This is a genomic window from Microbispora sp. CA-102843 (assembly GCF_050936215.1).
Classification (GTDB): Bacteria; Actinomycetota; Actinomycetes; order Streptosporangiales; family Streptosporangiaceae; genus Microbispora.
In genome coordinates, this window is the sequence record NZ_JBNJNF010000001.1 from 1,612,785 (window position 1) to 1,666,286 (window position 53,502).

The 53,502-nt window shown below is 71.1% G+C and carries 58 protein-coding genes and 2 tRNA genes (1 of these 60 cut by a window edge); 35 read left to right on the forward strand and 25 right to left on the reverse strand.

From position 1 onward, the window contains the following. The 3 genes from ACQEVJ_RS07485 to nhaA form a co-directional block, all read left to right on the forward strand. Positions 1–447, forward strand: the 3' portion of a protein-coding gene (locus tag ACQEVJ_RS07485; protein WP_433098516.1) for a hypothetical protein. It extends 153 nt beyond the left edge of the window; only the last 447 of its 600 coding nucleotides appear in the window; its start codon lies beyond the left edge, outside the window; it ends in the stop codon at positions 445–447. Between the two features lie 70 nt (positions 448–517). Next, positions 518–594, forward strand: a tRNA-Lys gene (locus ACQEVJ_RS07490). A 252-nt stretch (positions 595–846) separates the two neighbouring features. Beyond that, a complete protein-coding gene (gene nhaA, locus ACQEVJ_RS07495; protein WP_433098518.1) occupies positions 847–2,106 on the forward strand; it encodes a Na+/H+ antiporter NhaA in 1,260 nt (419 codons plus the stop codon). 3 nt (positions 2,107–2,109) lie between these two features. On the opposite strand, the gene ACQEVJ_RS07500 is transcribed toward nhaA, so the two are convergent. Further along, positions 2,110–3,285, reverse strand: coding sequence for a cytochrome P450 (locus tag ACQEVJ_RS07500; RefSeq protein ID WP_433098520.1), 1,176 nt, complete (start codon positions 3,283–3,285; stop codon positions 2,110–2,112). Between the two features lie 358 nt (positions 3,286–3,643). Here ACQEVJ_RS07500 and ACQEVJ_RS07505 point away from each other — a divergent pair, with 358 nt between their 5' ends. From ACQEVJ_RS07505 to ACQEVJ_RS07515, 3 genes are all read left to right on the forward strand, one after another. Further along, positions 3,644–3,871, forward strand: a complete 228-nt coding sequence (locus ACQEVJ_RS07505; protein WP_433098522.1) for a hypothetical protein — start codon at positions 3,644–3,646, stop codon at positions 3,869–3,871. Between the two features lie 209 nt (positions 3,872–4,080). Continuing rightward, a complete protein-coding gene (locus tag ACQEVJ_RS07510; protein WP_433098524.1) occupies positions 4,081–5,019 on the forward strand; it encodes an aldose 1-epimerase family protein in 939 nt (312 codons plus the stop codon). Between the two features lie 349 nt (positions 5,020–5,368). Then, complete coding sequence (locus ACQEVJ_RS07515) at positions 5,369–5,836, forward strand: ATP-binding protein (protein ID WP_433098526.1); 468 nt, start codon at positions 5,369–5,371, stop codon at positions 5,834–5,836. A gap of 57 nt (positions 5,837–5,893) precedes the next feature. Here the strand turns inward: ACQEVJ_RS07515 and ACQEVJ_RS07520 are convergent, their stop codons facing one another. After that, a complete protein-coding gene (locus ACQEVJ_RS07520; protein WP_433098528.1) occupies positions 5,894–6,415 on the reverse strand; it encodes a shikimate kinase in 522 nt (173 codons plus the stop codon). Positions 6,416–6,501: 86 nt separating this feature from the next. Here ACQEVJ_RS07520 and ACQEVJ_RS07525 point away from each other — a divergent pair, with 86 nt between their 5' ends. Beyond that, positions 6,502–6,762: a DUF6458 family protein gene (locus ACQEVJ_RS07525; protein WP_030505976.1), complete on the forward strand. Its 261-nt coding sequence runs from the start codon at positions 6,502–6,504 to the stop codon at positions 6,760–6,762. 44 nt (positions 6,763–6,806) lie between these two features. Next, complete coding sequence (locus ACQEVJ_RS07530; protein WP_433098530.1) at positions 6,807–7,199, forward strand: ChaB family protein; 393 nt, start codon at positions 6,807–6,809, stop codon at positions 7,197–7,199. A gap of 50 nt (positions 7,200–7,249) precedes the next feature. Here ACQEVJ_RS07530 and ACQEVJ_RS07535 read toward each other — a convergent pair whose 3' ends face one another. Then, positions 7,250–8,221 carry a helix-turn-helix transcriptional regulator gene (locus ACQEVJ_RS07535; protein ID WP_433098534.1) on the reverse strand — a complete coding sequence of 324 codons (972 nt, stop codon included), beginning with the start codon at positions 8,219–8,221 and terminating at the stop codon, positions 7,250–7,252. Positions 8,222–8,292: 71 nt separating this feature from the next. On the opposite strand from ACQEVJ_RS07535, the gene ACQEVJ_RS07540 reads away from it, so the two are divergent. Beyond that, positions 8,293–10,536 (forward strand): ATP-binding cassette domain-containing protein, encoded by a 2,244-nt coding sequence (locus ACQEVJ_RS07540; RefSeq protein ID WP_433098536.1) that lies wholly within the window; start codon positions 8,293–8,295, stop codon positions 10,534–10,536. Positions 10,537–10,554: 18 nt separating this feature from the next. On the opposite strand, the gene ACQEVJ_RS07545 is transcribed toward ACQEVJ_RS07540, so the two are convergent. The 4 genes from ACQEVJ_RS07545 to rfaE2 form a co-directional block, all read right to left on the reverse strand. Next, positions 10,555–12,381 (reverse strand): transketolase, encoded by a 1,827-nt coding sequence (locus ACQEVJ_RS07545; protein WP_433098538.1) that lies wholly within the window; start codon positions 12,379–12,381, stop codon positions 10,555–10,557. A 78-nt stretch (positions 12,382–12,459) separates the two neighbouring features. After that, positions 12,460–13,467 carry an SDR family oxidoreductase gene (locus ACQEVJ_RS07550; RefSeq protein WP_433098540.1) on the reverse strand — a complete coding sequence of 336 codons (1,008 nt, stop codon included), beginning with the start codon at positions 13,465–13,467 and terminating at the stop codon, positions 12,460–12,462. Beyond that, positions 13,464–13,712, reverse strand: a complete 249-nt coding sequence (locus ACQEVJ_RS07555) for a hypothetical protein (protein WP_433098542.1) — start codon at positions 13,710–13,712, stop codon at positions 13,464–13,466. The genes ACQEVJ_RS07550 and ACQEVJ_RS07555 overlap by 4 nt, the downstream gene beginning before the upstream one ends. Before the next feature lie 10 nt (positions 13,713–13,722). Next, positions 13,723–15,168 carry a D-glycero-beta-D-manno-heptose 1-phosphate adenylyltransferase gene (gene rfaE2, locus ACQEVJ_RS07560; RefSeq protein ID WP_433098544.1) on the reverse strand — a complete coding sequence of 482 codons (1,446 nt, stop codon included), beginning with the start codon at positions 15,166–15,168 and terminating at the stop codon, positions 13,723–13,725. A gap of 313 nt (positions 15,169–15,481) precedes the next feature. Here rfaE2 and ACQEVJ_RS07565 point away from each other — a divergent pair, with 313 nt between their 5' ends. Both ACQEVJ_RS07565 and ACQEVJ_RS07570 read left to right on the forward strand, forming a co-directional pair. Then, a complete protein-coding gene (locus tag ACQEVJ_RS07565; protein WP_433098546.1) occupies positions 15,482–16,531 on the forward strand; it encodes a glycosyltransferase family 9 protein in 1,050 nt (349 codons plus the stop codon). Further along, entirely contained in the window at positions 16,528–17,610 is a 1,083-nt protein-coding gene (locus ACQEVJ_RS07570; RefSeq protein ID WP_433098548.1) for a DNA topoisomerase IB, read from the forward strand. The genes ACQEVJ_RS07565 and ACQEVJ_RS07570 overlap by 4 nt, the downstream gene beginning before the upstream one ends. Here ACQEVJ_RS07570 and ACQEVJ_RS07575 read toward each other — a convergent pair. Both ACQEVJ_RS07575 and ACQEVJ_RS07580 read right to left on the reverse strand, forming a co-directional pair. Continuing rightward, positions 17,570–18,493, reverse strand: a complete 924-nt coding sequence (locus ACQEVJ_RS07575) for a glycosyltransferase family 9 protein (protein ID WP_433098550.1) — start codon at positions 18,491–18,493, stop codon at positions 17,570–17,572. The two genes, ACQEVJ_RS07570 and ACQEVJ_RS07575, sit on opposite strands and share 41 nt — an antisense overlap. Positions 18,494–18,518: 25 nt before the next feature. Beyond that, the gene (locus tag ACQEVJ_RS07580; protein ID WP_433098552.1) at positions 18,519–19,727 is read right to left on the reverse strand and encodes a glycosyltransferase; all 1,209 of its coding nucleotides are present in this window, start codon (positions 19,725–19,727) and stop codon (positions 18,519–18,521) included. A 505-nt stretch (positions 19,728–20,232) separates the two neighbouring features. On the opposite strand from ACQEVJ_RS07580, the gene ACQEVJ_RS07585 reads away from it, so the two are divergent. Both ACQEVJ_RS07585 and ACQEVJ_RS07590 read left to right on the forward strand, forming a co-directional pair. Then, positions 20,233–20,478: a BON domain-containing protein gene (locus ACQEVJ_RS07585; protein ID WP_357217769.1), complete on the forward strand. Its 246-nt coding sequence runs from the start codon at positions 20,233–20,235 to the stop codon at positions 20,476–20,478. Further along, positions 20,475–21,203 carry a metallophosphoesterase family protein gene (locus ACQEVJ_RS07590; RefSeq protein ID WP_433098554.1) on the forward strand — a complete coding sequence of 243 codons (729 nt, stop codon included), beginning with the start codon at positions 20,475–20,477 and terminating at the stop codon, positions 21,201–21,203. Before ACQEVJ_RS07585 ends, ACQEVJ_RS07590 begins: the two co-directional genes overlap by 4 nt. A gap of 88 nt (positions 21,204–21,291) precedes the next feature. Here the strand turns inward: ACQEVJ_RS07590 and ACQEVJ_RS07595 are convergent, their stop codons facing one another. Continuing rightward, positions 21,292–21,441: a GPGG-motif small membrane protein gene (locus tag ACQEVJ_RS07595; RefSeq protein WP_162842196.1), complete on the reverse strand. Its 150-nt coding sequence runs from the start codon at positions 21,439–21,441 to the stop codon at positions 21,292–21,294. Between the two features lie 120 nt (positions 21,442–21,561). On the opposite strand from ACQEVJ_RS07595, the gene ACQEVJ_RS07600 reads away from it, so the two are divergent. Further along, on the forward strand, positions 21,562–22,524 hold the full coding sequence (locus tag ACQEVJ_RS07600) for a TIGR03557 family F420-dependent LLM class oxidoreductase (RefSeq protein ID WP_433098556.1): 963 nt from the start codon (positions 21,562–21,564) through the stop codon (positions 22,522–22,524). 49 nt (positions 22,525–22,573) lie between these two features. Here ACQEVJ_RS07600 and ACQEVJ_RS07605 read toward each other — a convergent pair whose 3' ends face one another. Together ACQEVJ_RS07605 and ACQEVJ_RS07610 are read right to left on the reverse strand one after the other, a co-directional pair. Next, a complete protein-coding gene (locus tag ACQEVJ_RS07605; RefSeq protein ID WP_433098558.1) occupies positions 22,574–23,065 on the reverse strand; it encodes a DUF6328 family protein in 492 nt (163 codons plus the stop codon). Between the two features lie 174 nt (positions 23,066–23,239). Then, positions 23,240–23,743, reverse strand: coding sequence for a DUF1360 domain-containing protein (locus ACQEVJ_RS07610; protein ID WP_433098560.1), 504 nt, complete (start codon positions 23,741–23,743; stop codon positions 23,240–23,242). A 55-nt stretch (positions 23,744–23,798) separates the two neighbouring features. Here ACQEVJ_RS07610 and ACQEVJ_RS07615 point away from each other — a divergent pair, with 55 nt between their 5' ends. After that, positions 23,799–24,395 (forward strand): hypothetical protein, encoded by a 597-nt coding sequence (locus ACQEVJ_RS07615; protein ID WP_433098562.1) that lies wholly within the window; start codon positions 23,799–23,801, stop codon positions 24,393–24,395. A gap of 113 nt (positions 24,396–24,508) precedes the next feature. Here ACQEVJ_RS07615 and ACQEVJ_RS07620 read toward each other — a convergent pair whose 3' ends face one another. Beyond that, positions 24,509–24,871: a PRC-barrel domain containing protein gene (locus tag ACQEVJ_RS07620; RefSeq protein ID WP_433098564.1), complete on the reverse strand. Its 363-nt coding sequence runs from the start codon at positions 24,869–24,871 to the stop codon at positions 24,509–24,511. Positions 24,872–25,030: 159 nt separating this feature from the next. On the opposite strand from ACQEVJ_RS07620, the gene ACQEVJ_RS07625 reads away from it, so the two are divergent. Beyond that, positions 25,031–25,104 (forward strand) — tRNA-Lys (locus ACQEVJ_RS07625). A gap of 45 nt (positions 25,105–25,149) precedes the next feature. On the opposite strand, the gene ACQEVJ_RS07630 is transcribed toward ACQEVJ_RS07625, so the two are convergent. Together ACQEVJ_RS07630 and ACQEVJ_RS07635 are read right to left on the reverse strand one after the other, a co-directional pair. Further along, on the reverse strand, positions 25,150–26,301 hold the full coding sequence (locus ACQEVJ_RS07630; protein ID WP_433098566.1) for an HNH endonuclease: 1,152 nt from the start codon (positions 26,299–26,301) through the stop codon (positions 25,150–25,152). 131 nt (positions 26,302–26,432) lie between these two features. After that, on the reverse strand, positions 26,433–26,633 hold the full coding sequence (locus ACQEVJ_RS07635) for a hypothetical protein (protein WP_433098568.1): 201 nt from the start codon (positions 26,631–26,633) through the stop codon (positions 26,433–26,435). A gap of 175 nt (positions 26,634–26,808) precedes the next feature. Here ACQEVJ_RS07635 and ACQEVJ_RS07640 point away from each other — a divergent pair, with 175 nt between their 5' ends. The 4 genes from ACQEVJ_RS07640 (at position 26,809) to ACQEVJ_RS07655 (ending at position 30,262) form a co-directional block, all read left to right on the forward strand. Continuing rightward, positions 26,809–27,732 carry a 2'-5' RNA ligase family protein gene (locus ACQEVJ_RS07640; RefSeq protein ID WP_433098570.1) on the forward strand — a complete coding sequence of 308 codons (924 nt, stop codon included), beginning with the start codon at positions 26,809–26,811 and terminating at the stop codon, positions 27,730–27,732. Positions 27,733–27,918: 186 nt separating this feature from the next. Then, positions 27,919–28,116, forward strand: a complete 198-nt coding sequence (locus ACQEVJ_RS07645) for a hypothetical protein (protein WP_433098572.1) — start codon at positions 27,919–27,921, stop codon at positions 28,114–28,116. Further along, positions 28,113–29,342 (forward strand): DUF2786 domain-containing protein, encoded by a 1,230-nt coding sequence (locus tag ACQEVJ_RS07650; RefSeq protein ID WP_433098574.1) that lies wholly within the window; start codon positions 28,113–28,115, stop codon positions 29,340–29,342. Before ACQEVJ_RS07645 ends, ACQEVJ_RS07650 begins: the two co-directional genes overlap by 4 nt. Before the next feature lie 134 nt (positions 29,343–29,476). After that, complete coding sequence (locus tag ACQEVJ_RS07655; protein ID WP_139577124.1) at positions 29,477–30,262, forward strand: DeoR/GlpR family DNA-binding transcription regulator; 786 nt, start codon at positions 29,477–29,479, stop codon at positions 30,260–30,262. A gap of 45 nt (positions 30,263–30,307) precedes the next feature. Here the strand turns inward: ACQEVJ_RS07655 and ACQEVJ_RS07660 are convergent, their stop codons facing one another. Genes ACQEVJ_RS07660 through ACQEVJ_RS07670 form a run of 3 tightly spaced genes read right to left on the reverse strand, consistent with a single transcriptional unit; the run spans position 30,308 to position 32,981 of the window. Further along, entirely contained in the window at positions 30,308–31,132 is an 825-nt protein-coding gene (locus ACQEVJ_RS07660; RefSeq protein ID WP_433098576.1) for a class II fructose-bisphosphate aldolase, read from the reverse strand. Positions 31,133–31,152: 20 nt separating this feature from the next. Continuing rightward, the gene (locus tag ACQEVJ_RS07665) at positions 31,153–32,091 is read right to left on the reverse strand and encodes a 1-phosphofructokinase family hexose kinase (protein WP_433098578.1); all 939 of its coding nucleotides are present in this window, start codon (positions 32,089–32,091) and stop codon (positions 31,153–31,155) included. Continuing rightward, positions 32,088–32,981 (reverse strand): SIS domain-containing protein, encoded by an 894-nt coding sequence (locus ACQEVJ_RS07670; RefSeq protein WP_433098580.1) that lies wholly within the window; start codon positions 32,979–32,981, stop codon positions 32,088–32,090. Before ACQEVJ_RS07670 ends, ACQEVJ_RS07665 begins: the two co-directional genes overlap by 4 nt. A 226-nt stretch (positions 32,982–33,207) precedes the next feature. On the opposite strand from ACQEVJ_RS07670, the gene ACQEVJ_RS07675 reads away from it, so the two are divergent. Together ACQEVJ_RS07675 and ACQEVJ_RS07680 are read left to right on the forward strand one after the other, a co-directional pair. After that, positions 33,208–34,521, forward strand: a complete 1,314-nt coding sequence (locus ACQEVJ_RS07675; RefSeq protein ID WP_433098582.1) for a hypothetical protein — start codon at positions 33,208–33,210, stop codon at positions 34,519–34,521. After that, positions 34,518–35,309, forward strand: coding sequence for a DeoR/GlpR family DNA-binding transcription regulator (locus ACQEVJ_RS07680; protein ID WP_139577120.1), 792 nt, complete (start codon positions 34,518–34,520; stop codon positions 35,307–35,309). The genes ACQEVJ_RS07675 and ACQEVJ_RS07680 overlap by 4 nt, the downstream gene beginning before the upstream one ends. 11 nt (positions 35,310–35,320) lie before the next feature. Here ACQEVJ_RS07680 and ACQEVJ_RS07685 read toward each other — a convergent pair whose 3' ends face one another. Beyond that, a complete protein-coding gene (locus ACQEVJ_RS07685) occupies positions 35,321–36,625 on the reverse strand; it encodes an alpha-glucosidase/alpha-galactosidase (RefSeq protein ID WP_433098584.1) in 1,305 nt (434 codons plus the stop codon). Then, positions 36,622–37,545, reverse strand: coding sequence for a carbohydrate kinase family protein (locus tag ACQEVJ_RS07690; protein WP_433098586.1), 924 nt, complete (start codon positions 37,543–37,545; stop codon positions 36,622–36,624). Before ACQEVJ_RS07690 ends, ACQEVJ_RS07685 begins: the two co-directional genes overlap by 4 nt. Before the next feature lie 194 nt (positions 37,546–37,739). Here ACQEVJ_RS07690 and ACQEVJ_RS07695 point away from each other — a divergent pair, with 194 nt between their 5' ends. From ACQEVJ_RS07695 to ACQEVJ_RS07710, 4 genes are all read left to right on the forward strand, one after another. Further along, a complete protein-coding gene (locus ACQEVJ_RS07695) occupies positions 37,740–38,663 on the forward strand; it encodes a carbohydrate ABC transporter permease (RefSeq protein WP_433098588.1) in 924 nt (307 codons plus the stop codon). 62 nt (positions 38,664–38,725) lie between these two features. Then, positions 38,726–39,625 (forward strand): carbohydrate ABC transporter permease, encoded by a 900-nt coding sequence (locus tag ACQEVJ_RS07700; RefSeq protein WP_433098590.1) that lies wholly within the window; start codon positions 38,726–38,728, stop codon positions 39,623–39,625. Positions 39,626–39,627: 2 nt separating this feature from the next. Continuing rightward, positions 39,628–40,953, forward strand: a complete 1,326-nt coding sequence (locus tag ACQEVJ_RS07705; RefSeq protein ID WP_433098592.1) for an ABC transporter substrate-binding protein — start codon at positions 39,628–39,630, stop codon at positions 40,951–40,953. Between the two features lie 180 nt (positions 40,954–41,133). Next, positions 41,134–41,994 (forward strand): endo alpha-1,4 polygalactosaminidase, encoded by an 861-nt coding sequence (locus tag ACQEVJ_RS07710; RefSeq protein WP_433098594.1) that lies wholly within the window; start codon positions 41,134–41,136, stop codon positions 41,992–41,994. A 76-nt stretch (positions 41,995–42,070) separates the two neighbouring features. Here the strand turns inward: ACQEVJ_RS07710 and ACQEVJ_RS07715 are convergent, their stop codons facing one another. Next, positions 42,071–42,595: a DinB family protein gene (locus tag ACQEVJ_RS07715; protein WP_433098596.1), complete on the reverse strand. Its 525-nt coding sequence runs from the start codon at positions 42,593–42,595 to the stop codon at positions 42,071–42,073. 97 nt (positions 42,596–42,692) lie between these two features. Beyond that, positions 42,693–43,421 (reverse strand): GntR family transcriptional regulator, encoded by a 729-nt coding sequence (locus tag ACQEVJ_RS07720; protein WP_433098598.1) that lies wholly within the window; start codon positions 43,419–43,421, stop codon positions 42,693–42,695. Between the two features lie 140 nt (positions 43,422–43,561). Here ACQEVJ_RS07720 and ACQEVJ_RS07725 point away from each other — a divergent pair, with 140 nt between their 5' ends. From ACQEVJ_RS07725 to ACQEVJ_RS07745, 5 genes are read left to right on the forward strand one after another with little or no spacing between them, the layout of a single operon-like run. Beyond that, positions 43,562–44,821 carry an extracellular solute-binding protein gene (locus tag ACQEVJ_RS07725; RefSeq protein WP_433098600.1) on the forward strand — a complete coding sequence of 420 codons (1,260 nt, stop codon included), beginning with the start codon at positions 43,562–43,564 and terminating at the stop codon, positions 44,819–44,821. A 1-nt stretch (position 44,822) separates the two neighbouring features. After that, positions 44,823–45,767: a carbohydrate ABC transporter permease gene (locus ACQEVJ_RS07730; RefSeq protein ID WP_433098602.1), complete on the forward strand. Its 945-nt coding sequence runs from the start codon at positions 44,823–44,825 to the stop codon at positions 45,765–45,767. Next, positions 45,764–46,582: a carbohydrate ABC transporter permease gene (locus ACQEVJ_RS07735; RefSeq protein ID WP_433098604.1), complete on the forward strand. Its 819-nt coding sequence runs from the start codon at positions 45,764–45,766 to the stop codon at positions 46,580–46,582. The genes ACQEVJ_RS07730 and ACQEVJ_RS07735 overlap by 4 nt, the downstream gene beginning before the upstream one ends. Positions 46,583–46,587: 5 nt before the next feature. Continuing rightward, a complete protein-coding gene (locus tag ACQEVJ_RS07740) occupies positions 46,588–47,859 on the forward strand; it encodes a beta-N-acetylhexosaminidase (protein ID WP_433098607.1) in 1,272 nt (423 codons plus the stop codon). A 35-nt stretch (positions 47,860–47,894) separates the two neighbouring features. Next, complete coding sequence (locus tag ACQEVJ_RS07745; protein WP_433098609.1) at positions 47,895–49,304, forward strand: cellulose binding domain-containing protein; 1,410 nt, start codon at positions 47,895–47,897, stop codon at positions 49,302–49,304. A 46-nt stretch (positions 49,305–49,350) separates the two neighbouring features. On the opposite strand, the gene ACQEVJ_RS07750 is transcribed toward ACQEVJ_RS07745, so the two are convergent. Continuing rightward, positions 49,351–50,142 carry a class II aldolase/adducin family protein gene (locus ACQEVJ_RS07750; RefSeq protein WP_433098611.1) on the reverse strand — a complete coding sequence of 264 codons (792 nt, stop codon included), beginning with the start codon at positions 50,140–50,142 and terminating at the stop codon, positions 49,351–49,353. 177 nt (positions 50,143–50,319) lie between these two features. Between ACQEVJ_RS07750 and ACQEVJ_RS07755 the strand changes: the two genes are divergently transcribed. Further along, positions 50,320–50,973 carry an HAD family hydrolase gene (locus ACQEVJ_RS07755; RefSeq protein ID WP_433098613.1) on the forward strand — a complete coding sequence of 218 codons (654 nt, stop codon included), beginning with the start codon at positions 50,320–50,322 and terminating at the stop codon, positions 50,971–50,973. A gap of 31 nt (positions 50,974–51,004) precedes the next feature. Further along, on the forward strand, positions 51,005–51,283 hold the full coding sequence (locus ACQEVJ_RS07760; protein WP_433098615.1) for a hypothetical protein: 279 nt from the start codon (positions 51,005–51,007) through the stop codon (positions 51,281–51,283). On the opposite strand, the gene ACQEVJ_RS07765 is transcribed toward ACQEVJ_RS07760, so the two are convergent. Further along, on the reverse strand, positions 51,273–52,613 hold the full coding sequence (locus ACQEVJ_RS07765) for a helix-turn-helix domain-containing protein (protein ID WP_433098617.1): 1,341 nt from the start codon (positions 52,611–52,613) through the stop codon (positions 51,273–51,275). The two genes, ACQEVJ_RS07760 and ACQEVJ_RS07765, sit on opposite strands and share 11 nt — an antisense overlap. A gap of 167 nt (positions 52,614–52,780) precedes the next feature. Between ACQEVJ_RS07765 and ACQEVJ_RS07770 the strand changes: the two genes are divergently transcribed. Continuing rightward, the gene (locus ACQEVJ_RS07770; RefSeq protein ID WP_433098619.1) at positions 52,781–53,008 is read left to right on the forward strand and encodes a hypothetical protein; all 228 of its coding nucleotides are present in this window, start codon (positions 52,781–52,783) and stop codon (positions 53,006–53,008) included. An 18-nt stretch (positions 53,009–53,026) separates the two neighbouring features. On the opposite strand, the gene ACQEVJ_RS07775 is transcribed toward ACQEVJ_RS07770, so the two are convergent. Then, positions 53,027–53,230 (reverse strand): hypothetical protein, encoded by a 204-nt coding sequence (locus ACQEVJ_RS07775; protein ID WP_433098621.1) that lies wholly within the window; start codon positions 53,228–53,230, stop codon positions 53,027–53,029. Positions 53,231–53,318: 88 nt separating this feature from the next. Here ACQEVJ_RS07775 and ACQEVJ_RS07780 point away from each other — a divergent pair, with 88 nt between their 5' ends. Then, positions 53,319–53,495 (forward strand): hypothetical protein, encoded by a 177-nt coding sequence (locus tag ACQEVJ_RS07780; RefSeq protein ID WP_433098623.1) that lies wholly within the window; start codon positions 53,319–53,321, stop codon positions 53,493–53,495. The last annotated feature ends 7 nt before the right edge of the window (positions 53,496–53,502 follow it).

Below are 53,502 nucleotides of genomic sequence, written 5' to 3' on the forward strand. Positions count from 1 at the left end.
CCGGCGCGCGAGCCCTCCCTCGCCATCCCGGCGCACGAGCAGGTTCTGCTCCAGGGCAGCACCACCGGCTCGTACTTCTGGGACGACGCCTCGGGCCGCCAGGGCGACACGGGCCTTCCGGCCATCGGCAAGCCCATGCAGAAGGGGCTGTTCGCCAGCCCGAGCTGGCCGCTCGGCACCGAGGGCTACATCTTCTACAAGGGTAAGAAGGCCAAGTTCTTCATCGGTGACCGCGGCCCGGGCGTCCCGTCGGACAGCGGCGTCATGCTGGACATCGACGGCCAGACCTTCGCCGAGCTCACCGGCACCACCTGGAACGAGAACACGCTGACCGTCAGCGGGGACCAAGGCCACATCCCGATCCAGTACGTCGTCACCAAGTGGGGCGACGGGCCGGGCCAGCGCGGCGAGCCGCTGCCCTTCTCCAGCGGCGCCTGGCGGAGCTGAGCCACGCGATTCCGATCACCGAGCGATGTGCGCGACCTTCGCGGGACTGCTAAGGTTACGGACATCGCGGGCGCCGCTAGCTCAGTTGGTTAGAGCAGCTGACTCTTAATCAGCGGGTCCGGGGTTCGAGTCCCTGGCGGCGCACCAGAGGAAAGCCCAGGTCGGCATATCCGACCTGGGCTTTCTCTATGAGCTCGTCGCATCCGCGGCCCACCCTGCCCCGCCCCCCGGCTCACGGGTGCCGTCCGGTTCCCGGCGCCCGGCCTTTCGCCGGCGTGGGCGCCTCGGCCTGAAACAACCACCTGGTTGGTTGGATTTGGGTATGGCCGCTAAGATGTCAGCGGGGTGCCGGGAAGTCTGGTCGGCGGTCGTCGAACCGAGCCCGGAAACGGAGCGCCCATGGCCTCTCCCCGCCGACTGTCCCTCCTCGGTCCCGGTTCCCGGGCCGAGACCCGCCGCATCACCGACATCCTGCGCAAGGAGACCATTGGCGGCGCGCTGCTGCTGATCGCCGCCGTCGCCGCCCTCGTGTGGGCCAACTCGCCCTGGTCGGGGACGTACGACACGCTGCGGTCGGCCACGGTCGGACCGGCCGGGTGGCACCTGGACCTCAGCCTCGCCAAGTGGGCCTCGGACGGGCTGCTTGCGATCTTCTTCTTCGTCGCGGGTCTGGAACTCAAGCGCGAGTTCGTGGCGGGGGACCTGCGCGACCGCAGGCGGGCCGCGGTGCCGGTGATGGCGGCGATCGGCGGCGTGATCGTGCCCGCACTGCTGTATCTGCTGGTCAATCTGGGCGAAGACGGCGCGGCGCGGGGCTGGGCCGTGCCGACCGCCACCGATATCGCGTTCGCGCTTGCGGTGCTCGCGGTCGCGGGCAGGCACCTGCCCTCGGCGCTGCGCACGTTCCTGCTCACCCTGGCCGTCGTGGACGACCTGCTGGCCATCGTGATCATCGCGGTGTTCTACACGTCGCACCTGTCGGTGCTGCCGCTGCTGGCGGCGCTGGTGCCGCTCGGCGTCTTCACCGTGCTGGTGCAGCGGCGGGTGCGCTCGTGGTGGCTGCTGCTCCCGCTGGCCGGCGTGACCTGGGGGCTCGTGCACGCCTCGGGTGTGCACGCCACGGTGGCCGGGGTGCTGCTCGGCTTCGCCGTACCCGTCCTGCGCAGTGAGAAGGCGGGCGGCCCGGAGGCGGGGCCGGGGCTCGCCGAGCACTTCGAGCACCGGTTCCGGCCCGTCTCGGCCGGGGTGGCGGTGCCGGTGTTCGCGTTCCTGTCCGCGGGTGTGCCGCTCGGCGGGCTGAGCGGTGTGACGAACCTGCTCGCCGACCCGGTGTCGCTGGGCGTCGTCGTCGGGCTCGTCGTGGGCAAGCCGTTGGGGATCATGGCGGCCACCTGGCTGACCGCCCGCTTCACCCGCGCCGACATCGACGAGGGGCTGGCGTGGGTGGACGTCGGCGGCCTGGCGATCCTGTCCGGCATCGGGTTCACGGTGTCCCTGCTCGTCGGCGAGCTGGCGTTCGGCCTGGGGACGGTGCGCGACGGCCAGGTGAAGATGGCAGTCCTGACCGGCTCGCTGGTCGCGGCGCTGCTGGCGACTGTGGTGCTGCGGCTGCGCGACCGCGTGCACCGGCGGCTCGCCGACGGCGGAACCACCTCCTGACGCTCACCACATGACGGGCAGCGCCGGGAACCCTCCGGCCAGCCTGTCGGTGTGCGCCTTCAGCTCCTCGTACGGCACCGCGAGCGCCAGTGTGGGGAAGCGCGTGAAGAGGGAGCCGAAGACCGCGCGCAGTTCGACCCGCGCCAGGGACGCCCCGAGACAGTGGTGCGGCCCGTGGCCGAACCCGACGTGGGGGTGGGGATCGCGCCGCCGGATGTCGAACCTGTCGGCGTCGGGGTAGACGCGGTCGTCCCTGTTGGCCGCCGGGGTGGACAGCATGACCAGCTCGCCCGCCCGGATCAGCACCCCGGCGACCTCGACGTCCTCGTGCGCGTAGCGCACCAGCCCGTGCTCGCTCGGCGAGGCGACCCGCATGATCTCCTCGACCGCGCCGTCCACGAGGGAGGGGTCGTTCAGCAGCGCGTCACGCTGGGCGGGGTTGCGCAGGAACAGCAGCACGCCGTAGTCGATCTGGTTGACCGTGGTCTCGTGGCCGGCGAACAGCAGGCCGCCCGCGATCCTGGCGACGTCGTCCTCCGGCAGCGAGGCGTCCGCCAGGTCGGAGTAGACGTCCTCGCCCGGGTCGTCCCGCTTCGCCTTCACGATCTCGTAGGTGTACGTGTTCATCTCCAGCTGGGCGGCGGCGGACCTCTCGGGACGGGTGAGGTCGGTCATCGCCTCGGCCATGGCCCGGAACCTGTCCCTGTCCTCGTACGGCACGCCGAGCAGCTCGCAGATCACCTGGATCGGCAGCGGGAGCGACAGGCCGGCGTGCAGGTCCGCGGGCGGGCCCTGCTCGGCGAGCCCGTCGAGCAGGGTCCCGACCAGCGACCCGATCCGGTCCGACAGGCTCCGCATGCGCCGGGCCGAGAACGCGGGGGCGAGCAGGCGCCGCATCTCCTTGTGGACGGACCGCTCCGTGGCGTACTCGCCGGTCGGGCCGCCGAGCAGGGCGTTGTTCGACAGGCGGGCCGCGGTCTCGGGGGCGGGGTGGGAGCGGCCGAACCTGTCGTCGGCGAACACCTGCCGTATCTCCTCGTAGCCCGTGACCAGCCACGCCTCGTCGCCCATCGCGGTCGTGACCCTGGTGATCGGCGCCCTGGCCCGCAGTCGGCCGAAGCCGGGGGATATCCCCAGGACGTCCGGCCGGTCGAACGGCAGCTGTGGGAGTCCGGGCATGGGTGACCTTCCCTTCGCTCGATGTCGGCCCTTTTGAATCTCTCCCCTGACTTTCTGTCCGGCAAGGTAGTAAAACCATGTCCGGCGTGATCGGAGACGGGACGTTTGCCTCAGGGTGCCGCCTCGCGCCCCGCCCCGCCTTCCCCCCGAACACCAGCATCGTTCCGCGGCGCGGCATGACACGGGTGGTACGGGAGGAACGGGGATCAAGTCGTGGTGAAGTCACCGCAACCGGCGGGAGATCTTCATCGGGGCGGGGTGGCGGCGCCGCCGGACGGGGGAGACCGCTTCTCACTACCAATCGTGTCCGGATGAGCACATCGTTGTCTCCCGGCACAGAGCCTGGAGGTGGTGACGAGTGCGGTTCTCAGCCGAGGACGCTGCCTGGAGACAACTGAGCAGCGAGTACGCCGGTCGCTGGTCGGTCTGGAGGAGCGACGCCGGCCGCTGGTACGCGACCCGGCTGACCAGGTCGCTGTCCCGGATCGAGATGGACCGGGGCCTGATCATGACCGCATGCGGCGAGAGTGCGGAGGAACTGCGCGCGCTGCTCACCGCGCAGGAGGGCCTGACGCTCTCCTCGTGACGCCCAGGACGTGGGCCCGGCCCGCCGGGCTCACGGCCGGAGAGCCCGCCGGAGCTCACGCCCGAGAGTTCGCCGGGGCACAGTACGGAGAGCCCGCTGGGGCTCACGCCCGAGGAGCCCGGCGCGAACCCCGCCGTCCGGACGCCGCCCTGAGGCGTCCTCGCAGGGCCCCCTGCGAGTGTCATGGGACGGATGGGAAAATCCCTCTCATGACAGAACCAGCGGTTCGCGAACCCGTTCCCCCGACCGGCACGCAGCACACGATCGCCGCGCACGGATACGCGGCGACCGTCACCGAGGTGGGCGGGGGTCTGCGCGACCTGACGTACCGCGAACGGCCGCTGGTCATGTCGTACCCCGCGGACGCGCAGCCGGTGGGCGGCGCCGGGCAGTTGCTGCTGCCCTGGCCGAACCGGGTGCGCGACGGCAGATACGACTTCGACGGCGAGACCAGGCAGCTCGCGATCACCGAGCCCAGGACCGGCAACGCCGCGCACGGCTTCGCCCGCCTGATGCCCTGGACGGTCCTGGACCGGGACGACGCCTCGATCCGGCTCGGGCTGCGGCTGTTCCCCCAGCTCGGCTATCCCCACGTGCTCGACCTGACGGCGTCGTACGCCCTGGGGGAGGCAGGCCTCGAAGTCGAGGTGTCGGCCGTGAACGTGGGGGACGGCGTCGCGCCGTACGGCATGGGCGCGCACCCCTACCTCACCCTCGGCGAAGAAACGGTGGACGATGCCGTGCTGGAGGTGCCCGCGGCCGAGTGGACCCCGGTGGACGAGCAGAAGATCCCGGTCGGCCGCCGCCCGGTCGAGGGCACGGAGTACGACTTCCGCGAGGGACGCCGCATCGGCGGCACGGTGCTCGACACCCCCTACGCGGCGCTGCGGCGGGACGGCGACGGGCTGGTGCGGGCCCGGCTCCGGACGGCCGACGGCTCCCGGGGGGTCGAGTTGTGGGCCGCGCCCGGGGTCGAATGGCTCCAGGTCTTCACCGGGGACACGCTCGCCGAGCCGTATCGGCGGGCCGGAGTGGCGGTCGAGCCGATGAGCTGCCCGCCGAACGCCTTCGCGACCGGCGAGTGCCTGGTGCGCCTGGCCCCGGGGGAGCGGGTCGCCCACCGCTGGGGGATCACCGCGCTCGGGTGAAGGGCATGCCGGACGAAAGGGCCTTTATGCGTCACCGTGGATATGCGGCACGATTCCGGTCTGCGCACATCGGCAGGCCGGGATGGGCTTATTTCAGTTATTTTCACGGCGACGCCGGCCGCGCGGACGCGTCCCGAGGTCGTGGGGCCGGGGCCGGGAGCGCCGGACGCGGCCCCGCTGACGTGCGCACTCGCGGCGTGGCACGGAAGACGGCCGGCGTTTTCTCCTCCGCGCCTATCACGGATCGTGCATTGACCGGGAACAATCTTGTTTCTTTGAATTCACATGACTGCGCTGCGTGCCGTATCTTGAGCCGTGGGAGCGCTCCCATGAGCCTAAGGAGGCGCGCGTGACTCTCCCCTTCGGTACGGTGCCGGTCGACCCGGCCCCCGTCTGGACCGCGGAATGCCTCCTGCCCGCCATCGGCGCGAGTGTCGCGGAGGCGCGCGCCCTCGTACGCCGCGAGCTCGGCCGGTGGGGCCTGGACGAGCTCGTCGACGACTGCTCCCTCATCGTGAGCGAACTCGCCTCCAACGTCGTACGGCACGGCGGCAACGTCTTCACTCTCCGGCTCGGCAGCAACGGCACCTGGGTGTACGGCGAGGTCTTCGACCAGGGCGAGGGCGTGCCGCACCAGCGCGATGCGGACCTCGACTCCATCGGCGGCCGTGGCCTGCTCATCGTGGACGAACTCGCCGACGACTGGGGAGTGGCGAGTGCCGGCAGAGGCGGCAAGACCGTCTGGTTCCTCGCCGGGACGGGCAGCCCTTCGCCGCTGCCCGTCGTCCCGCACCAGATGCGCATCGCCGTCGGCTGACCACGGCCCGGGTGACCCGCCCGGGGCCGGGCGGGCCCGTCGTCCGTCCAGGGTGTTTCAGCGGGTCTTCGCACCGTCGAGGTGGGCGAGCACGGTGGCCGCGATCTCCTCGGGTTTGTTCGTGGAGGGGTCCACGGTCAGGTCCGCCACCTCGCGGAAGCCCGGCAGCCGCAGGTCGCGCTGCTCGGTCAGCATGCGCACCAGGTCGGGCTTGAAGTGGGGGCGATGGGGGCTCGACTTCATCCGCTCGGCCAGCACCTCGGGCGGGCCGTCGAGGAAGACCACGAAGGCGGGGGCCAGCGCGCGGCGCGTCTCGGGGTCCTCGACCGTGCTGGCGGCGGCCGCGATGACCGGGGCGGGACGGGCCGCCAGCGCATCCCGCAGCACCAGCGCCTCGCGGGCGTGCAACTCGTCCGCGCCCAGACCGGCGGCCATCGCGGCGGCGGTCGTGCCGTACCTGGCCTCCAGATCGGCGTCGCTGTCGCGCATGGGACGGCCGAGCGTGTCGGCGAGCAGCCGGGCGACGGTGCTCTTCCCCGCGCCCATGAGTCCCATCACCACAATGGGGGTATCGGTCATGATTCGCATGTTGCCCTAGATGGGCAATCGCATGCGACGTTTGGAATCCGTGGAGGGGATAGAGCAGAAGGCGAAGGAGGAAAGCCATGACCATCGCCGGAAGCATCATCCTCATCATGCTGGGGGCCATCCTCACCTGGGCGGTCGACTTCACCATCGCGGGCCTCGACATCCAGGTGATCGGGGTGATCCTCATGGTGGGCGGTCTGGCCGGGCTGCTCTTCGGCATCTGGCGCCTGACGACGGTCCGCCGCAGGACCACCGTCACCGCCGCCGCCCCCGTGGACGCCACCGCCACCCGCCGCCACGTGTACGAGGAGCGGCGCTACGACGACCCCACCATCTGACCCCCTCCAACGGACTTCCGACGGTCTGAAGGGAGGCATGGACAATGCCAGGACGTAAGGAACTGCCCTCGACCCTGGAGCGCTCGCCCAAGGAGGCCCAGGAGACGTGGATCAAGGCGCACGACTCCGCCGTCGAGACGTACGGCGAGGGCCAGCGCGCCCACCGTACGGCGTTCGCCGCGCTCAAGCACTCCTATGAGAAGGTGGGCGACCACTGGGAGAAGAAGGAGGGGCGCGGACCCTCGGACGAGCAGGCGAAGAAGGGCACGCCGAAGCCGGGCGAGACGGCCGAGGGCGTCGACGCGAACGCCTCCAAGCAGCACCTCTACGACGTGGCCGGCCGCCTCGGCATCCCGGGCCGATCGAAGATGACCAAGGACGAGCTCGTGGACGCCATCAAGAAGGCGAACCGCAAGGCGACCGCCAAGGCTCGCTGACCTCTTCCGTACGCCGCCGGCCGCCCTCACGAGAGCGGCCGGCGGCGCTTTCACACGGACGGCGGCTCCACGGGGCCGGAGGCGGCGAGGAGACGGCGGGCGAAGGCGGCATAGGCGTCGCGGAAGTCCGCGGGCTCGATGACGGAGAAGTCGGCGCCGAGGTGGGCGAGGCCGAGGACGAGCCATTCCCAGGAGTCGAGCCAGACGGTGACGTGGGTCTCCCGCTCGCCGGGCCCGTGGTGTATCTCGGCGTCCTGGAACTTCAACGCGTCGGCGACATGGTCGGGCCGCGCCCGCACGACGAGCCGTACGCGCCGGCGGTCCACGTTGAGGCCCTGACGGAGATACGAGAGGGCCGCGTCGGCCGGCAGGGCGCGGGGAGCGTGGCGGACGCCGGTGCGCACGAGGTCGCGGACGCGGTCGAGGCGGAACACCCGCCAGTCGTCCCTGTCCAGGTCCCAGCCCAGCAGATACCAGCGCAGAAGCAGATGGATCTGACGGTGCGGCTCCACCCGCCGGCGGCTCTCCTCGCCGTGCCTGTCGCTGTAATCGAACCTCACGACCTCGCGGTCGTTGATCGCCTCGGCCAGACCGGCCAGAAGCGCCGCGCTCACGGCGGGCGCGAGTTGCCGGCCGGTCTCCAGGCTGGCCCGCAACGCGGCCACGCGCGGACGCAGCCGCGCGGGCAGGAACTGGTCGAGCTTGCCGTACGCCCGGGTGGCCGCGTCGTCGAGAGCCCCGTCCTCGCCGGATCCGGAGGAGGCGAGAGTGGCGAGACCGAGCAACGCGGCGATCGCCTCGTCGTCGTCCAGGACGAGCGGTGGCAGCGTCCGGCCCGCCACGAGCCGGTAGTAGCCGCCGGGTCCCGGTTGCGTCTCGACGGGATAGCCGTACTCCCTGAGCCGGTCCACATCGCGGCGTACGGTGCGGGGGCTGACGTCCAGGCGCGTGGCGAGTTCGTCCCCGCTGAACGGCCGTCCCGTCTGGAGGATCGACAGCAGAGCCAGCATGCGTCGGGTCACGTCGGCCACCCGTCCATCATGCCCGCAATCACGGTCAGGTTCCGGCCACAATTGCTCGTACGGTCACGAGTATGGCTTCACCGCATATCTCCATCAGGGGCGCCCGCACGAACAACCTCCGCGGCGTGGACGTGGACATCCCGCGCGACCGCCTCGTGGTCTTCGCCGGCGTCTCGGGGTCGGGCAAGTCGTCGCTGGTCTTCGACACGATCGCCGCGGAGGCCGGCTACCAGCTGAACGAGACCTTCCCTCCGTTCGCGAGGAACCGGCTGCCGAAGTGGACACGTCCCGACGTGGAGCACATCGACGGGCTCTCGCCGGTGGTGGTGATCGACCAGCGGCGCCTCGGCGGCAACGCCCGCTCCACGGTCGGCACGATCACCGACACCTGGACCTACCTGCGGCTGCTGTTCTCCCGTCTCGGCGAGCCGCATGTGGGCGAGTCGAACCACTTCTCGTTCAACGATCCGGCCGGGATGTGTCCCACGTGCTCGGGGCTCGGCGACGTCGTCGTCACGGCCGTGGACCGCATCCTCGACCTCGACAGGTCGCTGCGGCAGGGGGCGATCCGGCTTCCGGGGTTCGGAGACGGGAACTACTGGTACTCCCAGTACGCCGACATCGGCGTGTTCGACCCGGACACGCCGCTGCGGGACTGGAGCCGGGACCAGCGCGACGCTCTGCTCCACGGCGGTGAGGCGGCCGCACGGCTGGGACGCCGGCTGCCGAAGGACTACGAGGGAGTCGTCGAGCGGTTCGAGCGGATCTACCTGCACGCCTCCGGGGACATGTCCGAGCGCAAGCAGGAGACGATCCGCCGGTTCACCCGATCGCAGGTCTGCCCCGACTGCGGGGGAGACCGGTTGAACGAGGCGTCCCGCACGGCCACCGTCCTCGGGCGCACCATCGGGGAGCTGTCCCGGCTGGAGGTCACCGAGCTCGCCGGGCTCGTCCGCGGCATCGACGCACGGGATGTCGCTCCCGTCGTCGCCGCGCTGACCGCCAGGCTCGACGCCATGGACGCCATCGGCCTGGGGTATCTCGGCCTGGCACGCGCGACGACGACGCTGTCGGGTGGCGAGTCCCAGCGCATCAAGATCGTGAAGCATCTCGGGTCGAGCCTGACCGAGATGCTCTACGTGTTCGACGAGCCCACGACCGGGCTCCACCCCACGGACGTCGAGTCCATGACGGGACTGCTGGAGCGGCTGCGCGACAGGGGCAACACCGTCCTCGTCGTCGAGCACGACCCCGCCGTCATGGCCGTCGCCGACCAGATCGTCGAGATCGGCCCCGGCGCCGGCGCCGACGGAGGCCGGCTCGTCTTCCAGGGCGCGTTCCCCGAGCTCCGGCGGGCCGCCACCCCCACGGGACGCGCGCTCTCCCGGCCCTCGCCGCTCAAGACGGCCCCGCGTACGGCCAAGGCGGCGATCACCGTCGCCGAGGCGACGCGCAACAACCTGCGGCGCGTCACCGTGGACATCCCCGCCGCCGTGATGACCGTCCTCACCGGCGTCGCCGGCTCGGGGAAGTCCAGCCTGGCGGCCGAACTCGTCGCGCAGCACGACGCCGTCGTCATCGACCAGCGTCCGGTCGGCGTCAACCGCCGGTCCACGCCGATCACCTACACCGGCATCGCGCCGGCCGTCCGCAGGCTGTTCGCCCGGCGCAACGGCGTCCCCGCCGCGCTGTTCAGCGCGAACTCCGAAGGGGCCTGCCCGAAGTGCGACGGGCTCGGGGTCGTCTACACCGATCTGGCCTTCATGGACGGCCAGGAGGTCGTCTGCGAGGCGTGCGAAGGGCGGCGCTTCACCCCCGAGGTGCTCGCCTACACCGTCGACGGCCTGTCCATCGCCGACGTCGACGCCCTCTCCGTCGACCAGGCCAGGCACCGGCTGCCCGACACGGCCGTCGACCGGGCGCTGCGGCACCTGTCGCAGGCCGGTCTCGGCTATCTCCGGCTGGGCCAGTCGCTCACCACGCTGTCCGGAGGGGAGTGCCAGCGGCTCAAGATCGCCAAGGAGCTGCGCGACGCCGAGCGGCCCACGACGTACGTGCTCGACGAACCCACCACGGGCCTGCACATGAGCGACATCGACGGCCTGCTCCGGGTCCTGGACGCGCTCGTCGACCGGGGGCACACCGTCGTGGTCATCGAGCACAACCTGGACGTCATCCGGCAGGCCGACTGGCTGATCGACCTCGGGCCCGGCCCCGGCAGGCACGGCGGGAACGTCCTCTACCAGGGGCACGTCGCGGACTACCCGCCGGACGCGGGAACGCCGACGGCCCGCGCCCTCGCCGCGCACCGGTAGCGGCGTTCACCGGAGCGTTCAACTGAGCAGGGACAGGACGGCCTCGCGGATGGCGCCCCTGTCGATGCCGGCGTCCTCCAGTTGCTCCTGGGAGGTCGCACTGCCGGGCATCCGCGAGACGCCCAGCTTGCGCACCGGCACCGGCGCGTCCGCGAGCGCCGAGAGTACGGCGTCGCCCAGCCCGCCCTCCGGCCAGTGGTCCTCCACCGTGACGACCTTCCCGGTCGCCCTGGCCATCTCGACCAGCTGGGCCGAGTCGAGCGGCTTGATCGAGTAGGCGTCGATCACGGTGACGGAGACGCCGTCCTCGGCGAGCAGGTCGGCGGCGGCCAGGGCCTCGTGCACGGTGACGCCCGCGGCCACGACGGTCGCCTGGCCGCCGGTGCGCAGGATCTTGCAGCCGCCCACGGGGAACTCCTCGTCAGGGCCGTAGATCACCGGCGTCTCGCCCCGCGTCGTCCGCAGGTAGCGGACGCCCTCCAGCCCGGCCATGTCCGCGACCAGCCGGGCCGTCTGGTTCGCGTCGCAGGGGTACAGCACGGTGCTGCCGTGCACCGCGCGGAACGCCGCGAGGTCCTCCAGGCCCATCTGGGAGGGCCCGTCCTCGCCGATCGACACCCCGCCGTGCGAACCCACCAGGCAGATCCCGGCCCGGCTCACCGCCGCCATCCGGACGAAGTCGTACGCCCTGGTGAGGAAGGCGGCGAACGACGCGGCGTAGGGGGTCCAGCCGCGGGCGGCCATGCCGATGGCGGCGGCGACCATCTGCTGCTCGGCGATGTAGCACTCGAAGAACCGCTCCGGATGCGCCTTGGCGAACGCCTCCAGCTTCGTGGAGTCGGCCACCTCGCCGTCGAGCGCGACGAGGTCGCCTCTCGCCGTGCCGAGCGCGGCCAGCGCCTCGCCGAAGGCGGTCCGCGTGGCCACCGGCTCGCCCATCTCGTACCTGGGCAGGTCGAGCGCGCCGTCGGCGTACCGGTACGGCGTGGCCGGGGCGTCGGGCGGGGTGACCTCGACGGTGACGGAGCGGGGCCCGCCGAGCTCGCCGAGCGCCTGCTCGGCGTCCTCCAGCGGCTTGCCGTGCTTGCCCTCGCGGTTCTCCACGGCCGACACTCCGCGACCCTTGCAGGTCCTGGCGATGATCGCGGTCGGGCGGCGCCGGGTGGCCCGGGCGTCGGCGAGCGCGTAGTCGATCTGGCCGGGGTCGTGGCCGTCGATCTCGATGGTGTGCCAGCCGAAGGCGCCGAGCCTGGCGGCGTACGCGCCGAGGTCCCAGCCGTGCCGGGTCGGGCCGCGCTGGCCGAGCCGGTTCACGTCGATGATCGCCGTGAGGTTGTTCAGCCCCTCGTGCCCGGCGTGCTCGAACGCCTCCCACATCGATCCCTCGGCGAGCTCGCTGTCGCCGCACAACACCCAGACGTGGTAAGGCAGCCGGTCCAGCCTGCGCGCGGTCAGCGCCAGTCCCACCCCCACGGGCAGGCCGAAGCCCAGCGAGCCGGTGGCCGCGTCGACGAACGGCACCCGAGGGGTGGGGTGGCCCTCCAGGCGGCTGCCGCGCCTGCGGAAGGTCTGCAGCTCCTCGTCGGTGACGACCCCGGCCGCCTTGAGCATCGCGTACAGGAGGGGGGAGGCGTGGCCCTTCGAGAAGACGAGGTGGTCGTTGGCCGGGTTGGCCGGATCCGCGACGTCCACGCGCAGGTGGCGCGCGAGCAGTACGGCCATCAGCTCGGCCGCCGACATCGAGGACGTCGGATGTCCCGAGCCGGCGGCCGCGGCGGCCCGGACCGAGTCCACCCGGAGCTGGGCCGCGAGTTCGCACAGGAAGCGGTAGTCAAGCTCGTCCATCGCCCCCGACTACCCCGGTACGCCCCTTCGTATCGCCGCAAAAGGTGCGTACCCGATATGTCGGGAATTTTGGGGCCGTCAGCGGCGGCGCAGGCCGAGACCGGCGACGGCGGCGAGTCCGAGACCGGCGAGGGTGACCAGGCGGCGGTGCTGCGACATCCACAACTGCACGCTGCGGCCGTGCGACCGCCGGTCGAAGCTGCCGTGCGCTCCGTAGTCCTTGTCCTCGTCCGCGGGTTCCCACAGGTTGGACACCCCGGTCGGCGGCTTCTCGCCGGTGAGCTGCGACTTCACCCCGGTCCTTGCGAGGTAGCGGTCGAGCAGGGCGGGCGCCGTCCGCTGGCCCATGATCGTGGCCGCGGTCATCCCGCCGACCCAGTACTCCTTGCGCTCCGGGTGCTCGGCGGCGTAGACGAGCGCGTTTGCCGCCACCTCCGGCTGGTAGATCGGCGGCACCGGCTGGGCGTGCCGCCGCATCCGGTTCAGCCCCCAGTCGAACTGCGGGGTGTTCAGCGCGGGGAGCTGCACCACCGTGATCTTCACGCCCGAGTCCTCGGCGAGCAGCTCCGTCCGCACCGACTCGGTGAACCCGACGATCGCGTGCTTGGCGCCGCAGTACGCCGACTGCAGCGGGATCGACCGGTAGGCCAGGGCCGAGCCCGCCTGCACGATGACGCCCTTGTCGCGCGGCTTCATCATCTCCAGGGCCACCCGGGTGCCCCAGACGTAGCCGAGATAGGTCACCTTGGTCTCGCGCTCGTACTCCTCGGGAGTGATCTCCAGGAACGGCGCGAACACCGTCGTGAACGCGATGTTGATCCACACGTCTATCGGGCCGAGCTCGGCCTCGGCCCGCTGGGCGGCCTGGCGGACCTGGTCGTAGTCGGAGACGTCCGCGGCGAAGGTCTTCCCGGTGCCGCCCTCGGCCCCGACGTCCACGGCGGCGCCGGCGAGGCCCGCCTCTCCACGTGCGATGAGCGCGACCTTCGCGCCCTCCGCTCCGAGTTGCCGGACCACCGCGCGGCCCACCCCGCCGCTCGCGCCGGTCACCACGACGACCTTGTCCTTCAGGCTCACCTCGTTCATCCTCTCGATTGCGGCCCGCCGCCAAGCCTCTTCTGCTTGCGCACGGCGAAGACCATGTTGAGCGCGACGCCCGCCATGATCACCACGACGACCGCGGTCAGCCACCAGAGGCGGCCGACGAAGGAAAGCACCAGTACGGCCATGCAGAGGACCAGAGCGAACGACCCGATGCGGATGCGGATCACATCCATCGGGGTCGCCTCCACCATGGGCTTGCCCGTCGGCGAGCGTTGTTCTTCGGTCATGAAGGCCCCTCTACCCTCGAATTCGGTTCACTATCGCCGTGGTGGAGCGGTCCGGGACGTAACCGAGCACCCGTACCTCCCCGCCCAGCTCCCTGACCAGCTCCGCCTCGGGCAGCAGGTCGGGGTGGTAGTCGCCGCCCTTGACGTACACGTCCGGCCGGACGAGCCGCAGCAGCTCGGTCGGGCTGTCCTCGTCGAAGACGGTGATGTAGTCCACGCAGCCCAGCGCCGCGAGCACCGCCACCCGGTCCTCGCACCGGTTGATCGGGCGTTCCGGCCCCTTCAGCCGGGCTACGCCGTCGTCGCTGTTGACCGCGACGACCAGTACGTCGCCGAGCCGGGCGGCCTCCTCCAGGCAGGCGACGTGGCCGCGGTGCAGCACGTCGAAGCAGCCGTTGGTGAAGACGATCCGCCTGCCCTCGGCGCGGTCGCGCTCCAGGCACGCCGCCAGCCGCTCGGGCGGCAGCGCGGTGTCGGGACGCAGCGCCTGCAGCAGGTCCTCGTGGGAGCAGGCGGCCGTCCCCTGGCGGCGCACCACCACGCTCGCCGCCGCCTGGCCGATGTCGGCGGCGCGCTCGGGCTCCGCGCCGGCCGCCAGGGCGAGCGCGAACGCCGCCGTGAAGGTGTCGCCCGCGCCGATGCTCATCGTGTCGGGCGCGGGGGTCGCGTACGTGCGGTGCGGCTCCCTGCCGCGCCGGTGCAGCAGCGTGCCCTCGCCGTCCAGCGTGGTGACGACGAGGTCGGCGCCGGTGGCCTCGATGAGGTCCTCCGACCGCGCGGACAGGAACGCGACCCGGTCGTGGTCGTCCCCCTCGCCCAGCAGCCGTCGCACCTCGGCGTAGTTGGGCAGCACGGCCGTCGGCCGGCAGTCCCGCCAGGCGGCCACGTCGTGGGCGTCCACCACGAGGATCGGCCCGCCGCGCGAACCCTCGCTCCGGTCGATGCTCAGGTCGCACAGCACCCGGCGGACGTCCGGGGTGCACACCCCGCCGCCGTAGTCGCAGGCGATGACGACGTCCGCGTCCGCCGCGAGCCGGGTGATCTGCTCGATGAGCTCGCGCTCGGCCGCCTCCGGCAGCGGCGCGCCGTCCTCCTCGTCGTACCGCGCCACGATCTGGCCGTCGGTCAGCACCCGGCGCTTGACCGAGGTCCGCCAGCTCCGCACGATGACCAGGCCCTCGATGTCGAGCCGCCCCAGGGTCGCGTTGAGCGTCGCCCCGGCGGGGTCGGCGCCCGTGATTCCCACCATGTGGACCCGTGCGCCCAGGGCGGCCAGGTTCACGGCCGTGTTGGCGGCGCCGCCCGGCTGGTCCTCGATCTGCTCGACGGTCACCACCGGCACCGGGGCCTCCTGTGCCATGCGCTTCGTGCGGCCCCGCAGCCACGAGTCGAGCATCACGTCCCCGACGACGACGGCTGTGACTTCACCGAAACGGTTGAGCGTCTCTTCCGTCATACTTCGGCGGCTACCCCCGCAGACGCAGGGGAAACAACAGGCACGACAGACCCGGCCCCCCGGTTTGGGACCGCCGCACCGGGGTAACCGGGATCAGACGTCGCTCCACACGAGCGCTCCGCCGGGGGTCAGCCGGCGGGCCGGACGAATGGGGGGTGTCCGATGGGCGATGGGACGAAGCGGGCGGCCGTCCGTCCGCCGGGCGGCTTGTGCCCATGAGCGAGCGAATCGGTGAGCACAGTGCGATTCGCGAGGTGCTGATCTGCGCGCCTCCGGCACGACGCGACCCCGAGCCGCCAGGCGAGGGGGTGGCATGAGCGCGCTGCTCGTCGAAGGAGTCGAGAGGATCGCCGTGCTGAGGGCCAACGCCCTCGGCGACCTGCTGCTGGCACTGCCCGCCATCGGGGCGCTCAGCCGGGCATACCCCGCCGCGAAGATCACCCTGCTCGGGCGCGAATGGCACGCGCGGTTCCTGCGCGATCGCCCTGGTCCGGTGGACGAGGTGGTGGCGTTGCCGCCCATCTCCGGCGTCTCCTCCCCGCCCGACGGACCCGCCGCCCCCGAGGAGCTGTACGAGGACCTGCGGCAGCGCAGGTTCGACCTGGCCGTCCAGATGCACGGCGGCGGGCGCAACTCCAATCCGTTCATCCGCCGTCTCGGGGCGCGGGTGACGGCCGGTCTGCGCACCCCCGACGCCGCGCCGCTCGACCGCTGGGTGCCGTACGTGCACTACCAGCACGAAACCCTCCGCTACCTGGAGGTGGCGGGGTTGCTCGGCGCGGCCACCAACGAGATCGAGCCGAGGATCGCGGTCGTCAGGGAGGACTGGGCCGAGTTGAACCGCACGCTCGGCAAGGTGCCCCGGGGACTGGTGGCGATCCACCCGGGCGCGGGGGACCGGCGCAGGAGATGGCCGCCGGAACGCTTCGCCGAGGTCGCCGACCGCCTCGGACGGCCTGTGGTGGTGACCGGCGTCGAGGAGGAGCGGGAGGTCGTCGAGAAGGTCGTCGCGCAGATGCAGACCCCGGCGAGGGCCGTCGTCGGAGAGCTGTCCCTCGGCGGGCTCACCGCGCTGTACGCCGCCTGCGACCTGCTCGTCTCCAACGACACCGGGCCGCGCCACCTGGCGGCGGCGACCGGCACGCCCACCGTGGGGATCTACTGGTGCGGCAACATGATCAACTGGGGTCCGCTGAGCAGGGGTCACCAGCGGCCGCTGATCTCCTGGACATCGGGCTGCCCGGTCTGCGGGCTCCCCGCCGGGTCCGAGGGCATGCGCGAGTGCGACCACCGCGACGTCTCGTGGGTGGGCGACGTGAGCGCGGACGACGTGCTCGAACAGGCGTGGGACCTGCTGCGGTGAGCACCGTCGGGGAAAAGGCCCTCGCGGAGAAGGCTCTCGCGGAAAAGGCGAAGGTCTTCGAGATCCCGCCCGTCGAACTGCGGCCGAGCGATCCCGGCGAGCCGGGCATCCGGCGCAGGCGCCGCGGGCGCGGGTTCAGCTACACCTGGGCCTCCGGCCGGCCCGTGAAGGACCGCGCCACCCTGCGCCGGATCAAGTCCCTCGCGATCCCGCCGGCCTGGACCGACGTGTGGATCTGCGCCCATCCGAACGGCCACCTCCAGGCCGTGGGCACCGACTCGGCGGGCCGGCGGCAGTACCGCTACCACGAGGAGTGGCGCAGGCAGCAGGACGAGGCCAAGTTCGACCACGTGCTGGAGATCGCCCAGCGGCTCCCCGCGTTCCGCGAGCGGGTCGCGCGCGACCTGCACGGCGACGAGCTGAGCCGCGAGCGTGTGCTGGCCACCGCCGCGCGCATGCTCGACATCGGCTTCTTCCGCGTCGGCGGGGAGGAGTACACCGACTCCTACGGCCTGGCCACGCTGAAGACCTCGCACGTGAAGTGCGGCGACGGCAAGGTCGTGTGCCGCTACCTGGCCAAGGGCCGCAAGGAGCGGGAGCAGGTGCTGGCCGACGCCGACGTGTGCGAGGTGCTGGCGGAGCTGTCGAAGGGGCGCCGGGGCGAGCTGCTGCGCTACCGCGCCGACGACGGCTGGGTGGACGTGCGGAGCGCCGACATCAACGCCTACCTGAAGGAGACGTTCGGCACCGACGTCTCGGCCAAGGACTTCCGCACCTGGCACGCCACGGTCCTGGCGGCGGTCGGGCTCGCCGTCTCCCGCCCCGTACGCAGCGGCGCGGGGCGCAAGCGGGCGGTCTCCCGGGTGATGAAGGAGGTGTCGGAATACCTGGGCAACACGCCGTCGGTGTGCCGCGCCTCCTACGTGGACCCGCGCGTCGTCGCGATGTACGAGAAGGGACGGACGATCCCCCTCGAACGGCTGGGTGAGGACACCGGAGAGGGCCGGCTCGCCACCCACGGACCGGTCGAGGAGGCCGTCATCGAACTCCTGTGCCGAGCGCCCGCACGGCGGCGTTGACCACCTGCGCGGCCGGGACCGCGGCGTCCAGGTGGTCGGCGCCGTCCACCTCGCGCAGGATCGGGTGCCGCCCGTCCGTCGTCGACACGAGCACCGAGGGCGTCCGATAGGACGCGGCGAGCCGGGTCATCGCGACGTCGCCGCTGATGACCAGCCGGGCCCCGGCGATCAGCGCGCACAGCTCCCTGAGCGAGGTGCGGCCCGCGAGCACGATCTGCGGCGGCAGCACCGCCCGGGTCGCCACGAGCAGGGCCATCGGCCGCTCCCGCGAGCTGCCGGTGATCACGACGGGCAGGCCCTCGCCCGTCAGCATGCGGGCCACCTCGGCGAACCGGTCGGCGGGCCAGCGCAGCGACGCGCCGCCCGCGCCGGGGTGGATCACGACGGCCCCCGGCGCGGGGCTCGCGGTCAGGGGAGTGGGCAGCGCGGAGTCCTCCGGGTCGGCCGGCACGCCGTGCCACTGGAGCAGCCGGCACCACCGCAGCACCTCGTGCTCGCCAGGGTCCCACCACGGTCCCCTGATCCAGGGGACGTCCGGGTTGGCGTACGCCCACAGGCGCCTCGTCCCCTCGCCCCGGTAGCGCAGATCCAGCAGGATCCGATGGCTGCGCGGCCCGCGGCCGTGCAGGTTGACGGCGAGGTCCGGCAGGAGGGGCGGGTGATCGGCGTCCTCCTCACCGGGCCCGGGCCACGACAGCGGCGCGAGCCCGTACGCGGGCAGGATCCGATCCACCGCGCCGGTGAGCGCGGCGAGTTCGCTGAGCTCCGGCGGGCAGGCCAGAACGACGCGCAGCCCGTGGCGGCGCAGGGCGCGCAGCGCGGGCACCACGGTGAGCAGGCCCCCGATGCCGTCCGAGCGCAGCACGAGGGCCGTCGACGTCACCGGCTCATCCCAGGGGTCGGCAGGATCAAGAGGCGCTCCTTTCCAGTTCCCGGGCGGACAGGACCCGGTCGTAGGCGGCCAGAGTCTCGTTGGCGATGCGGCTCCAGGCGTACCTCGCACGGGCCCGGTCGGCCCCCGCGATGCCGTACGCCGTGCGCCGCACCCGGTCGTCGAGCAGCTTGCGCAGCGCCCTGGCCAGCACGGCGGGCTTGCGGGGCGGCACGAGAAGGCCGGTCACGTTGTTGACCACCGTCTCCTTCTGGCCGCCTACGGCCGAGGCGACGACCGGGACGCCGCAGGCCATCGCCTCGAGCGCCACCATCCCGAACGGCTCGTACCAGGGCACGGACACGACGGCGGCGGACGAGCGCATCAGCGAGGGCAGCGTGTCGCGCTCGACCCTGCCGAGGAAGCGGACCCGGTCGGAGACACCCGCCTGGGTCGCGAGCCAGCGCAGCCGGGTGACCTCGGGGTCGTGGTGCAACTCGGCCGCCGGGGGACCGCCCGCGATGACGAGTTCGGCCTCCCGCAGGTACTGCAGCGCCCTGATGGTGGTCTCCAGGCCCTTGCGCGGCACGAGCCGGCCGACCGACAGCAGGCGAGGGCGCTCCGGCCGCTCCAGCGGTTCGACGTGGGGGTGGAAGGTGGTGACGTCCACTCCGCAGGGGACGACCCGGGTCGCGCGGCGCGGCACCCGCATGCGGATCAGCTCGTCGACCTCGTCGTTGCAGGTCGCGATGATGCCGTCGACGCGCCGTCCGATGTCGGCCTCGGCCTCGATGCGCTCCCGCGGGCTGGTGTCGGCCGGGCCCTGGTGGTGCCGCTTGACGCTGCCGAGCGCGTGGAAGGTGTGGACGACCGGGATGCGCAGCCGCTCCGCCGCGGCGAGCGCGGCCAGCCCGCTCATCCAGAAGTGGCTGTGCACGACGTCCGGGCGGTCGAACAGCCACCGGTCGTGCAGCCACTTCCCGAAGTGGGGGACCCAGGGAAGGATCTCGTCCTTGGGGATCTCGGAGGCGGGGCCCGCGGGAACGTGGACGACGTTCACACCCGGGCCGAAGGCGACGTTTTCCGGCAGGTCCTCGCGGTCCTTGCGGGTGTAGACGGTGACCTCGTGCCCGGCGTGGGCGAGCTCCCTGGCGAGGGCGGCGACGTGCACGTTCTGGCCGCCGGCGTCGACACCGCCGAGGGTGGCGAGCGGGCTGGCGTGCTCCGAGACCATGGCGATCTTCACTGGGGGTTCCTCCAAGAGCGGCAGTGGCGAATACCCGGCTCGGGGGTCAGGGAGTCCAGGTGAGCAGGCCCGGCGATCGGGGCGGGGGCGGCGGCCGGTCGCGGTGCGTGGGAGCCGTCGGCGCGGAAGCGGCCACGACGGTTCCCCGGGGCGGAACGGCCCGCGACGACGGCGGCGCACGCATGGCGGGCCGTGGCGGGACGGTGGAGGGCGGGCGCGCGGCCCGCGACATGGGGGCGGGAGGAGGGGGTGCCCGTGGAAGAGGTGCGGAAAGCGGTGCAGCCGGTGCCTGCGATGCCTCGCTCAGGGCGGGGTGAAGTCCGGTCACACATTCCCAAGACGCTCCTCCGTCACGGCATGCTCACGCCAAGGAGGTACCTGCGTCTTAGGCACCAGGAATACCAATAACCATATCCACCCTCGCGCCCGTCAAACCAGTGGTTTCGCTCGGAAAGGGCCGGGCAGCGCTAGCCATACGGAACCGAGGGGGACACGAGGGGAAGAGATGGAGACGCCGCACTATGTCGCGGCCCGCGTGCAGCGGGCTCTCGCGGAGGACGAACGGACCACCGAGCTGGGCATTCGGGTGGATGTGCGAGGAGAGGAGGTCTACCTGCGCGGGCAGGTCTCCTGTGACGAGCGGCGGCACCAGATCGAGAACGTCGCCCGGGAGGCGGCTCCGGGTCTGCGGGTGCACAACGAGATCACCTTGGTGGAGGTGCGGGAGCCGGGAGAGGAGGAGCATCTGTGAGGGAGCTGCGGATCGCCGCCGTCGCGGACATCCATCTGGGCGAGGACCTGCGCGGCCACTATCGCAAGAAGATCGAGGGCATCGAGCGCCGTGCGGACGTGCTGCTCGTGGGAGGCGATCTGACCAGGCACGGCACGATCCCCGAGGGCCGGGTGGTCGCCGAGGAGCTCAGCGGCCTGCCCATCCCCGTCGTCGCCGTGCTGGGCAACCACGACTACCACTCCGACCACAACGAGGAGATCATCGAGCTCCTCCGTGACGCCGGCATCACCGTCCTCGACGACGAGGGCACGGTCGTCCCCATCGACGGCGTACGGCTCGGAGTCGCCGGCGGCAAGGGCTTCGGCGGCGGTTTCGCCGGGAAGTGCGCCAGCGAGTTCGGGGAGCCGGAGACCAAGGCGTTCGTCCGGCACACGAAGGAGATCGCCGAGCGATGGCGGCGGGCGCTCAAGGAGCTGGACGCCGACCACAAGATCGTGCTCAGCCATTACTCGCCGGTGAAGGACACGCTGATGGGCGAGCCGCCGGAAATCTATCCGTTCCTCGGCAGCTACATGCTGGCGGAGGCGGCCGACGCCGAGGGCGCGGATCTCTTCATTCATGGTCACGCGCACGCGGGTACGGAAAAGGGCGTCACCCCCGGTGGCATCCGGGTGCGGAATGTCGCCCTTCCGGTCATCAAGCACGCCTACACCGTTTACTGCCTGAACGGCGACCATTGCTGATTCGCCGTGTTTTCATTGTGGGACGGCGACCGGCCTCTTCGGCCGGCCGCCGTCCCGTTGTCCGCGAGCAGTGTGGGCGAGGCTGTGGCTAGGGATTGAAGATGCTGACGCCCCCGGGGCCGACGAGGAACCCGAGGACGATGAGGACGATCCCCCAGAGGATGTCCCGACGGGCCAGGATGACGTAGATCCCGGAGATGACCAGTACCACGGCGATGATCCAAAGCAGAGTAGCCATGGCCCTCCACTGCCCCTGCAAAGGGCCTCGTAACATCATCCAGTCCTGGCCCCGATTGAATTTGCTCCTGAAGCACCCATTGTTACGTTTGCTTGACAGTATTCGGGCATGTCGTGATACATGACCACTTTCGGATATTTTCTGTCCAGCGAGGAGCATGACCCCAAAGAGCTGGTACGTCAGGCGAAACTCGCCGAGGAAGCCGGCTTCGAGGCGTTGTGGATCTCCGACCACTTTCACCCGTGGCTGGACGAGCAGGGCGAGAGCTCGTTCGTGTGGTCCGTCATCGGAGCCATCTCGCAGGCCACGTCGCTGCCGGTGACCACGGCGGTCACCTGTCCCATCATCCGCGTCCATCCGGCGATCATCGCCCAGGCCGCGGCGACCGCCCAGATCCTGCTGGACGGCAGATTCCGCCTGGGCGTCGGCACCGGCGAGGCGCTGAACGAGCACATCCTGGGCGACCAGTGGCCCCCGGCCGAGGAGCGCCAGCGCATGCTGGAGGAGGCCCTCGACGTCATCAGGGAGTTGTGGACCGGCGAGCTGGTGACGTACCAGGGCGAGTTCTACGAGGTGGACACGGCCCGGCTGTACTCGCTGCCCGACGGGCCCCCGCCGATCTACATCTCGGGCTTCGGGCCCAAGTCCGTCGAGCTCGCCGGCAGGCTCGGCGACGGCTACATCCACACCGCGCCCGCCGCCGACATGGTCGAGGCGTTCCACAAGGCGGGCGGCGAGGGCAAGCCGTGCGCGGCCGGGCTGAAGGTGTGCTGGGCGGACGACGAGGCCGAGGCGCGCAGGACCGTCCACCGGCTCTGGCCCAACCAGGGGATCCCGGGAGAGGCCGCCCAGCTCCTGCCGCTGCCGCGGCACTTCGAGCAGCTCTCGCAGCTCGTCACGGAGGAGGCCGCCACCCAGTCGACGCCCTGCGGACCCTCTCCGGAGGCGCACCTGAGCGCGATCCGCGCGTACGTGGACGCCGGTTTCGACGAGGTCTACATCTCCCAGATCGGCAAGGGGCAGGAGGGGTTCTTCGAGTTCTACGCGACGCGGATCCTGCCGAGCCTGCGGGAGCGGAGCTGACGCGACGTACACGAGAGCGCGACCGCGGGCAGGTCGCGCTCTCGGATTTCTAGTGCTCGTTCTTGACCAGGCGCAGCGACAGGAGCGGCTGGACGAACCACAGCCAGGCGCACAGCAGCGCCACGCCCGCGCCGACCAGCGCGGCGGGCCCGGGGCTGGTCAGCGCGTCCAGGACCAGGGCGGTGGAGCAGGTCATGGCCACCGCCAGGGCCAGCCCGCCGGCCACGCCCAGCCGGTTGGCCCGGCGCAGCAGCAACTCCTTGAGCCCGGAACGGAACAGGATCCGGTGCTGGGTCGCCGGGGCGATCGTGCAGATCGACGCGACCGCCGCGCTGACGACCGCCAGGTAGAACAACCAGTTCCCGGTTGTGTCGATCTTGCCGAAACCGGAGGAGAACGGCAGCGTCAGCAGGAACGCGAACAGCACCTGCACGCCCGTCGCGGCCACCCGGAGCCCCTGCAGCAGCTCGCCGAGCTCGCGGTCGGCACGCTCCTTCGGGTTTTCGTCGGTGTTCTCCAGAGGTTCGAGCACCTCGCTCATGCCACCCCCTCGCCTGGCGGCTCGGGGTCGCATTCGCGAATCGCGCTGTGTCCCCTGATTCGCTCGCTCCGCTCGCTCATGCCACCCCCTCGCCTGGCGGCTCGGGGTAGCGTCGCGCCGAAGGCGCGCAGACCAGCACCTCGCGCAGCGCGCTGTGCTTATTGATCCGCTCGCTCATTCCTCGGCCTTCTTCATCAGGCGCGAGTAGGCGAGCTGGAGCCAGTCGGAGATCGCCACGGCCGCCATGGTGGCTCCGGCCAGCCGGGTCAGCCGGGGAAAGAACACCGTGCCCGCCGCGTATCCCGTCGCGACCCACTGGGACAGGCAGAACGGGCAGGTCAGCAGCTCGCCCACCGCGTGCTGCACCCCGTGACCGCGGATCTTCTCCTTGAGCTCTGCCGGGCCGGCGACCCCCTCGTACCGAGTGAAGGGGGCGCGAATGGGGCTGGTGACCGGGTCCTTCGCGAGCGTCCGCGAGAGCCGGTGCGTGAACAGGCCCATGAGCATGAGGTCCATCACTTTGATCTTCTCGGGGCCCCTGCGGCCCGTCAGTTTCGCCGCGGCGAGCAGCACCGTGACGGCCCCGCCGTACACCGCGAGAACCCGTGTGTACGAGGCCAGCGGACGGTTGTCCTCCCCCTCGTACTCGCGCTTGATCTCCTGGAGGGTCTCGGTCATGAGCGCGCTCTACCCGGGATTGTTTGCGGCGAACATGGCTGGGCAAGCGACGTGAGTGGGTAGTCACAGTCACGAAGTCACCGACGCGATTCTTGACACGCTCAAGCGCGCCGGGGCCGGCCTCAAGGAGGCCGGGGTGCGCTTCGCCCTGGCCGGAGGCTGCGCCGGCTATGCGAGGGGCGCCGCGCCATCACTGCATGACGTCGACTTCGCCCTGGTCGAGGAAGACGTCCCGCTCGCGCTGAAAACCCTGGAGAGTCTGGGTTTCCGGACCGCGAAACCACCGGAGGACTGGCTGGTCAAGGCGTTCGACGAGGAAGGTGTACTCGTCGACCTGATCTTCTCGCTGGCCGACAGGCCCGTGACCGAGACCATGATCGGCCGGGCCGAGCTGATCAACACCGCCGCGCTGAGTCTGCCCGTCCTCGAAGCCACCGACCTTGTGATCTCCTGGATACTGCCGCTGTCCGAGCACGCCTGCGACTACGGCTCGCTGCTGCCCATGGTTCGCGCCATGCGGGAGCAGGTGGACTGGGACCGGGTCGCCTCGGTCGCCGCGCCGTCGCCGTACGCCTCGACGTTCGTCACGCTCCTGGAGCGGCTGCGCATCATCGCCCCTACGACAACTCGGCCGGACAGCACCTGGCCCTAACGCCGCACTGTCATCCCGGTCCATGCGGAGGAGGGGCCGGGGGTCCGGCTCGCCGGCTCGCCGGCGTAGAGGGGGGCCGCGCCGTGATGGCGCGGCCCCCCTCTACATGTCACTCACATGGACGAGGTGCGGGGGAAGCGCCCGTAGTACTCCCCGACACGGTCCCGATAGCCCGGGTCGCTCATCGCCGACTCGTCGAACTCCGGCGCGTTCTTGATCTCCTGTTTGGTGCGGCTGACGAAGATCTTGCGATCCTGGAAGTCGATCCTCGTCACCACACTCGCGGGGAGCATGACCTTCTTGCCGAAGATCCACGGGCCCGTGTCCACGACGATGTAGCTCTGGCCGGCCTCGTAGGTGGCCTCGTCCACAGAACCGATCTTCCCGTCCACGGCCTGCACGTCGTATCCGGCGATGTCCATCTTCTGTCCCATGCCCGACACGGTGTCGGAATACGACCAGAGATCCGGTGTCATGATGTGCACTCCCTTCGTCGTCACTCCACGTACCCGAAGGCGAGAAGGGGAACATCCCGGACACGTAAGGGCAGGACATGATCTGGTCGCCCGTTTTCCTGCGGTGAGCGCGCCGGTGGCGCGGAACACCTCCGGATGCCGCTACTCTTGTGGGTGCGGGCGCCGCTAGCTCAGTTGGTTAGAGCAGCTGACTCTTAATCAGCGGGTCCGGGGTTCGAGTCCCTGGCGGCGCACACAGGCAGGGCGTTCACCATTTGAGGTGAGCGCCCTGCGGCGTTTCAACCGGCTTCTCCTCCCGCGACCGCCTCCCGGTGGTAGGCCACATGGCGAGGGTCGATGGTGTGCTCGGCGACCATGGACAGCACTCCGACCCGCTCGCCTGTCGACCGGTTCACCACGACGAGATCGTCCCGGACGGCGAGGGCTCCAGCGTCGAAGAGCGTGTGATGGTTAGGGCAGAGGCAGAGCATGTTGCCGAGTTCATCGGGGCCGTTGTGCGGTTCCCCGAGAGGGCGGATGTGGCACCCCTCGGCGTAGGGACCAGTGGGGAGCATCAGCCGAATCCCGCAGATCTGGCACCTGTGATCGTGCAGCGTCTTCACCAGCCGTGACAGTGCGGTGTCCCGCACGATCCGTTCGACCGTGGCCGATCGGCGCCCGACGGACGCCGCCTGCAGACCCACGCGGGCGAGGAGGGCGTTCTGGTCGACGTCATGGATGTATTCGGACAGCAGGAAGGCCGCGACGCGAGAGCGGACGGAGTCGTCCTTCGCGACCAGGTCATAGACCCAGTCGCGTGGCCCGGAAAGCGGCTGATGACGGCGCATCCAGCGGAGTGGCTCGCCACCGCTGGCGGCGGGCGGAACCGGATGTCCTGGAATTTCCCACAGGCCGAAGTGGGTGAGTTTGAGGACGGGGTACTCGGGGTTCGGCGCGTCATCGACGAGGCCGAAGGTGGAAATGAGCGAGCCGATTTCGGCACGGGCCGTCTCCCAGGAGACAAGCCTGGGTTCGGCCCTTGCCGCCCGGCCGAGTGCCCAGAGCAGTGTGAGTGGCTGGTGCCGCTTTGGGCGCTTGGTCTGCGGCGACTTGGCCGTCTCCAGGTTCATGATCTTGCCGAGCAGGGCCTCGATGGGACTCTTGGTGGAAGGGTCTTCCGGTGTGGTCACCGTGAAACCCAAGTCGGCCAGGGCTCGGGCGACCGTGGCTGCTCCTCCCGAGAATTCCGAGGCGCGCAGCGGGTGGCCGGCCACATCGCGGTGTGCGACTCCGGCGATGGCTTTGGAGTCGTATCGCCGGCCCTGGTGGATGAGGAAGTAGCCCCGTGCTTCGCGATAGCCGTACTTCTCGAGAAATTCCTCCCGGCCGAGCCTGTCGAACTCCTCGATGGCGGCCAGCACCATGTCCCGGCGAAGATCGGATAAGCCCATCTGGTCATGGTATGCGCCGAGGTGGACGCTTGATCGCCGGGAATTCGCGACACCGGCGGGCAGCCCGCAAGGAGGACGGTTCCTCCTCCTCCGTCACCACGGACGGAGAGCGTGTTGCCGCGCCGCGGACGTCAGCGGGAGGTCTCGTACCAGTGGTAGGGGATCGACCAGTCCCAGTGCTCGGTCTCCTCCTCCTCGCGTTCGAGGTGGGGCGCGTCGGGAGCCCAGGTCAGCGCGTAGGCGATGCCGAACTGGGCGGCCCAGTATCGTCCCAGCCGCACGAATCCCCGGCCGAGAGCGAAGACCACCCGCTTCGCCAGCGAGAACACCATGGGGCACCACTCCTCGTACGATCAGGCACGGCACCAATGTGGCCCAGATCACTCTGTATCTGGAAATAAAGATTTAATCTGGCTGAATCCTCCATGTAAATGCCCAGAGCGGTACGTGACTCACCGCAGCGGCATCCGGTCACATGCGTGACCTTCCGGAGGGAGGATGTCGGTCATGGCACCCTTCGAGATCGGTGAGACCGCCCTGGTGGTGGAGGTCCCCTCGGCCGAGCCCCTGGTCCGGGGCCTGCGGGAACGCTACGACTCCTCCGCGGCGTACGGCATGCCCGCGCACGTCACCGTCCTGTATCCCTTCCTCCCGCGAGAACGCCTCGACGACGGCGTGCTCGCCGCGCTGCGGGAGTTGTTCGCGGCGCGGCGGCCGTTCGAGGTCGTGTTCGGGGGCGTCGGCCGCTTCCCGGGAGTGCTCTACCTCGCACCAGAACCGGACGGCCCGCTGCGGGAGCTCACCGAGGCGGTGGCGGGCCGTTGGCCGGAGGCGCCGCCGTACGGGGGCGGGTTCGGCGACGTCGTGCCGCACCTCACGGTCGCGGAGGGCCTCGGCGGCGAGGTCGACGGCGGGGTCGCGGCGGACCTGGCGTCCGGGCTGCCCGTGACGACGCTCGTCAGCGGCGTGACGCTGCGGGTCTTCGACGGCGAGAGCTGGAGAGCGGAGGGCTTCTTTCCTCTGGGGGAGCCGCCGGTGGCCGAGTTCGCCTTCCCCGGGCCCCTGCGTGATCGCCTGGTGGCGGCGATCCTCAGCGGGGACAAGACGGCCACCGCGGGCCTCCTGGCGGACTACGAGCACTGCGGCGACCCCCTCCCGGTCGCCGGCCGGTGGACGGCGCTGATCGACTCGGCCGGGCGGCGAGTGTCGCTGCTGGAGACGACGCAGGTGCGGGTGGTGCGGATCCGGGAGATCGACGAGGCGTTCGCCCGCGACGAGGGCGAGGGGTACGACACCGTCGCCCAGTGGCGGGCCGCGCACGAGCGCTTCTGGACCGGCCCGGAGATGGCCGCCGTGCTGGGCGGATCACCGGTTGTCGACGACGACACGCTGGTGGTAGCCGAACGCTTCCGCCTGCTCGGTCCCGCCTGACGGCCACTCCCGCCCGCCTGTGGATAACGTCACGGCACCGGCGGGCGGGGCTGACAGAATCGCTCGCACGACCGACCGGGCGGCCCGTCGAGGATCCCCGGAGGCGTCGATCGGGGGAGGCCGAGCGGATGAGCGGGACTAACCGGCGCGGTCGTGCCGGAGGCGCGCGAAGGAATCGCGCCGGAGGTGCGCAGGGGGATCGTGCTGGAGGTGCGCAAGGGGGTCGTGCTGGAGGTGCGCAGGGGGATCGTGCCGGCGGGCGTGGCGGTGGTGAGCGGGAGGGCGCGCGACGGCGGTGGAGCCTCGGGCCGCCGGGCGGAGCCGCCTGGAGCTTCCCCTGGTCGTCGTCCGGCGCTTCTGGCCAGGCGGCCGAGGAACTGGTGACCGGACTGCTGTCCGCAGCGCTGGAGGCGCGGCGCCGCCGCGACGAGACCGAGTTCCGGCGATGCGTGAAGGTCCTCGCGCAGGGGCAGGGGCTGCGCCAGGTCGTGGACCGCGCCCTGCTGGACGCGCTGAACCGGCATGTGAGGCTCGCCTGGCACGGCGGCTGGCAGCCTGCCGACGTCGTCCGGCTGGTGGGCCGGCGGCTGGAGGCCCGGCACGTCCGCCTCGTGACCGACGCCGTCGCGGCCGAAATGCGCGCGTACGCCGCGGCGACCGTGGACGACCGCTGGCTCGACCAGCTCGCGGCCATCGGCGCGACGGTGTGGTGGGGCCGCGACGAGGAGTACCTCCGTGAGGACGGCGACCGCATCGGGATGGTCGCCTGCGCGCTTCGGGCGATCCATCTGCTGGCCACGCTGCCGCCGCTGGAGCGGCTGTGCCCCGTGCCGGGAACGGCCCGCCGTACGCCCGGCGTCCGCGGCGGCCGCGCCGTCGACGAGCGGATGCTCGCCCGGGTGCGGGCCCTGCTGGCCAAGGCCGAGTCGACCGAGTTCGAGGCGGAGGCCGAGACGTTCACCGCCGCGGCCCAGGCGCTGATGGCCCGGCACAGCATCGACGCAGCGCTGCTGGCCGCCCGGGCGCCCGGCCCGGGAGGAGCCGGCCGGCCGGAGGGGCGCCGGCTGGGTGTCGACGCGCCCTACGAGGGCCCGAAGGCGATGCTGCTGGACGTCATCGCCTCGGCCAACCGCTGCCGCTCGGTGTGGAGCAGGCATTTCGGGTTCGCCACCGTGCTCGGGTTCCCGGCGGACCTGGCCGCGGTGGAGGTGCTGTTCACCTCCCTGCTGGTGCAGGCCACGACCGCGGTGAGGCTGGCCGGATCCCACCGGGACGGCTCCGGCCGTTCCCGCACGCGGTCGTTCCGGCAGTCGTTCCTGGCGGCGTACGCCCAGCGGATCGGCGAGCGGCTGCGGGAAGCGGCGGGAGAGGCGGTGCGGGAGGCCGCCGCCGATGCCGGGCGCGACCTGCTGCCGGTGCTGGCGGCCCGGGAACGGGCCGTCGAGGCGAAGGTCGAGGAGATCTTCCCGACGCTGACCATGGTCGGCGCGGGCGCGGTCAGCAACCGGGAGGGCTGGATCTCCGGCCGGGCCGCCGCCGACCGCGCCGTCCTCGACGTACGCGGGAAGATCGCGGAGGGAGGCCGTCGATCCGGCGATGGTCGACCGTGACGACGGCGTGAGACCGCGGGGGCCACGGGGACGGAGGGGGAAGGCGGACTGGCCCAAGGCGCACCTGGGGTCCCGGAGTCTCCCGGACCGGGCATGATGGGTCGCGCAGGGAGCGGTGTGAGCAAGGAGTGGCCGTGAGCAGATACGAGCGGTGGAACACCTTGTTGGAGCTGCTCGCCGAGCGTGGACACCTCGACGTGGAGGAGACCGCCGAGCACCTCGGCGTGTCGCCCGCCACGGTGCGGCGGGACTTCGACGAGCTGGCCTCCCAGCAGCTCCTCACCCGCACGCGTGGCGGGGCGTCGGCGCACAGCGTCACCTATGACCTGCCCCTGCGTTACAAGGTCGCCAGGCACGCCCCGGAGAAGCAGCGGATCGGAGCGGCGGCGGCCGCCATGGTCCCCGCAGGCGCCACCGTCGGCCTGAACGGCGGCACGACCTTGACGGAGGTCGGCCGGGCGCTGGCCACGCGCCCCGACCTGAACACCGACCAGCGGGGCCCGGTGGTCACCGTGGTGACCAACGCCCTGAACATCGCCAACGAGCTGGTGCTCCGCCCGCAGATCCATGTCGTCACCACGGGCGGTTCGGCCCGGCCCCAGTCGTACGAGCTGATCGGGCCGATCGCCGCCGGCATGCTGGAGCGCGTCGCTCTGGACCTGGCGATCCTGGGGGTCGACGCCCTGCACCTGGAACACGGCGCGAGCGCCCACAACGAGGGAGAGGCGGCGGTCAACCAGATCATGGCCTCCCGCGCGCAGCAGGTCGTCATCGTGGCGGACAGCTCGAAGCTCGGCAGGCGGGCGTTCGCGCGGATCTGCCCGGTGAACCAGATCGACATCCTCGTCACCGACAGCGCGGCGACCGAGGAGCAGACGGCGCCCTTCGCCGACGCGGGTGTCAAGGTCGTGCGCGCCTGAGAGGCCACCCGGGCGCACACCGGGTCGCGTGCGCCGGGGGCTCTGTCACGAGGCCAGTACGCCGAGGAGGTGAGCGACCTCCCGGGTGACCGCGTCGCGGCCGGCCTTGAGGTACTTGCGCGAGTCGACCACGGACGTGTCGGCGGTCAGGCGGTCGCGGACCGCCGCCGTGAACGCCTTGTTGAGATGGGTCGCGATATTGATCTTCTTCATGCCGTGCCGTACGGCCGCCCGGATGGTCTCGTCCGGGACCCCGGACGAGCCGTGCAGCACCAGCGGGACCGGGACCGCGGCGTGGAGCTCGGCGATCAGGCCGAGATCGAGCACGGCGTCCTTCGTGGTCATGGCGTGCGAGCTGCCGACCGCGACGGCCAGGGCGTCCACCCCGGTCCTCTCGACGTAGCCGGCGGCCTCGTCCGGTCTGGTCCTGGCGCCCGGGGCGTGCACGCCGTCCTTGCCGCCGATCTCGCCGAGCTCGGCCTCGACCCACACCCCGCGCTCGTGGCACCAGTGCGCCACCTCGGCTGTGGCCGTCGCGTTGGCCTCGTGGTCCAGGGCGGACGCGTCGTACATCACCGAGCCGAGGCCCAGGCCGACGGCCTCCTCGACCAGGGACCTGTCGGTGGCGTGGTCGAGATGGACGGCCACCGGAACGGCGGCGGCCCTGGCCAGGGCGAGCGACGCCAGCGCGACCGGGGCCAGCGCGCCGTGGTAGCGCACGCAGTTCTCGCTGATCTGCAGCACCACCGGGACGCCGGCGGTCTCGGCACCCGCGACGATGGCCTCCGCGTGTTCGAGCTGGATCACGTTGAACGCGCCCACGCCCAGGGGCGCGTCGCGGATGATGTCGCCGATGCCGGCGAGGGGCATGGTGGCCTCCGAAGGTCCGGTCAGGGGTGGTGAGGTTCGACGGTGATGTCGGGGTGGACGCGCCGGTAGACGCCGGGATCGAAGTCACCCGCGACGGGGGCGGCGACGGCGGCTGCGCCGAGGGCGGCCGCCCGGCGGAGTCGTTCGGGCCACGGCGTGCCCTCCACCAGGCCGAGCGCCAGTCCCGCCACCAGCGCGTCTCCGGCGCCGGTCGGATTGCCCTCGACCCGGTAGGGCATGCGGGCCCGCCAGGTCCCCTCCGGGGTCGCGGCGAGCACGCCGTCCGCCCCCAGTGAGACCACGACCGACCCGGCGCCCTCGTCCCGCAGGAGCCGGGCTCCGGCGGCGATGTCCACCGCCTCCCCGGCGTCCGGGCGCAGCGCGCGGGCGAGCTCCTCGGCGTTGGGCTTGAGCACGGCGGGGCGGCCTGCGGGGGCGTGGCGCAGGGGAGCGCCGTCGGCGTCCACGACGGCCGGCACGTCGTGCCGGGCGGCGACGCCGGCCAGCGTGGCGTAGAGGTCGGCGGGCACTCCGCGCGGGAGGCTGCCGGAGATCACCACGGCGGACGCCCGGCCGAGGGCCCGCTCGTACGCGTCGAGGAAGCGGGCCAGCTCCTCGGGGGTGACCAGCGGCCCGGGCTCGTTGAACAGCGTGGTCCGCCGGGCCGCGCGGACGGCGAGGGTGGTGCGGGTGTCCCCCGCGATGAGGGTGAAGGCGGCGGGGACCCCGGCCGCGGCCAGGTCGGCGAGCAGGGCCTCGCCGGTCGGGCCGCCGGCCAGGCCGACGGCGAGGACCTCGTGGCCGAGGGCGGTGAGGACGCGGGCCACGTTGACCCCCTTGCCGCCCGCCCTGCGATGCACGCCGCGCACGCGATTGACGCCGTCCCAGTCGACGTCGTCGACGCCGTAGGTGACGTCGAGCGCCGCGTTCACCGTGACGGTGAGGATCACGCCGGTCACGGCGATTCGGAGAGGATGACCGATCGGGTGAGGTGCGCCGGCGTGTCGGGGTCGAGACCGCGGGCGTGCGCCCTGGCGACCGCGAGCCGTTGCACCCGGATCAGCTCGGCCATGGGGTCGAGGCCGCCCTCCACGAACGTGGCGCCGGTGGCCTCCACCTCGCCCCGCAGCCCGCGCGGGACCGGGCCGAACGCCCACGTGACGCGTCCGGGCGCGGCGATGCTGATCGGGCCGTGGCGATACTCCATGGCGAGGTAGGCCTCCGTCCACGACTGCGAGGCCTCCCGCATCTTCAGCGCCGCCTCCCGTGCCAGGCCGTACGTCCAGCCGGTGCCGAGGAAGGAGAACTGTTCGGCGGCGACGAGATCGGGGGACAGCGGTTCGGCGACCGCGCGCTCCGCGTCGGCGATCGCCCCGGTGAGGTCCTCGCCGAGGTGCGCACGCAGCATGGCGAGCTGCGCGGTGGCGAACCGCGTCTGCACGACCGACCGCTCGTCGGCGAAGTCGAGGACGACGACCTCGTCGGCGAGGGACATGACCGGCGTGTGCGGGTCGGCGGTGACCGCGGCCGTCCGCGCCCGCTCCCCGCCCTGCTCGCGGATGCGGCGGAGCAGGTCGAGCACCTCGGTCGTGGTGCCCGACCTGGTGAGCGCCAGCACCCTGTCGTAACGACGGCCGATCGGGGCCTCGGAGGCGGGGAAGGCGTCGGTCTCGCCGTGCCCCGCGCCCTCACGGAGCGCGGCGTACGCCTGGGCGATGAACCACGAGGTGCCGCAGCCGACCACCGCCACCCGTTCGCCCCTCGCCGGCAGGGCACCGGAGGAGGACAGGCCGGCGGCTCGGCTCCAGCAGGCGGGCTGGGACGCGATCTCGGTCTCGGTGTGACTCACGGGCGCTCCTGTGCTCATTGATGCAAGATTTGTAGCACTATCGAGCAGTTTCGAGCAATGGAGGGCACTGTACGGTCACTGTGAACGCCAACGGACCAGGACGGGTGACGACGCGAAATGCGCGGAACCAATGGATTTCAAGCAAGATCGCGCATCGTCCTTTCACGGGGTGCGTGGGAGCATTGGGTGAAGTAGTCTTCGCGCACGTACCGGGCGGGAGGTGGGGATGGCGCGCATCGTCTTCGTCGGCGTCGGGGACGTGGAGCTGACGCGCAGGGTGGTCTCCGATCTCCTCCTCGCCCCCTCGCTGCGGGGCGAGCTGGAGATCGTGCTGCACGACGAGAACCCCGGGCAGCTCGCGACGGCCGAGGCCCTGGTCCGCGCGCTCGACGCCGAAGCCGGGTCGGTGGCCACGATCGTCACGCACCTGGGCAGGCGCAGGGCGCTGGAGGGCGCCGACTTCGTGGTCGGCCACATCGACGTGGGCGGGTTCGAGGCGACCCTGCGCGACTTCGAGATCCCGCACAGGTACGGCCTGCGCCAGACGATCGGCGACACCATCGGCATCGGCGGCATCTTCCGCGGGCTGCGGACGATTCCGGTCTTCGTCGAGCTGGGCCGCGAGATGGCCGAGCTGTGCCCGGACGCCTGGCTGCTGAGCTGCAGCGACCCGATGGCGATGACGGGCTGGGCGGTGCGGGAGGCGACCGGTTTCAAGCGGTTCGCCGGGGTGTGCCATGCCGTCTGCGACACGCACGCGTACCTGGCCGATCTCGTCGGCCGGGGGCTGGATGAGGTCACGTTCCTCAGCGCCGGTCTCAACCACCAGTCGTTCGTGCTGCGGTTCGAGGCCGAGGGCCGCTCGCTGTATCCCGACCTCGACGAGGTGCTCGAGGCCGATACCGAGCTGCGGCGGCACGTACGGGTGGAGCTGTATCGCCGGTTCGGCTACTTCCCGACCCAGTCGAGTGAGCACGCCGCCGAATACGTCCCGTGGTTCATGCGGCACAGCGAGGAGACCGCGCGCCTCGGGGTGCGCCCCGAGGAGTACCTGCGGCGGGTGGGCCACAGCCTGCACCTGTACGAGGAGACGCGGCGGGCGCTGTCGGCCGGCCGGTCGCTGCTGGTGCGCTGGCAGCACCAGGAGCCCGCGGCCGCCGCGCTCCTGGCCATGCTGACCGGTCAGGAGAAGGAGGTCTACGTCAACGTCCCCAACCAGGGGCTGATCGGCAACCTGCCCGAGGGCTGCTGCGTGGAGGTGCCCGCCCTGGTCGACGCCGACGGCGTCCACCCCCGGCCGGTGGGAGAGCTGCCCATCCAGCTCGTGGCGCTCAACCGCACGTTCCTCAACGTCGTCGAGCTGACCGTGCGCGCCGTGCTCGACGGCGACCGCAGGCACGTCCACCACGCCGCGATGCTCGATCCGAACACCGCCGCGACGTTGCCCCTGCCCGCGATCGAGGCGCTCTGCGACGAGCTGATCGAGGCACACGGCGACCTGCTGCCGGAGGGCGTCCGTCCGGCGGGGAGCAGGCCATGACCGACTCCATGCCCACGGAGGTGCGGCGGGAGCGCATGCTCGGCATGCTCATGGAGCAGGAGTTCGCCCGGGTCGCCGAGCTCGCCGAGGCGTTCGGCGTCTCCAGCGTCACCGTACGCGCCGACCTTGACGCGCTGGAGGAGCAGGGCCGCATCCGCCGGGTCCGCGGCGGGGCCGTCGCGGCCGGGCCGCCGCGGCGCACCGAGCCGTCGTTCGAGCTGTCGCTCGGCACGGCGGCCGTGGAGAAGGCGCTGATCGCCAAGGCGGCGGCCAGGCTGGTCGGCTCGGGGGAGAGCGTGATGATGGGCGCGGGGACCACCACCGCCTACGTGGCCAGGGAGCTCGTCGCCCGGGCCGACCTCACCGAGGTCACCGTCTTCACCAACGGCCTGCGTACGGCGCTGGAACTGGAGCCCGCGCTGCCCCGCTTCGCCGTCGTCGTGACCGGGGGGAGCCTGCGCCGCCAGCAGCACTCCCTGGTGGATCCGCTCGGCGGCAAGGCCATCGAGGGCATCCGGGTGGACACCGTGTTCATCGGCTGCGGCGGCGTCCACCCGGACGTCGGGATCACCAACGTGAACCTGCCCGACGCGGAGATGAAGCAGCGCATGCTGCGGGCGGCAGGCCGCCGCATCGTGGTCGCCGACTCCTCCAAGCTCGGGGCGATCGGGATGGCGCCGATCTGCCCGCTGTCGGAGATCGACCTGCTCATCACGGGCGAGTCGGCCGACCCGGCGACGGTGGCCGTGCTCCGCGATCGCGGCCTCAAGGTGGAGATCGCCGCCTAAGGGGACGGGCGTCACTCGGCGAGGGTCGCGCGCAGCGCCTCCGGGAGCAGGTCGCCGTGCGCCCGGGTCAGGTCGTCGCACAGCCGCCAGATCTCCTCCAGCGACAGCGTCGCCGACGTGTTCGGATCCACCATCATGGCGTGCCGCACGTGCTCCGGCCGTCCCTCCAGTGCGGCCCGCACGGTCAGCTCGTTGACGTTCACGTACGCCCGGTTGAGCGCGGCGCACTGCGGCGGGAGGGCGCCTACCCGGGTGGGCAGCACCCCGGTCGCGTCCACCGCGCACGGCACCTCGACCACGCACCCAGGCGGCAGGTTGGCGATCAGCCCGTCGTTGACGACGTTGCCGTAGACCACGCGCGGGGTGCCGGTCACGATGCTGTGGATGATCTGCGGGGCGTACTCGCCGGTGCCCTCCACGGGCAGGTCCCCGCCGTGCCGTACGGCGTCGCGGGTGCGCTTGTACTCGCGCACGTTCTCCTCGCTGATCCGCACGTACTCGCCCACCGGGATGCGCAGCCGGTCGATCTCGCCGTCGTGGCGCAGCAGCCAGGGCAGATACTCGGCCGAGTGCTCGCTGGTCTCGGTCGGGTAGTGGCCCAGGCGCCGGTACATCTCCACCCGCACCCGGCGGCGCAGCTCCGGGTCGCGCCCGATGGCCGCGTCCAGCCGTTCGTACAGGTTCTCGCCGTCCCGCTCGAACCGCAGCACCCACGCCTGGTGGTTCACCCCCGCCGCCAGGTACGCGACCTCCTCGTACGGCACGGCCACCAGGTCGGCCAGCCCCCGCATGGTCCAGTACACCGAGTGGCACAGGCCGACGACGTTGCGCACCTTGCCGCTGAGATACCAGACGTTCATGGCCATCGGGTTGGTGTAGTTGAGCAGCAGGGCGTCGGGGCAGACGGCGGCCATGTCGGCCGCGAGGGCGTCCAGGACCGGGAAGGTGCGCAACGCCCGGAAGATCCCGCCGACGCCGATCGTGTCGGCGATCGTCTGCCGCAGGCCATACCGAGCGGGGATCTCGAAGTCGGTGACGGTCGCGTCGTGCCCGCCCACCTGGATGATGTTGATCACGAAGTCGGCGCCGTCCAGCGCGGCCCGCCGGTCGAGGTCGGCGGTGACCACCGGCCGCGCGCCGCGGGCCGCCGCGATCCGGTGCGCGACGGTCTCGGCGACCCGCAGCCGCTCGGCGTCGATGTCGTGCAGCGCGATCCTGGCCTCCCGCAGCTCGGGGAAGGCCAGCAGGTCCGCGAGCAGGCCCTGGGTGAAGACGACGCTTCCCGCGCCGATCAAGACGATCTTCGGGTTTCTCATCGGGTGACTTCCTCCCAGGTCGGCTGCGCCGCTGTACCCCCCGCGGCTCGGGTGGAGAGGGTGCCGCAGGCCACCGCGACCTCCAGGGCGCGGCGGAGCGGGAGCCCGCGCAGGCGGGCCGCGAGGAGGCCGGCGTTGAAGCTGTCGCCGGCCCCGACCGTGTCGGTCACGGTGGCCGGGGCGGCCGGCACGCGGACCGGCTCGCCCTCGTGGATCGTCAGCGCGCCGTCGCCGCCGCACTTGACCACGGGCGTGGTGCCCCGGGCGGCGAGGTCGCGTACGGCGCCTTCGAGGTCGCCGTCTGCGCGTCCGGCGATGGCGAGGGCCTCGCGATCGTTCGGCAGTAGGACGCCGGTCAGCGGCAGGACCTCGTCGAGCCCCTGCCAGCGGCCCGACGGATCGTCGTTGGTGTCCAGGGACGTGGTGACCCCCGCCGCCCGTGCCGTACGGAACAGGGCGGGCAGGCCTGCGGCGAGCCGGGGCTGCAGGAAGTAGGACGAGACGTGGACGTGGGCGGCGCGTTCCAGCAGCGCCGCCGGCACGTCGCCCGGTTCGAGCCGGTCCAGGCAACCCGGCGCGGTCAGGATGGCCCGGTCGCTTCCGTCGGCCAGCACCACGGTGAGGGCCGTCGGCGCGCCGGGGTCCACCACGCAGGCGGAGACGTCCACCCCGCTGCGGGTGAGCACGTCGAGCACGAACGCGCCCGCGGCGTCGTCGCCCACCCGGCCGGCGAAGGCGGTGCGCAGGCCCAGCCGGGCCGCGCCGCAGGCCGTGATCGCCCCCGATCCGCCGAGCACCAGCGCGCCTGCCTCGACGAGCCGCTCGCGCTGGCCGAACTCGGGAACGCGTGGCGCTCCCGTGACGACCACGTCGGGGTTCGCGTCACCGACGACGAGCAGGTCGAAATCTGGTCTCCCCATGGACCGGAACGGTCCCAGCACCTTCGATAACTTGTCAAGTCTTGCGATATGGGCCCAAAACGCGTCATAAAGGGGATGAATTTGGCTTCTTCGAAGGTGTTGACAAGGTTTCGAAAGAGACCATTATGGTCTCCAACATCCCGCCCGCACCGGCTCGTCCCGGTGGTCCCAGGAGGTCTGGAGATGCCGCGACGATGACGACCGCGACCCTCACGAAAACGGAGACCGTCGGCGGTGCCCCGCCCCGCCGCAGACGCGGGGACGGCAGGGTGGCGCTGGTCTTCCTGGCGCCCGTGCTCATCGGGTTCGCCGCCTTCTATGTCTATCCGGCCGTACGCGGAGCCTGGTACTCGCTGACGGACTGGAACCTGCTGTCCGAGCCCGGGTTCGTCGGCCTGGACAACTACGCCGAGCTCGTCCGCGACCCGCTGTTCTGGAACTCGCTGAAGGTCACCGCCTACTACGTGGTGCTCACCGTCGGGATGCAGATCGTCCTGGGCCTGGGCCTTGCCGCCCTGATGCACCGCCTCACCCGGTCGCTCGTGCTCCGTTCGCTGCTGGTCGTGCCCTGGCTGGTGCCGAACGTGACCTCGGCCCTGCTGTGGATGTGGCTGCTCGACGCCAACATCGGCTTCCTCAACCACCTGCTGGTCAGCCTCGGCCTGGACAACCAGGGCTTCCTGACCTCGCCCGAGCTGGCGATGCCGAGCGTGGCGGTGATCAACGCCTGGGGCGCCACGGGATACACCACGCTGCTGCTGTACGCCGGGATGCTGCTGGTGCCGCAGCAGATCTACGAGGCGGCGGCGCTCGACGGCACCGGCGAGGTGCGCCAGTTCTTCCGCATCACGCTGCCGCTGCTCCGTCCCATCCTGGCGTTCGTCCTGGTGGTCTCGCTGATCGACTCGTTCCAGCTGTTCGACACCGTCGCGGTGACCACGAAGGGAGGACCGGTGGACGCCACCCGCGTCGTCTACTTCTACATCTACGAGGAGGCGTTCACCCACTTCAAGATGGGGTACGCCTCGGCGCTGGCGCTGAGCCTGGTGCTCATCCTCGGCCTGCTGACCTTCGTCCAGATGCGCCTCCTGCGCGCCTCCCGATCGGACCTCGCATGAGCGAGCGAAGCGAGCGAATCGGTGAACACATGCGGCTCCGAGCCGCCGGGCGAGGAGATGGCATGAGTGCGCCGGTGAGCGTGGGCCGCCGGCGGCTGCGCCGCCTGCCGGCCTGGATCTGCCTGATCCTCGCCCTCGGGATCTCGCTCTTCCCGCTGTACTGGATGCTGCGGACCGCGATCACGCCCGGCCCGGAACTGCCGTTGGACAACGCCGGGCTGCTGCCCCGGCACCCCACGCTGATCAACTTCGAGCGCGTGCTCGGCCTGGTGAGCCGGGACGAGGCCCGCGCGGCCGGCGGGTCGGGGGCGAACCTGAGCTTCTTCCTCTACCTGCGCAACTCCGTCGTCTACACCGGCCTCATCACCTGCGCGCAGACGCTCTTCTGCGCCATGGCCGGATACGCGTTCGCGCGGCTGCGCTTCCGCGGCAGGGACGCCCTGTTCAACGTGTTCGTCGCCGCGCTGATGGTGCCCCCGATCTTCACGCTGCTGCCCAACTTCGCCCTGGTGAAGCAGCTCGGGTGGCTCAACACCTACCAGGGCCTGGTCGCCCCGAGCCTGCTCATGACGCCGTTCGCGGTGTTCTTCCTGCGCCAGTTCTTCCTCGGCATCCCCAGGGACGTCGAGCAGGCGGCGTTCATCGACGGAGCCGGGCCGTGGACCGTCTTCTGGCGGGTGGTGCTGCCCATGACCAAGGGACCGCTGTTCACCCTGGCGCTGACGACCGCGGTGTGGACCTGGAACGACTACCTGTGGCCGCTGCTCGTGGCGCCGGGCGAGGACACCCGCGTGCTCACCGCCGCCCTCGGCATCTTCCTCAAGCAGTCGCCCAACACCTCGCCCGACTGGACCGGCCTGATGGCGGGCTCCGCCCTGTCGGTCGTCCCCGTCCTGCTGCTGGTGGTCTTCTTCGGCCGCCGCCTCGTGGACTCCATCCAGTTCTCCGGCATGAAGGGTTAACGGTGAAGAAGGCATTCATGGCGGTGACCGCCCTGCTCCTGACGGCGGCCTGCGGCGGGGGCGGCGGCTCGGCGGACGCCGGCGGCGTCACGCTGACGTACGGCCTGTGGGACGACGTCCAGCAGGGCGCCTACCAGCAGTGCGCCGACGCGTTCCACAAGGCCAACCCGGACATCACCATCAAGATCTCGCAGAGCGCGTGGGACCAGTACTGGCAGAACCTCACGACCCAGATGGTCTCCGGCGGCGCCCCCGACGTGATCACGATGCAGGCGTCGTACTATCCCCAGTTCGTCGCGAACGGCCAGCTCCTGGACATCCAGCCGATGGTGACGGCCGACAAGATCGACCTGAGCCAGTACTGGCCCGGCCTGGCCGACCTCTGGGTGAAGGACGGCAAGCGGTACGGCCTGCCCAAGGACTGGGACACGATCGCGATCGTCTACAACGTGGACATGGCGAAGAAGGCGGGCGTGGACATGTCCGACCTGACGTGGAACCCCGCCGACGGCGGCACCTTCGAGAAGGCCATCGCCCGCCTGACCGTGGACGCGAACGGCAAGCGCGGCGACGAGCCCGGCTTCGACAAGACCAAGATCGCCGTGCACGGCATCGTGCCCGAGCTGAACGACGGCTCGCAGGGCCAGAACGGCTGGGGCGACCTGGCGGTCTCCAACGGCTTCTCCTTCATCGACAAGAACCCGTTCGGCACCCGCTACTTCTACGACAGCCCCAAGCTCGCCGAGACCGCGGACTGGTTCAGGAGCCTGGCCGACAAGGGCTACGCCACGCCGTACGACAAGACGACCTCGCTGGGCCCGGACACGATGCTGAACGCGGGCAAGGGCGCGCTCGGCATCACCGGCTCCTGGATGATCAGGAGCTACCTGGACTCGAAGTCGCAGAAGTTCGCCTTCGCGCCGCTGCCGACCGGGCCGCAGGGCCGCAAGTCCGCCTTCAACGGCCTCGCCGATGTCATCTACGCGGGCACCGAGCACAAGGACGCCGCCTGGAAGTGGGTGAAGTTCCTCGGCTCCACGGCCTGCCAGGACATCGTCGCCGACAACGCGGTGGTCTTCCCGGCCATCACCTCCTCGGTCGAGCGGGCGCTCAAGGCCCACAAGGCGGCCGGCCGCGACGTGCAGCTGTTCGTCGACGAGGCCAAGGCGCCCGGCGGGACGTTCCTGCTGCCGGTGAGCGACCACGGCGACGAGATCAACCAGATCGTCTCCACCGCGATGGAGGAGGTCTGGCTCGGCCAGAAGGACGCGCGCACCGCGCTGACCGCGGCCAACCAGAAGGTCAACGCCCTGTTCTCCGGCGGCTGATCGCGCCCCGAGAGTCCCGGAGAGGGAGAGGAGGTTCCCTTCCCCGTGCTGGCGTGCGCCCTGCCGATTCGCCTGGGCCACGCCACTCCACACCGTCGAGAGCATCCCCCGGGGGCGGGGCGGTGTGGAGAGTGCGGAACAGCACGCATGCGCCCCGCCGATCTCACTGCGAGGAAGAACATGCGCATTCTCCGATACCTGGTGGCGATGCTCGCCGCCTCCACGGCGTTCCTCGGCGCGCTCTTCGGCGCCCAGGCCGCCGCGAACGCGGCGGCGGCCCTGCCGAGCCCCGTCTCGTGCGCCGGCTGCTGGCACCCCGCGCTGAACACGAGCTGGCAGTGGCAGCTCAGCTCGGTGCCGGCGGAGCCGTTCCTGGACGTCGCGATGTACGACATCGACGGCTTCAACGCCACGGCGGCGACCGTCCAGCGGCTGCACGCCACCAAGACCGGCCGCAAGGTCGTCTGCTACATCAGCGCCGGGTCGTACGAGGACTGGCGGCCCGACGCCGGTGCCTTCCCCGCCTCCGTGCTCGGCAAGGCCCTCGACGGCTGGGCGGGCGAGCGCTGGCTCGACATCCGGCAGTACGGCGGCACGCTCGGCCAGATCATGCGGGCGCGGCTGGACATGTGCAAGTCCAAGGGCTTCGACGCCGTGGAGTTCGACAACGTCGACGGCTACACGAACAAGACCGGGTTCCCGCTCACCGCGGACGATCAGCTCCGCTACAACGCCTGGCTCGCGAACGAGGCCCACACCCGCGGGCTGTCGGCCGGCCTGAAGAACGACAACGAGCAGATCCCCCAGCTCCTGCCGTACTTCGACTGGGCGCTGAACGAGCAGTGCTGGGAGTTCAGCGAGTGCACCACCGCGCAGAACGGCGACTACGGCCTCGACCAGTTCGTGAAGGCGGGCAAGGCCGTCTTCAACGTGGAGTACGACCTCGCCACCTCGAAGTTCTGCACCAAGGCCAACGCGCAGAACTTCAACTCCCTGAAGAAGCGCCTCGAACTCGACGCCTACCGCGTCGCCTGCCGCTGATCGCCCGCTGAGCCACGTTGAGGACGCCGGGCCCCGCTAGGGTCCGGCGTCCTCGTCGTCCACCGAGGCAGGGCGCTCAGACGACGGATCCGGTGGCGCCGTCGGTGAGCTCCCTGAGGATGTCCGCGTGCCCGGCGTGCCGCGCGGTCTCCTCGATCATGTGAACGTAGATCCAGCGCAACGAGATCGAGTCGACCTGCTCGTGCGGCACCTCGTGGTCGAGCGGGAACCGTGCGGCGATGCGCCGCGAGCCGGCGCAGGCCTGCTCGTACGCCGCGATCAGGGCCTCGATGGTGTCGTCGTCGCCGACCGCGAAGCTCCTGTCGGCGTCCTTCTCCGAAGGAGGCGCCATGGCCGGGTCCTGGGCCAGCACCCGCCAGAACCAGTTCCGCTCCACCACGGTCAGGTGCCTGACCAGCCCGGCCAGCGTCGTCGCCGACGGCACGTGACGCCGGCGTACGTCCTGCTCGGACAGCCCCTGGGCCTTGCGGACGACCATCGCGCGGAGGAAGTCGAGGAACGCCTCCAGGACCTGCCGTTCGTCGCCCGTGGCGGCCCGCACCACCGCCAGTGCGGGTTCGGTCGAAGGAAGAGTGGCCATGCCCGGACCGTACGGAGCGCGCCGAGCCCCCGGCAAGAACCCCCGCCCACGCTGTCAGCGAACCCGCGTGCGGATCCTCTGCTCGGATGCGCCCGGGTCAGCCGGAGGAGTCGTCGAAGTGCAGCTCTGAGGTGATGCGGTAGCGGTCGCCGCGGTAGATGGACCGGGTGAACTCCACGACCCGGCCGCCGGCCTCGCGGGCCGTGCGTTCGATGAGCAGGGCCGGGGCGTGCTGGGGGACGCCGAGCAGTTCGGCCTCGGTCTCGTCGGTGACGGTCGGCTCGATGCTCTGGGTGGCGCGGCGGACGTCGATGCCGAACCTCGTGCGCAGGAACCGGTAGAACGAGCCGGACACCATGTCGTCGGGCCGCAGGGACTCGACCAGGCGCTGCGGCAGGTGGATGCGCTCGATCGCCATCGGCTCGTCGTCCACCAGGCGGAGCCGTACGACGCGCAGGACCGGGTCGGCGGGGGAGACCTGCAGGCGGTGCGCGAGCCGGGCGGTGGCCGGGGCCGAGTCGAACTCCAGGATGCGGCTGAGCCAGTTGCCCTCGGCGGCGGGGGCGTGGAAGGAGTCGTCGCCGGCCGCGAGGGGCTGGGTGACCTTCCGGCGCCCGGTGAACGTCCCCCGCCCGTGCTCCCGCACGAGCATGCCCTGCCGTACGAGCCCGTCGATCGCCGCGCGGAGGGTCGGGCGGGAGACGCCGAGCTCCCGGGACAGGTCGCGTTCCGAGGGGATGGCGGTGCCGGGCTCCTTGTCGGCGATCAGGTCGAGCAGGACGTCTCTGACTCGGTCGCGCTTGAGGCCCACTGGAAGTCTCTGCACGTCCCCGACCTTACCAGTAGTTGACCACTCCTCCCCTCATCGTGCCTGCGAATATCCGAAATTTCGCCTCTTGACAGCCCGACTGGTTAAGACCACTCTCCTCTCAACGGTTTACCAATAACTGACCACTGGGAGGGCCGATGAGGTACCGCCTCCTCGCCGCGGCGGCCGTGTTCACCCTCGCGCTCGCCGGTTGCGGTTCGGCGTCCGAGCCCGGGACATCCGAAAAGACCGGCACGACCACGCTGACCGTGTGGTTCATGCGCGACAGCCTGTCGGACGCGATCGTGAAGCGGTTCACGGACGACTTCCAGGGGTCGCATCCCGGGATCACTTTGAACGTCCAGATCCAGGAGTGGGACGGCATCGGGCAGAAGGTCACCAGCGCGCTGGCCAGCAAGGACGCGCCCGACGTCATCGAGGTCGGCAACACCCAGGTCGCCGAGTACGCCGCGAGCGGCGGGGTCGCGGACCTCACCGGCAAGGCCGCCGACCTGGGCGGCTCCGACTGGCTGCCCGGCCTGGCCGAGCCGGGGAAGATCGACGGCAGGCAGTACGGCATCCCCTGGTACGCCGCCAACCGGGTGGTCGTCTACAACAAGGACCTGTTCGCCAAGGCCGGCGTCACCACCCCGCCGAAGACCCGCGACGAGTGGATCGACGTCACCGCGAAGCTGAACAAGGGCGGCGTGCAGGGCATCTACCTGCCGGGCCAGAACTGGTACACGTTCGCCGGGTTCGTCTGGGACGAGGGCGGCGACCTCGCCGCCAAGGAGGGCGACCGCTGGAAGGGCGTGCTCGACACGCCGCAGGCGCTCGCCGGGATGGCGTTCTACCAGCGCCTCCAGGCGCTCGGCAAGGGGCCCAAAGACTCCGACGAGGCCAGGCCGCCGCAGGCCGACGTGTTCGGCAAGGGCGACGTCGCGCAGATCATCTCCGCTCCCGGCGGCGCGGTCGCGATCGAGAAGGCCAACCCGGACCTCAAGGGCAAGCTCGGCTTCTTCCCGATCCCCGGCAAGACGGCGGACAAACCGGGCGCCGTCTTCACCGGAGGGTCCGACCTGATCATCCCCGAGGCGTCCACTCACCCCGACGAGGCGTACGAGGTGGTCAAGGCCCTGGCCGGGGAGAAGTTCCAGCTCGACATGGCCAAGGAGATGAGCTACGTGCCCAACCGCACCTCGTACGCCGGGGTGCTGAGCGGCGACGAGGCCACCGCGGCGATGGCGGCGGGGGCCGCGGTGGGGCACGCCACGCCCAACTCGCCCAACTGGGCGGCCGTGGAGGCCAGGAACGTCATCAAGGAGTACATGACCAAGGTGCTCACCGGCGGCGACGCGGCCACCGAGGCGAAGGCCGCCTCCGACGTGATCACCGCCATCCTCAACACCAAGTCCTGACATGGCGCGCACCCTCGCCCGTACGGCCCGTCCCGCCCTCACGATCGAGGCGAGAACCCACAGGAAAGGCGCGCTCTGGCCCTACCTGCTGGTGGCGCCGGCCCTGGCCGGGTTCGCGTGCCTGCTCGTCTACCCGCTGGCCCGCAGCGTCGTGATCTCCTTCCAGCACTTCCGGCTGGGCGAGCTGATCAGGGGCGGAGCGGACTTCGCCGGGCTGGCCAACTACGCCGAGGCCCTCGGCGGGCCGGAGTTCTGGGCCGTCGTGCGGCGGACCTTCCTGTGGACCGCCGCCAACGTCGTGCTGATCATGGTGATCTCCACGGCCGTGGCGCTGATGCTGCCGCACCTCGGGCGGCGGATGCGGCTGGCGGTCATGAGCGGGATGGTGCTCACCTGGGCCACGCCGGTGCTCGCCGCGACCACGATCTTCCAGTGGCTCTTCCAGTCACGGCTGGGAGTGGTCAACTGGCTGCTGGTCCGCCTCGGCTTCGAGTCCTTCCGCGACTACACGTGGTTCGCCGACGGCGGGGCGACGTTCGCGATCCTGGTCGCGCTGGTCGTCTGGCAGTCGGTGCCGTTCGCGGCGCTCACCCTCTACGCGGGGCTCACGACCATCCCCGGCGAGCTGTACGAGGCGGCCAGGATCGACGGGGCCGGGCCGTGGCAGGTCTTCGGCCGGGTCACGTTCCCCATCCTGCGCCCGCTGTTCGGCCTGATCACGTCGCTGGAGGTCATCTGGGTCTTCACCTGCTTCGCGCAGATCTGGGCGATCAGCAAGGGCGGCCCCGGCGGCGCCACCGCCACGCTGCCGGTCTACGCGTTCCAGATCGCGCAGTCGCTGCACCGGTACGACCTGGGGTCGGCCGTCTCGACGCTCACCGTGCTGATGCTGCTCGCGGTGCTGGGCGTCCACCTGCGCCGCATGTTCCGGGAGGAGGCAGCGTGAAGAGGGTCACGCTGAATCTGGCCGCGTTGGGCGTGCTGGCGGTGTCGGTGTTCCCCGTCTACTGGATGGTGATCACCGCGTTCAAGCCGACGGTGGACATCCTCACCGAGACCCCGGCGTTCTGGCCCGCCCGGCCGACCCTCGACCACTTCGCCACGGCCGTACGGGCCGCCGGGTTCTGGACGTTCTGGCGCAACAGCCTGGCCGTCACTCTCAGCGCGGTCCTGCTCGCGCTGGTCGTGGCGCTGCCGGCCGCCTTCGCCGTGGCCCGGCTGCGCTGGTCGGGGCGGCGCGGGTTCATCCTGATGGTCTTCGTCGCCCAGACCGCTCCCTGGTCGGCGCTGCTGGTGCCGGTCTACATCATCGCCCGCGACGCGGACATGCTCGACCGGCTGCCGACGCTGACGCTCGTGTACTTCGTCACGACGCTGCCGTTCACGATCGTGACGCTGCGCGGCTTCATCGCGGCGGTTCCGCCGGAGCTGGAGGAGGCCGCGCTGATGGACGGGTGCGGCCGGGCGGAGGCGTTTCGCCGGGTGGTGCTGCCGCTGCTCGCGCCCGGCCTGATGTCCACGTCGCTGTTCGGCTTCATCACGGCCTGGAACGAGTTCGCCTTCGCCAACGCCCTCATGATCAAGGACCAGGGCGACCGTACGCTGCCGATCTGGCTGTCCGGGTTCAGCAACGTCTTCGGCACCGACTGGGGCGCCACCATGGCCGCCGCCACGCTGTTCATGCTTCCCGTCCTGCTCGTCTTCCTCGTGCTCCAGCGCCGCGTGTCCTCCGGGATGATCGCGGGCGCGGTGAAGGGATGACCCACATGATGATTCCGCGGCCCCGCGAGGTGGCCGTGCTCGGGGGAACCGTCACGCTCCACGACGGCCTCGTACGGCACGCGCCCGGCGATCCCCTGCTGGGGGAGGAGGGGTATCGGATCGACGTCACCCCCGACGGCGCGGAACTCGCCGCGGGAGGACCCGCGGGGCGCTTCTACGGCCTGCGCACCCTGGCGGCGCTCGGTCCCGAGGCGCCGCTGTGCCGGATCGTCGACCGGCCCGCGCACTCCTGGCGCGGGGTGATGCTCGACGTCGCCCGGCACTTCATGCCGAAGGACTTCGTGCTGCGGCTGATCGACCTGCTCGCGGTCCACCGGCTCAACCGGCTGCACCTGCACCTGACCGACGACCAGGGCTGGCGGCTGCAGATCAAGCGCTATCCCCGGCTCACCGAGGTGAGCGGGGAGCACTACACGCAGGAGGACATCCGGGAGATCGTGTCCTACGCCGCCGACCGGTTCGTCACGATCGTGCCCGAGATCGAGATGCCGGGACACGCCCAGGCGGCCATCGCCGCCTATCCCTGGCTCGGCAACCATCCGTCGCGCCTCCTGCCGGTCTGGGACTCGTGGGGGGTCAGCCCGCACGTGTTCAACCTGGAGGAGGCGACGATCGGCTTCTGCCGGGACGTGCTCGACGAGGTCATGGACCTGTTCCCGGGGGAGTACGTCCACCTCGGCGGCGACGAGTGCCCGTCGCAGGAGTGGGAGCGCAGCGAGGCGGCGCTGCGGCGGGTCGCCGAGCTCGGGTTGCCGGGCCCGGAGGCGGCGCGGGCGTGGTTCACCGCCACCGTCGGCGCGTACGTGACCTCCCGGGGCCGTCGCCCGATCCACTGGTACGACGGGCCCGGAGGCGCTCCCGATGTGACGGCGATGACGTGGCTCGACCACGAGAGCGGCCGGCGGGCGGCGATCGAGGGGTTCGACGTCGTGCTGGCCCCGCACACCAGCACCTATTTCGACTATCCCGCCGACGCGCCGGGGCCGCACGGACGGATGCTCTCCCTCGCCGACGTCTACGGGTTCACGCCGCCCCCGGCCCCGGAGGGCGCCACCGGCCGGATCCTCGGCGTGCAGTGCCAGCTCTGGACCGAGTACATGCCCACGCCCGAGCACGTCGAGGCGATGGCCTTCCCCCGGCTGTGCGCCTTCGCCGAGGTGGCGTGGGGCACGGCGGGGGACTACCGCGATTTCCTCCACAGGCTCACCCCCCACCTGGAGTCCCTGGGCGTCCGGCCGGGGCCGGTCATCCCCTGAACTCCGCAACCACCCCCCACGAAAGGAAGACTGCGGTGTTACGGAAGCTCTTGTGGGGCGGCCTCGCGGCCGTCCTGCTGGCCGCGCTCGCGGTGGCCCTGCCCGCGCAGGCGGCCCAGTCGCTGCGCCTGCGCTACAAGACCAGCGCCACCGGCGCCACCGCCGATCAGGTGGAGCCGTGGTTCGACCTGGTCAACAGCGGGACCACGGCGGTGCCGCTGAACACCGTGAAGATCCGCTACTACTTCACCGCCGACTCGCCGGCGCAGCAGTACCGCTTCGCCTGCTCGTGGGCGGTCGTCTCCTGCTCGACCATCACCGGCGCCTTCCAGACGATCTCGCCCGGCACCGCCACGGCCGACCGCTACCTGGAGGTCGGCTTCACCTCCGGCAGCCTGGCGGCCGGCGCCTCGACCGGCGACATGCAACTGCGCTTCTACCGGTCCGACTGGCAGACCATCAGGCAGAGCGACGACTACTCCTTCGGCCCCGCCCGGACGACGTACGGCGACTGGGACAAGGTCGCCGTCTACCAGGGCGGCACGCTGGTGTGGGGCGTCCCGCCCGCGGGCGTGACCGATCCCTCGCCGTCCCCGTCGCCCTCCACCTCGCCGTCGCCGGGTGGGCCGGGCGGCGGCAGCGGGGTCGTCTTCGACGACTTCGCCTACGCCTCCTCGTCGGACCCGCAAATCGCGGCGCACAACTGGACCGTGCGGACCAACAGCGGCGGCCCCGGCGTCCCCGGTGCGAGCTGGCCGGCGTCCAACGTCAGCTTCCCCGTCGTCAGCGGGAGCAACAAGGCCATGCAACTGCGGGCGGCCACCGACGGCACCGCCGGGGGCACCTCGCAGGCCGAGTTCCTGCACCAGCGCAAGTTCTTCGAGGGCACGTACGCCGCGCGGATCAAGTTCTCCGACGCCCCCGACAGCGGCCCGGACGGCGACAACATCGTGGAGACGTTCTTCACCATCACGCCCCTGGCGTACGACCTCGACCCGGACTACAGCGAACAGGACTTCGAGTACCTGCCGAACGGCGGCTGGGGCGCGCAGGGCCCGATCATGTACACGACCACCTGGGAGACCTACCGCAACGAGCCCTGGCTCGCGGTCAACACGCACACCGAGCGGACGGCGAGCTACGCCGGCTGGCACGACCTCGTGCTCCAGGTCTCCGGAGGGACCGTCCGTTACTACATCGACGGCACGCTGTTCGCCGAGCACGGCGGCGACTACTACCCGGAGACGCCGCAGTCGGTGAACTTCAACCTCTGGTTCATCGGCGGCGGGCTGCTGGGCAGCGCCACCCCGCGCGCCTACACCCAGCAGGTCGACTGGTTCTACTTCAGCAAGAACGAGGTCGTGGCTCCGGCCGACATCACCTCCAGGGTGAACGCGTTCCGGAGCGCCGGCACCACGTGGAAGGACACCGTGCCGATGCCGTAGCTCTGTAGCCGTTCCGGCCCGGGTCCCGGCGGGGCCCGGGCCTTTTTCAGTCCAGCAGGTCGGGGTCGGAGGCGAGGATCTGGTCCAGCAGGGGCTGGAAGTTGATCCAGCCGACGAAGTCGTTGCCGATCTGGCCGTGGGTGAGCTTGGCGTTCTCGTGCGAGATGGGCACCGTCGGCCCGGCGGCCTTGGCCACGAGCTGCGCCTGGCAGCTGCGCTCCATCGTGATGAACCACCAGGCCGCCGCCTCCACGCTGTCGCCCACGGTCAGCAGCCCGTGGTTGCGCAGGATCACCGCCTTGTGCGAGCTCAGCGCCTGCGCGATGCGGTGGCCCTCCTCGGTCTCCACGACCACCCCGGTGTAGTCGTCGAACAGGGCGTGGTCCTCGTAGAACGCGCACGCGTCCTGTGTCAGCGGCTCAAGCAGCGTGCCGAGCGCCGAGAGGGCCTTGCCGTACACGGAGTGGGAGTGGGCGGCGGCGATCACGTCGGGCCTGGCCTGGTGGACCATCGAGTGGATGGCGAACGCCGCCTGGTTGACGTGGTAGCGGCCCTCCACCACCTGGCCCTCGTGGTTGACCAGGATCAGGTCGCTGACCTTGATCTGCTTGAACGACATCCCGAACGGGTTCACCCAGAAGTGATCGGTGTGCTCCGGGTCCCGGGCCGTGATGTGGCCCGCCACTCCCTCCTCGAAGCCGAACCTCCCGAACAGGCGCAGCGCCGCCGCGAGCCGCTCCTTGCGGTGGCGCCGCTCCTCCTCGACGGTGTCGAACGTCGGCGGCAGCCGGAAGGCGAGCTGGTCGGCGGGCACGGGCTGCAGGTCGGACAGGCTCATCGCGGCTCCCAAGGCTCGTGAGGCGTACCCGTCCAGCCTGTCTCCGGCCCCCGTCTCCTGTCCATGCCGGACCGAATCCTTTTCGGTTTCCTCATGGCTTCGGTCCTGTCCAACAGGGCAGTGGAGTCTGACCGTATACGCGTAAGGTGCATGCAGCGTGAGAGACGGGAGGTACCAATGCGGCTGGAGGCCGTCTTCTTCGACGTCGGAGAGACCCTGGTGGACGAGACCCGCGAGTACGGCACCTGGGCCGACTGGCTGGGCGTCCCGCGGCACACCTTCTCCGCCGTGTTCGGCGCCGTGATCGCGCGCGGCGGCGACTACCGGGACACCTTCCAGCACTTCCGCCCCGGTTTCGACCTCCACACAGAGCGGGAGCGCCGGGCCAGGGAAGGCCAGGCCGAGACGTTCGGCGAGGAGAACCTCTACCCCGACGCCCGGCCGTGCCTGGCCGAGCTGCGGGAGATGGGGCTGCGCGTCGGCCTCGCCGGCAACCAGACCGCCCGCGCCGAGGGCATCCTGCGCGCCCTCGACCTGCCCGTGGACGTGATCGGCACCTCCGACGGCTGGGGTGTGGAGAAGCCGGACGTGTCCTTCTTCGACCGCGTGGTGGCGGAGGCCGGCTGCCCGGTGGAGTCCGTCCTCTATGTGGGCGACCGCCTCGACAACGACATCCGGCCCGCCCAGAAGGCAGGGCTGCGCACCGCGTTCGTACGGCGGGGTCCGTGGGGCCATATCCTCCGCGGTGAGGCGGCGGCCCGGGCGTGCCTGTTCCACGTCGACTCGCTCGACGAACTGCCCGCCCTGATCCGCAAGCACAACGGCGACTGATCGCTCGACCGGCCTCCTCTAGGGTGCTGGGGTGGCGGCTGAACTCTGCCGCCGCTGCCCCGGCAACCCGTACCTGCCTCGGGTGGCGCTCGCCGAGATTCTCGACGGCGGCCGCTCGCTCACCGTGCTGGAGTTCCTGGCCCCGGTCGAGCGGGAGGCGGCGGCGGAGGTGGCCCGCCTGCGCGAGTGGCGGTCCGCCGCCGCGCCGCGACACCTGCTGGACATCCCGTACATCGCCAGGGAGAGCTCCCCGGCGGAGATCGAGGCGCTGCGCGCGGCGTGGCGGGCGGGGGTCGCCGTCACATCGTGAGCTCGGGGTGTCTGGAACGGCCGAGGTCGGTCAGCCGTTCGTCCAGCGCCCGTGTGTCCGCCGCGGACGGCAGGACCTTCAGCACGCTGCGGACGCGGTCGTGCCCGATCGCGTACCACTGGTCCTCGAGCGCCTCGACCGCCTGCCTGAGGTGTTCGGCGGCCTGGTCGCCGTCGGTGGGGGCGTGGGCGGCGGCGAGGTCGGCGAGCAGCACCGAGCGCTGCTTGCCGCCGTTCGCGCCCAGGTCGTCGAGCGCCTTGCGCAACCGGCGGGTCGCCTCCTCGTGGTTGCCCGCCGTCAGCGCGCTGTAGCCGGCGAAGCCGTCGAGCCTGGCCCGCTCGAAGAAGTCCAGCCAGGGCGGGTCGTCGCCGCCGGCGTCCACCATCTGGTCGGCGCGGTCGATGTGGCGCATGCACTCCTTCGGCTCGCCGCAGCGGGCCGAGATCTCCGACGCCACGCAGTGGAGCCACGCCCTGGTCAGCGGGCCGACGCCGTGCCAGGCGTGCGCGAACGCCGCGTCGAGCAGGCCCAGCGCGTCCGTACGGTGGCCCTCGAACCCCGGCACGAACGCCGCGTGGGCGAGCACGGTGGCGGCGAGCGGATGGTCGCCGCACTCCCGGGTGGCCGACAGGGCCATCCGGTACAGTCGCGCCGCGGTGGGGCTGTCGTTCAGGTCGAAGAAGGCGACCCTGCCCGACAGCAGGGCCGAGCGCGCGGCCGCCTCGGCCAGCGTCTGCCGGACCGCTCCCTCCGGCGCCGCCCGCAGCAGGCTCATGCCGAGCCGGGTGTGCGCGACCGACGCCTGGAAGATGTCGTCCGGCGGCGAGGTCCAGTAGAGGGCGGCCTGCTTGTCGACGACCCGGGCGAACGCCTCGGCCGACTCGGCGTCGACCCCGCGCCCGCGTTCCACCGCCGCGGGAAGACGCTCGCCGCCCTCACCGAGGAGCGGAGCGAGCACGCCCGCGCTGAGGAGCCCCCGTAGGAACGTGGAGCGGTCGATGCCTTCTGCGACGATCATGCTCAGCAGCCTCCGTATCTCGTCCACCACCTCCGTGACCGGCCGCATGGCCATCTCGTCGGGGGTGAGCAGTCCCAGCTCGCTCGCGGGCTTGTCGAAAATCGTCACGAGATGCTTGCGGTAGCGCGGATCCGGCCACCGCTCGCCGGTCTCCCACCGCCGCACCGTGTTGGCCGTCAGGCCGGTGTCCTTCTCGTCGCACGACCGCATGGACGTACGGATGCGCTCGCACAGCTCCTCGTAGGACCACCCGAGCTGCAGGCGTTCCCACGCGAGCCTGCGGTTCGGCGGATGGCGGTGGTTGGCCGGCATGTCGCACCCCCCAGCACACTGTGTCAGCGTGACACGCTGACACTACGGGAGAATCTGTGTTCGCGTGGCTACTGGCTGTGATTGGACGTCCTCTGGCTGATACTCCAACCGCTTCAAAAGCGCTTAGCTTGGCCCACTTCCGCGAGCAGCCGTTGGAGATGGGTGACATGACCACGTTGGAGGACATCGCACGGGTCCATGCCGGCTGGATCATCTGGCGGTCGGACGTCGGCCGTTGGTGGGCGACCAGGCGTGGGTCGGTGGACCTCGACGCGATCCGCATGGGATGCGCGATGACGCTCGACGCCGACGACCCCGAGGCCCTCGCCGCCGCTCTGGTCGCCCAGGCCGAGCTGACCGCCGCGTTCGCCGCCGACCCCGCCACCACCGCGTGACGAGGACTGCCGACGCGGTCAGCGGCCGTGCCGGAGACGGTCCCTGATGTAGTCGACGACATGGACCGCGCAGGCGCCGTTATTGGCGCCTGCGCGATCGGTGACGGTGAACTCGGCCGGCGACGGGCACGACGACCCGCCCCAACTGCACCGGCGTTCGTGCCCCTTCATGCCCGGCCGGTAGTCGCCCGCTTCCCAGAACTTGATCTGCAACAGGTCCATCAGTCCGGCCCTCCGCTGTTCAGGCGAGAAGATCGGGCCGAAGGACCTCCGCCTGGAGGATGCGCTCGATCTCCTTCTCGTCCGCATTGTGTCCCGTCTGCCGCCGAAGTTCCTTCCGTACGGCGTCGAGGATCACCGGCGTGAGAAGAACTCGGACGAGGGACTTCGGGGCCGTCGCCGCGCGGGCCTTCCACAGGTCGTCTATCAGGCGGCGCTTGAACGCCTGCCCTCGTTCACCGCGTACATCTGCACCTGCCGCAGGTGACCAGCAG

Excerpts from the sequence above, each read along its gene's own strand:
- ACQEVJ_RS07635 (WP_433098568.1), bottom strand. The coding sequence starts at position 26,633 with ATGGTGTTCTCGCTGGCGAAGCGGGTGGTCTTCGCTCTCGGCCGGGGA.
- ACQEVJ_RS07765 (WP_433098617.1), bottom strand. The coding sequence starts at position 52,613 with ATGCCGGCCAACCACCGCCATCCGCCGAACCGCAGGCTCGCGTGGGAA.
- ACQEVJ_RS07685 (WP_433098584.1), bottom strand. The coding sequence starts at position 36,625 with ATGAGAAACCCGAAGATCGTCTTGATCGGCGCGGGAAGCGTCGTCTTC.
- ACQEVJ_RS07605 (WP_433098558.1), bottom strand. The coding sequence starts at position 23,065 with ATGAGCGAGGTGCTCGAACCTCTGGAGAACACCGACGAAAACCCGAAG.
- ACQEVJ_RS07730 (WP_433098602.1), top strand. The coding sequence starts at position 44,823 with ATGGCGCGCACCCTCGCCCGTACGGCCCGTCCCGCCCTCACGATCGAG.
- ACQEVJ_RS07550 (WP_433098540.1), bottom strand. The coding sequence starts at position 13,467 with ATGAACGAGGTGAGCCTGAAGGACAAGGTCGTCGTGGTGACCGGCGCG.
- ACQEVJ_RS07545 (WP_433098538.1), bottom strand. The coding sequence starts at position 12,381 with ATGGACGAGCTTGACTACCGCTTCCTGTGCGAACTCGCGGCCCAGCTC.
- ACQEVJ_RS07530 (WP_433098530.1), top strand. The coding sequence starts at position 6,807 with ATGCCAGGACGTAAGGAACTGCCCTCGACCCTGGAGCGCTCGCCCAAG.
- ACQEVJ_RS07520 (WP_433098528.1), bottom strand. The coding sequence starts at position 6,415 with ATGACCGATACCCCCATTGTGGTGATGGGACTCATGGGCGCGGGGAAG.
- ACQEVJ_RS07680 (WP_139577120.1), top strand. The coding sequence starts at position 34,518 with ATGACCGACTCCATGCCCACGGAGGTGCGGCGGGAGCGCATGCTCGGC.
- ACQEVJ_RS07675 (WP_433098582.1), top strand. The coding sequence starts at position 33,208 with ATGGCGCGCATCGTCTTCGTCGGCGTCGGGGACGTGGAGCTGACGCGC.
- ACQEVJ_RS07620 (WP_433098564.1), bottom strand. The coding sequence starts at position 24,871 with ATGACACCGGATCTCTGGTCGTATTCCGACACCGTGTCGGGCATGGGA.
- ACQEVJ_RS07740 (WP_433098607.1), top strand. The coding sequence starts at position 46,588 with ATGATGATTCCGCGGCCCCGCGAGGTGGCCGTGCTCGGGGGAACCGTC.
- ACQEVJ_RS07610 (WP_433098560.1), bottom strand. The coding sequence starts at position 23,743 with ATGACCGAGACCCTCCAGGAGATCAAGCGCGAGTACGAGGGGGAGGAC.
- ACQEVJ_RS07640 (WP_433098570.1), top strand. The coding sequence starts at position 26,809 with ATGGCACCCTTCGAGATCGGTGAGACCGCCCTGGTGGTGGAGGTCCCC.
- ACQEVJ_RS07595 (WP_162842196.1), bottom strand. The coding sequence starts at position 21,441 with ATGGCTACTCTGCTTTGGATCATCGCCGTGGTACTGGTCATCTCCGGG.
- ACQEVJ_RS07725 (WP_433098600.1), top strand. The coding sequence starts at position 43,562 with ATGAGGTACCGCCTCCTCGCCGCGGCGGCCGTGTTCACCCTCGCGCTC.
- ACQEVJ_RS07510 (WP_433098524.1), top strand. The coding sequence starts at position 4,081 with ATGACAGAACCAGCGGTTCGCGAACCCGTTCCCCCGACCGGCACGCAG.
- ACQEVJ_RS07755 (WP_433098613.1), top strand. The coding sequence starts at position 50,320 with ATGCGGCTGGAGGCCGTCTTCTTCGACGTCGGAGAGACCCTGGTGGAC.
- ACQEVJ_RS07555 (WP_433098542.1), bottom strand. The coding sequence starts at position 13,712 with ATGACCGAAGAACAACGCTCGCCGACGGGCAAGCCCATGGTGGAGGCG.
- ACQEVJ_RS07700 (WP_433098590.1), top strand. The coding sequence starts at position 38,726 with ATGAGTGCGCCGGTGAGCGTGGGCCGCCGGCGGCTGCGCCGCCTGCCG.
- ACQEVJ_RS07695 (WP_433098588.1), top strand. The coding sequence starts at position 37,740 with ATGACGACCGCGACCCTCACGAAAACGGAGACCGTCGGCGGTGCCCCG.
- rfaE2 (WP_433098544.1), bottom strand. The coding sequence starts at position 15,168 with ATGACGGAAGAGACGCTCAACCGTTTCGGTGAAGTCACAGCCGTCGTC.
- nhaA (WP_433098518.1), top strand. The coding sequence starts at position 847 with ATGGCCTCTCCCCGCCGACTGTCCCTCCTCGGTCCCGGTTCCCGGGCC.
- ACQEVJ_RS07710 (WP_433098594.1), top strand. The coding sequence starts at position 41,134 with ATGCGCATTCTCCGATACCTGGTGGCGATGCTCGCCGCCTCCACGGCG.
- ACQEVJ_RS07600 (WP_433098556.1), top strand. The coding sequence starts at position 21,562 with ATGACCACTTTCGGATATTTTCTGTCCAGCGAGGAGCATGACCCCAAA.
- ACQEVJ_RS07775 (WP_433098621.1), bottom strand. The coding sequence starts at position 53,230 with ATGGACCTGTTGCAGATCAAGTTCTGGGAAGCGGGCGACTACCGGCCG.
- ACQEVJ_RS07770 (WP_433098619.1), top strand. The coding sequence starts at position 52,781 with ATGACCACGTTGGAGGACATCGCACGGGTCCATGCCGGCTGGATCATC.
- ACQEVJ_RS07690 (WP_433098586.1), bottom strand. The coding sequence starts at position 37,545 with ATGGGGAGACCAGATTTCGACCTGCTCGTCGTCGGTGACGCGAACCCC.
- ACQEVJ_RS07660 (WP_433098576.1), bottom strand. The coding sequence starts at position 31,132 with ATGCCCCTCGCCGGCATCGGCGACATCATCCGCGACGCGCCCCTGGGC.
- ACQEVJ_RS07525 (WP_030505976.1), top strand. The coding sequence starts at position 6,502 with ATGACCATCGCCGGAAGCATCATCCTCATCATGCTGGGGGCCATCCTC.
- ACQEVJ_RS07565 (WP_433098546.1), top strand. The coding sequence starts at position 15,482 with ATGAGCGCGCTGCTCGTCGAAGGAGTCGAGAGGATCGCCGTGCTGAGG.
- ACQEVJ_RS07585 (WP_357217769.1), top strand. The coding sequence starts at position 20,233 with ATGGAGACGCCGCACTATGTCGCGGCCCGCGTGCAGCGGGCTCTCGCG.
- ACQEVJ_RS07630 (WP_433098566.1), bottom strand. The coding sequence starts at position 26,301 with ATGGGCTTATCCGATCTTCGCCGGGACATGGTGCTGGCCGCCATCGAG.
- ACQEVJ_RS07750 (WP_433098611.1), bottom strand. The coding sequence starts at position 50,142 with ATGAGCCTGTCCGACCTGCAGCCCGTGCCCGCCGACCAGCTCGCCTTC.
- ACQEVJ_RS07500 (WP_433098520.1), bottom strand. The coding sequence starts at position 3,285 with ATGCCCGGACTCCCACAGCTGCCGTTCGACCGGCCGGACGTCCTGGGG.
- ACQEVJ_RS07715 (WP_433098596.1), bottom strand. The coding sequence starts at position 42,595 with ATGGCCACTCTTCCTTCGACCGAACCCGCACTGGCGGTGGTGCGGGCC.
- ACQEVJ_RS07540 (WP_433098536.1), top strand. The coding sequence starts at position 8,293 with ATGGCTTCACCGCATATCTCCATCAGGGGCGCCCGCACGAACAACCTC.